A 55415-nucleotide genomic window follows, 5' to 3' on the forward strand; every position below is an offset into this window, starting at 1 on the left:
AACGGGCCGAAAAAGCCTTCGTCGCGCTCAACTGCGCGGCCATTCCCGAAAGCCTGATCGAGAGCGAGTTGTTTGGCTATCGCGGCGGCAGTTTCACCGGGGCACGCAAGGAGGGCATGCGCGGCAAGTTGCAGCAGGCCGATGGCGGTACCTTGTTTCTCGATGAAATCGGCGACATGCCGCTGGCCTTGCAGACCCGTCTTTTGAGGGTGCTGGAAGATCGTCAGGTGGTACCGATTGGCGGTGAGCCGGAATCGGTCAACGTAAGAATCATCAGTGCCACTCACCGCAATCTGTTGGAACGGGTGCAGGACGGCAGCTTCCGCGAGGATCTGTATTACCGGCTCAACGGGCTGGAAGTGGCACTGCCGGCGTTGCGCGAGCGCAGTGATAAATCCCAGCTGCTCGATTTTTTGCTGGCCGAAGAGGCGGGTGGCGAAACGGTCATCATCGATGCGCCGGCACGGCAGGCGTTGTTGGGTTTTGCCTGGCCAGGGAATGTACGGCAGTTGCGCAATGTACTGCGTACGTTGGCGGCATTGTGTGACGGCGGGCGAATCGGCTTGGAAGATTTGCCTGCGATGATTCGCCAGGCTCTGCCGGCGCAGGTCACTGCCGTCGAAGCGCCATCCGGGCATCCGCTGGAAGATGCCGAGCGGCTGGCGCTGCTCAATGCGCTGGAGCAGACACGGTGGCATATGACCCACACGGCCGAACAGTTGGGTGTGAGCCGCAATACCCTTTATAGAAAGCTGCGTAAACACGGTATTGCCCGCTAGGCCACGCCGCCCCTGTAGGAGCGAGGCTTGCCCGCGAAGAACGATAACGCGGTCCATCCGTTAAACCGCGTAATGGCCTTCGCGGGCAAGCCTCGCTCCTACAGAGACGGCGGATGTTCAAACACTGAGTGCGAATTTCCCCTGCCTGGGCTAACCTGCGGCCATGTTTTACGAGGTCGACTATGCACATTCATATTCTTGGTATCTGCGGCACTTTCATGGGTTCGATGGCAGTTCTGGCCAAAGAGCTGGGCCATCACGTGACGGGCTCCGATGCCAACGTCTATCCGCCGATGAGCACCCAGCTGGAGGCGCAGGGCATTGAGTTGACCCAAGGCTACGACCCGGCGCAGCTTGATCCGGCACCGGACCTGGTGGTGGTCGGCAACGCCATGTCCCGGGGCAACCCGGCCGTCGAATACGTGCTGAACAAAGGCCTGCCCTACGTTTCCGGCCCGCAATGGCTGGCGGATCACGTTTTGCAAGGCCGCTGGGTGCTGGCCGTTGCCGGTACCCACGGCAAGACCACCACCAGCAGCATGCTCGCCTGGGTGCTGGAACATGCGGGCATGAGCCCGGGCTTCCTGATCGGTGGCGTGCCGCAGAACTTTTCGGTGTCGGCGCGCCTGGGCGACACACCCTTCTTCGTCATCGAAGCCGACGAATATGACAGCGCTTTCTTCGATAAACGCTCCAAGTTCGTGCATTACCGCCCGCGCACCGCGATCCTGAACAACCTTGAGTACGATCACGCCGATATCTTCCCCGATCTGCCAGCCATCGAGCGGCAGTTCCACCATCTGGTGCGGACGATTCCGAGTGAAGGCCTGGTGATTCATCCAACCACCGAGCCTGCCTTGCAGCGCGTCATTGAAATGGGCTGCTGGACGCCAGTGCAAACCACCGGCGCTGGTGGTCAGTGGCAGGTCAAGTTGCTGAGCGAAGACGGTTCGGCATTCGAAGTGATGTTCGAAGGCGAAACCCAAGGCGTCGTCGAGTGGGACATGACCGGCCAGCACAACGTTGCCAACGCCCTGGCCACTTTGGCTGCGGCACGTCACGTCGGCGTCGTGCCGTCCATGGGCATCGCCGCGCTGAGTGCCTTCAAAAGCGTGAAGCGCCGGATGGAGGTTGTCGCGCAAGTCCGTGGCATCACCATTTACGACGACTTCGCCCACCATCCGACCGCCATTGCCACCACCCTCGACGGCCTGCGCAAGCGCATCGGCGACGCACCGTTGATCGCGATCATCGAGCCGCGCTCCAACTCGATGAAGCTCGGCGCTCACCGTGATGGCTTGCCGGAAAGCGTGGTCGATGCCGATCAGGTGATCTGGTACGCGCCCGCCAACCTCGGCTGGGACCTGGGCGCAACCGCCGCGTTGTGCACGGTGCCGTCGATCGTCAGCGATTCGCTGGAAGGGATCATCGAACGCGTGAAGAGCCAGGCCCAGCCCGGCACCCACGTGGTGATCATGAGCAACGGCGGCTTCGGCGGACTGCACGGCAAACTCGCCGAGGCGCTGCAATGAACAATGGTCCGGAACGCATCACGCTGGCGATAACCGGCGCTTCGGGCGCCCAGTATGGTTTACGCCTGCTGGATTGCCTGATTCGCGAGGACCGCGAGGTGCACTTCCTGATCTCCAAGGCGGCGCAATTGGTGATGGCCACCGAGACCGACGTCACGTTGCCCCCCAAGACGCAAATGATGCAAGCCTTCCTCACCGAATACACCGGTGCGGCCGCCGGGCAGATTCGCGTGTACGGCAAGGAAGACTGGATGTCGCCGGTGGCCTCGGGCTCCGGCGCGCCTGCGGCGATGGTGGTGGTGCCGTGCTCCACCGGGACCTTGTCGGCCATTGCGACGGGGGCCTGCAATAACCTGATCGAGCGTGCCGCCGACGTCACTTTGAAGGAGCGTCGCCAGTTGATCCTGGTACCGCGCGAGGCGCCGTATTCGAGCATTCATCTGGAGCACATGCTCAAGTTGTCGAACATGGGCGTGACGATTTTGCCGGCGTCGCCCGGCTTCTATCATCAGCCGCAAACGATCGATGACTTGATCGACTTCGTCGTGGCGCGAATTCTCAATCTGCTGAACATTCCCCAGGACATGCTGCCGCGTTGGGGCGAGCACCATCTGAGCAGCGATGAATAAGCTGCTGGTGATTGTGCTGGCGTCGCAGCTGACGGCTTGCGCCACCGCCCGCACGCTCGATGCCGCCAAGCCGGGGGCACCGGTGGTGTACTCGGGAACTCGACTGGATTTGTATGCCATGAATGGCGGTTGCTGCGCCATGGACCGCTTCGGCGCAGAAGCACCGGCCTACCCGGGCGTCGACCTGCCGGCCAGCGCCTTGCTTGACACATTGTTGTTGCCGCTGTCAGTGCTGACCGTGATTGGGGTCAGTTTTCAGGCGACTGGCGGGTTGTAGCGTTCGGCGCTGGATCGGCGTCGCACCCTTCGCGAGCAAGCCCGCTCCCACATTTTTGACCGAGTTGTCCGGACGAACGCGATCAAATGTGGGAGCGGGCTTGCTCGCGAAGGCGTCCTCTGAAACGCCGCAAAATTACTTGCCTAGCTTGCGCAACTCATCCGACTCGACAATCCGCACCCCATCCTGCTCTTCCAGTGCCAGTCGCCACATGGCGCGTGCCAGCTGGCAGGCTTCGATGCCGCGATACTTGCCCGGGATCAAGCGGGACAACGGGCCGACGAATTGCTCGGCCATACGCGGTTCAAGACGTTCGCCCAGCAGCAACGAAGGTCGGCAAATGGTCAGTTGCGGCCAGTCCTGCGCACGCAACGCGTATTCCATCTCGCCTTTGACCTTGTTGTAGAAAATCGGAGATCTGCGATCGGCCCCCAAGGCACTGATCACGATCAGGTGCCGTGCGCCCATCTCCCGTGCACGTTTGGCGAACGCCACCACCATGTCCAGGTCCACCGCGCGAAACGCCTGTTCCGAGCCGGCCTGCTTGATCGTGGTGCCGAGGCAGCAGTAGGCGATGTCGACGCGACCCTGCAATTGCGGCAGAAACATTTCAGGGTCGCCGACCGGATTTTCCAGATGAGGGTGCTCGGCCAGGGGCCGGCGCGATGGCGCCAATACCCGCGTAATCGTTGGCTCATTGAGCAGACGGTCGAGTAGATGTTCACCGGTCAAACCGGTAGCTCCGGCAAGCAATACATGCTGAGGCGTCAAGTACATAGTGTTTCCCCCTTGATACTATTCAGCTTAGTTGTTCTTTGCATCCTTGCTGGGGATAGAGGCACTTTGCAATGCCTTTCGTGCTTGCTGTTTGCGCAGCAGTTGCCAGTGGGAGAGTACGGTTTTCGGCGCCCATATCTGCGGTTCGGAGGCTTCGAAGCTGTCGGCCAGTTCGCGCTCGGCCACGGTGGCGCTGGCCAGTTTGAAGGCGTGTTCCAGGTCGTCGGTCTGGTTCAGCGCCTGAGCGAACAAGGCATCGCCAAAGTAAGTGAAGTTGGCTTGTTCTGAGCAGCCGAAGGACACCCGATCGGCCCGCGAGGCCGTCATGATCAGGGTGCGTTCGTCTTTCAGGGCCGGGATGAAGCCACCGGAGTAGCAGGCCGAAATCACGATGATCTTGTCGCGATTTTTCAGCGGTGCCAGGACGGCCGCGAGTTCGTCGGCCGGCAGATCGGACAGTTCCATGCGCGGCTGGTCGAGCACCAGCTCATGTTCGCTGGTGCCGTGGCTGGTCAGGTAAAGGAAGATCAGATCTTCCGGGCCGCTGCGCTCGGCCAGCGTCAGGGCGGCGCGGCGCAGGTTTTCCCTGGTGGCCATCGGCCGGTCGGCAAGGTGGTCGCGATGGTTGACCAGGCGGATCTGGCCGAAGGCGCCGAAGCGGCTGGTGAGCATGTTGCTGACGTAATCGGACTCGCGCAGGAACACGCTTTGCTTGCCGTCACCGCCGAGGGTCAGGGTGTACAGCTCGATCGCCGGGGTCGAGGCCGGTACGTTGGCCAGTGCGTCGGCGAGCAGGCGGCCCTGGGCCAGCAAGCCCAGCTCGAGCGGGTCGGGCAGTAACTTGCCATCCGCATCGCGCACGCGCTGGCCGTTGACCCAGGTCCCGCTCTGCACCGTGCCATCGGTCAGTACCAGCGTGCCGTGACCGTTGTAGTTATCGACGTCGAACTGGCCGATGTAGAAGCTGCCATCGGGCAGGTTCAATCGGCCCTGGCCGGTAAAGCGCCAGTCGTTGAACTGACCGATATAATGGCTGCCATCGGCGCCGATCATCTCGCCCTTGCCATTGAGCGAGCCTTCCTTGAACAGGCCGAGCCAGACATCGCCGTCGGCGTTCTCGTAACGGCCCTTGCCGTGCAGTTGATTGTTCTTGAAACCGCCGACGTAGATGTCGCCATCGGCGCTGTTGAATGTTCCGTTGCCTTCCAGTTGACCGTCGACGAAATGACCGGTGAACTGATTACCGCTGGCGTCGCCACGCTGGCCTTCACCATTGGGTTTGCCATGGGCGAACTGGCCCTGGTACGAGCTGCCGTCTTCGAGTTCGAGACGCCCGAGCCCCGAGTATTGATCGGCTTTGAATTCCCCGCGATAGGTCATGCCGTTTTCTTTGAGGGTGCCTTCGCCGTCCCGTCGGCCGGCCTTGAAGCCGCCGGTATAGCTGCTGCCAATGGTGCTCAACTGACCCTTGCCGTCGAACAGCCCTTGATTGAAGGACCCGCGATAGCCTTCGCCGTTACTGCCGTGCCATTCGCCTTCGCCATGCCATTGGCCCTGGTCGAAACCGCCGGCATACCAGCTGCCGTTCGGATAGTCGACGCGGCCCTGGCCTTGCAGCAAGCCATTGACCAGATCGCCGCGATACCGACCGCCGTCCGGCAGGCGGGCGTCGGGAGGCAACAGTGATTCGCCATCGCCGCAAGCGGTGAGCAACAGGGTCAAGGCAAGGAGTGCTAGTGGGCGCATAGCGGGATCCGGGCAATTAGGCGACCGAGTATGCCGCAGCTCTGTGCCCTTATATAGCCGGGAGAAAGCAGAGGGCGCGAAACAGCCTGAGCTGCTTCGCTTTCGAGATGGTTTACACGAAGCAGAGGGACAGGGGTTCGGCGACATACGCCGGCTTTTCCGAGCCTTCGATTTCCAGGGTGGCGGTGGCCTTGAGCAGCCATTGGCCGGGTTTTTTCTCTGTGACTTCGGTCAGATCGACCTTGAGTCGCACTTTCGAGTCGACCTTGACCGGTTGAATGAAACGCACGCTGTCGAGGCCGTAATTGACCACCATCTTCAAGCCTTCAGGCATGACGAGGATGTCCTCCATCAGTTTTGGGATCAACGACAGCGACAGGAATCCGTGTGCAATGGTGCTGCCAAATGGCGTTAGCGCGGCTTTGACCGGGTCGACATGGATGAACTGATAGTCCCCCGTGGCTTCGGCGAACAGGTTGATGCGGGCCTGATCGATAGTGAGCCATTCGGAACGTCCGAGTTCCTTGCCGACATAATCTTTGAGCTCTGCAACGGGAACATAGGGCATTGAGACTCTCCTTGGGTTCATCGGTTTTATAGTTTTGAGGTGGGGGGATTTGACCTCCCGGATTACCACTTTAGATCAACATGGCAAATGGCTCCGGTCAACTGTCCATGCTATCTGCGAATGCCGATCCATAGCGTCGGCATGCTTATAATGTCGACCCGCCACTGCGGGCGACGGGTTTTGCGGGAGATGAAGGATGTTGTTACGTGGCCTGACCTGGCTGGTGCTGTTCCAATTGCTCGGCACCGCCATCAACCATTTGTTTGTGCCGGTGCTACCGGGGCCGATCATCGGCCTGCTGCTGTTGCTGGTGTTTTTGATCAGCCGGGGCCAGGTGGGTGAGCCGCTGAACCTGGCGGCCAGCAGCCTGCTGCGTTACCTGCCGTTGCTGTTGGTGCCGCCAGCCGTGGGCGTGATGGTGTACGCCGCCGATATCGCGGCGGATTTCTGGGCTATCGTCGGCGCGCTGGTGTTGTCGCTGGTGCTGTCCCTGGCGTTCGCCGGTGTCTTGATGCAGCGCATGATCAAGCGTCACGCGCCTCACGAGGACGACCAATGATCTTCGACTGGCACGGGGCCTGGGCGTCGGTGATTCATCATCCATTGTTCGGCATTGGCGTCACCCTGGGCGCCTATCAATTGGTGCTGGCGGCGTTCGAGAAAACCCGCTGGATCTTTCTGCAACCGGTGCTGGTGTCCATGTTGCTGGTGATCGGCGTGTTGGTGGGGTGCGGCTTGACCTACGCTGAATACCGCAAGAGCACCGAGATTCTCAGCATCCTGCTCGGCCCGGCAACGGTCGCGCTGGCGGTGCCGCTTTACCTCAACCTGCGGCGGATTCGTCAGTTGTTCTGGCCGATATTTACTACGCTGGTGATAGGCGGCGTGGTTGCCACGGGCATGGGCGTACTGCTGGGCTGGTGGTTTGGCGCCGAACACATGATCCTGATGACCATGGCACCGAAGTCGGTGACGTCGCCGATCGCCATGCTGGTGGCCGAGCAGATCGGTGGCGTCGCGGCGCTGGCGGCGGTGTTCGTGTTGATCACCGGGGTGATCGGGGCGATCTTCGGGCCGAGTCTTTTGACCAGGCTTGGTGTCCATAGTCCAGAAGCCCGCGGCATGGCCCTGGGCATGACCGCCCACGCGGTTGGCACGGCGGTGGCGATGCAGGAAAGTGAAGAGTGCGGCGCCTTCGCGGCGCTGGCGATGAGTCTGATGGGTGTGGCCACGGCGGTGTTCCTGCCGTTGGCGGTGTCGATGGTGGTGTAAGGAAAAATTTATGAGCTTGCCGCTTTTTCCGCTGAATACGGTGCTGTTTCCTGGCTGCATCCTCGACTTGCAGATTTTCGAGGCGCGCTACCTGGACATGATTGGCCGCTGCATGAAACAAGGCGGTGGCTTTGGCGTGGTTTGCATTCTCGATGGCGAAGAAGTTGGCATCGCTCCGGCTGGCTATGCGCTGGTCGGCTGCGAAGCGCTGATCACCGATTTCAAGCAGCAGGACAATGGCCTGCTGGGCATTCGGGTGCAGGGCGGTCGGCGTTTCCACGTTGTACGCACTGAAGTGCAGCGCGATCAGTTGATTGTCGCCGAGGTCGAATGGCTGGAAGACGAGCCTGAGCAACCACTTCAGGACGAGGACGCCGACCTGGTCGCGTTGCTCAAGGCCCTGGCGGAACACCCGATGGTCGAAGCGCTGAACATGGGCAACGAAGCGACCGGGCAACAGTCGCTGGCCAATCAGTTGGCGTATCTGCTGCCGTTTGCCGAGTTGGACAAGATCGATCTGCTGCAACTCGATGATCCGCAACAGCGGCTGGACGCAATCCAGGCGTTGCTGGACGAGTTGCAGGGGGAGTTGTTTGCCTGAGGTAATGGTGACGGTCGGCCAATTTCACGTTTCGTGAGCAGTGAAGGACTTGCCGCCATTCGATGACCCACAACGACGTCGGGAGAGTACACAGACGTCGTTTTTTTCATAAGGGTTTACTCCATTTTTTTATGAGTCAGCCAGTCCTTCGGCTGATGAGGTAAGCGCCGGCGTGCCGATAAACGTCACGCCGGGTTTGCATGGGTGATCGGTTATTACAGATCAAGCATCCTTGGCCCGTTCTATGATCAGATGCTCGGGGTTGATGCGGTATTCAGAATCCGTATCGATCCCCCAATAGTCGTTCATCGAGTTGTAATACACCGTGCCGTCAGTTCGTGACGAGAAGCCTATGTTTTTAACTACAACCGATACGGCCAGTTCGCTTCGCTCCTGATGCGCGCGAATGTCGGTCAGCAAGGCATCGATGCTGGCGTAACCCTGTGCATTGATCACATAGAGTTGCAGCACTTCAAACAGAAGTTCGACGGAATAAATATTTCCGGATGTTGTCACCACGCTAATGGATTCCACCGGTCCCGGGTGGTCCAGGCTTGGCAATTGGATCACTGCGCTACCGACTTGCAGGTTATCGGACCTCAGGCGAATTCCATTGCGCGTTACGGTTTCTGTCAGTTTTGTACTGAAGAGGGTCCAGGTCGACGCATTAGAGGTTTGAGCGGCGGCACCCGGTGTGGACAGGCTGAGCATGGTGTCGCTGACGGGATAGACATCGTATTTCGAGGCTTGGCCATGCAGTACATAGATACCGGCATGTGGGGGCGCGGGGAAGTTGACCTGCTGGGGGGTGGTGGCGAGCAAAACGGGCTTTACTCGTGCTGGGCTCACAAAGCGATAGTGGCCGTGTCGCAGCTTCAGGCATTCGGGTGCGATGAGCATTTTGCGACCTGGGGCGGCCGCGTCGTCAAGGTAGGAAATGTTGGGGCGTGTCAATCGATAGGATTTGCCATCCCGCATAATCAGCACAATGTCATGCGCGCTGTGTTCGCCAGCCTTCCAAATACTGCCAGAAGTATAGGCCGCATGTTTTACTTTATGTGGTTGTTCGCGAATGATACCCGTGAAATTGACAATTTTCGAGGTCAGCTCAATCCACAGGTTGAAGTTTGAGTAAGTCAGATAGGTATAATCCGAAACGCCAATTTTTTTCTCTACTTCATAACTGATTCTGACATCGACTATTTCTTCACTTGTGTAATCCATATAAAACACAGCAGAAGTTTTAGGTGTGCCGGCGTAAGCGATGACATCGACTCTGCGGCCAACGCGTGAGATAAAATGGTGCATCGGCATCCGCTCGGCGAGCACCACGGTTGCGCTGTTGATGATGTACGGGGTCGGTGCGTCCTGTCCGCCGGTCACTCTGTATTCGATATCGCAAGGGTTTGAGTCAGGCAGATGAAAAGTCAACAAGGGCAGCATCTCGAAACTGTCCTGGAAGATGAAACGTAACTGATTATTTTTCAATTGACGTTGGCCGTCGACATACTCATAGACTTGCTCGATGGTCAGCTCATGGTCGGGTAATTCGCCATCCTGGCCCTGCAACGAATTGATGACCAGCGAAGTGCCGACGACTTGCAAGCGTTGAACTCGCTCCATCGGCCAGTCGAATCTGATGAGGCTCGGTTGTTCGCCGTCTTCGATAATTGTCACGTTAGCCGATGTGTCGGCGATGTAATAGGTATCCGCTCCAGGGCCGCCATTCACTCGAGAGTACGCCCCGCGAATGGCGATTGTGTCATCGCCTGGTCCTGCGTCGATGCGGTCGTGACCGTTGGCCGAGATCTGATCGGCCTGATCGCTCCCGGTGACCCGATTTGAACCGCGTCGCAAGGTCGAGATCTTTTCGATGGAGTTGACCTGCATGACCGGGATGTCGTCTTTGCGGGGGTCCTGATGGCGAAGGGCGACCTTGCCGGTTTGCAGGTTGACGTCGTAACCGACATGACGGGTTTCAGTTTCGGTACGGGAACCCGTAAAGGCCAGTGTGTCGGAACCCTCTCCCCCGTCAAGATCACTGATTCGAGCAGGTTGTAATGGCCGATTCAGTTCCGATTCGGTTGTTTCAAAGTAAAAAACGTCATCCTTGTCACCGCCGGACAGTGTCTTGGTGCCTTCCCGATAGCTGAAGAGATTGGATTTGTCCCTGACGCCGAAGACCTGGTCGTTGCCGTCACCGAGCCGCCAGAAAATACCTTTGTTTTCGCCCGGGGTGCCTTTGACCATGCCGCGGAGGTTCGGCGGAACCCCGTCGCGAGCATCGATAACGTCGTCCGTGCCAACGATAACCGGCTCGTTATCAAGCTTGTACGGTTGTTCCCCGTTGTTTTCGTCCCATTGGTAGTACCATATTTTGATTGTCCGCAACGTGACGTCGAAACTGCCGTTGACGATGTATTCCAGTTCTTCTTTATGTGCTTCTTCAAGCAAAAATTTTGCCGATTGCTCTAACTGGATCTTGTGATCGCTGATGCTCTTGGCAATTTTGTAGCGATCCATCACGTCCTGAGCTTGCTCTCGCCCCCAGAAGGCCAGCCAGCCGGCAACAAGCCGTTCGCCGCCGTCCAGTTCAATGTAATCATCGATGTCGTCCACGATCCGCGCGGCCTGGTAGATTTTCGCGCCAACGATGAGTATGACAGCGGCAGCGAGGCCGACAGGGCCGGCGACACTTCCATAACCGGCCAGTGCCGCCGCGCCCAACACAAGGCTGATGCCTGCGCTGGCGACGTTTATGCCGCCATTGACATAATGGTCCTGGGCCACCTTGCCTTTCGAGGCGGCGGCGGCATTGAATTCCTTGACGGCACTGACAATGTCAAATGGCACGGTGATCGCGCTGGCAAACAACCCGCCCCCCCGACTGAAAACGACACCTACCGATGTGGCGGAAAACCGTCTGAGTACGACGGAACCGCTCTCGATCATCGCGATTCCGCCCTTGGTCAGGCCTCGTTCGATGATCAATGAACCGAATTCAGTCGCAATAGCTGCGCCATTGAATGCTGCTTCACCGGTGTCGCCAACTCTCATGGCTTCCATGGCACCCATTAAGCCACTATAGATTCCGTAGGCCTGCATCCCTACGCCTAATGGGGTTGCAGCATGCTTCGCATGGTTTTTGGTCTTGCCCCAGCCGGTCAGGGGTTCGATGGCATGAATGTCCAGTTTTTGCGCCGACTTGCCCAGTTTGTCGAGGCGATCCATCGGGCTGCCGGGCTTGAGCGGCTCGGAGGTGACGAACAGGGAGGGAGCGCCAACCGAGCGGCTGATGGCTATTTCATAGAACAGAGTGGCGACCGTGCCAGTGTCCGGGGTTTTCGCGGATCTGACACGGGCCTGCACCTTCGCCGGGTCGAAACTCAATCCATCGATAAAGAGCTGATCGGGTGCGTTGATATTGGCGTTTGCCTCGCTGATAGCGTGGCCATATACCATTGCGCCCAAAGCCTTGAGTTCTACACGAGTGACGTTGGAGTTGCCGAAGCGCAAGGGCCCGAAATGTTCATCGAGGATTTTCAGCGGGCGACGGGATACTTTGCCTGGCTGCGTTGTGTCCGGGGCTTCCGTTGGCTCAGGTGTCAATGGTGGCGCGCTGGGAAGCGTATCAATTCGGCCGGCGGCCGGGGCATGACTGTTGGCTGAGCCGCTGATCGCCGTTATCTCAAGTGGGCGGTGTGTTGGACTTTCCATGGCGGGTTCGATAAGTTGTGCCATTGTTTATTCCTTTAAATAATGAGCGTTATAAAGCACCGATTCTTTGTGTGCCGGTGCAGGGGTGGGGTACTTACAGCCCGTGAAGGGTTTTAGGGTAAGTGGTCTATTAATGGCTGTGCAATGTTTCTAAAAAACTCCTGTTTTTTTAGTTGTATATTGTTGTGTCTTCGCCAGGCCGACGTTTAAATACGAAAGATGAAACAGGCGACACTTTGATAAAGGGGGGGCACTCAGGGCCACATTACGTCATAGCCGAATACTTTTTCGTTGCCTGACAGTCTTAGCAGCGGTTTTCCCGCAGCCTCCACTTCATCGATCAGTTGGTCGTATTCATGTTTGTTGGCGTGTCCCGCATGCGTTGAGGCTTCGATGCGTGCGGCGCGGCTACCGGCTTGCGCCTCGATATCATTTACTTTTGCGCCCTTGGTCAGGGATGAATTCAGCAGCCAGATCCGCTCTGCTTCCAGCCCCTTTTTGGTTACCGAAATCAACCCTTCGTAGTTATCGCTGGGAAACCAGGTGGGCGGTGTGTCGCGGGCCGCTGAATTGAATCTGTGGTTTTCTTCACGCGGGACCACTTCAAGGTCGCGGGTATCGAGCGCGTACAGAAACATTTCCGTCTGCCGCTCTCTGGTGCGTTCGTAATGGCGGTCATGATCCCAGGCGACCGGGCTGTCAGGATCCGACCAATCGGAGGATTCGCTGCTTTCCGTGTCGCTGGCTTCGCTATCCGAAGGCGTATCGTCAGCGCCTCTTCCGGGGTGTTTGTTGGTTTGCGAGTTGAATCGCAAGTATTCGGGGTCGGGAGCACTGGCGTACATCCTGCCTTCCTTGAGACTGAAGGTGGCGCTCATTGGCTTATGGGTGGTGGCGCCGGGTTTGTGGGCATATCGAGGAAGCATGGCGTTGTCGTTCGCCAGTTCGAACGGAGTGCGCTCGTCGCCCCTGAACAGGGCCGGTACATCCGTTCGATACAGACAATTATTCTTGTTGCGCAGATAACCCATTTTGGCCAGCAGCGCCTCGCGCCATTCGTGGGTCATGCTGGTCTCCGGGTCATACCAGTCGTGCCACGCATCACGCTTCAGATTCAGCTCTTGGATGACATCATTGCTGAGTTGTTCGAGGCGTTGCGGGTTGCCGACATCATCAATCTTTTGTTTGTGCGCTTGCGCCCATTGAGGCATCGACAGTTCAGTCTTCAAGTGCTGTTGCAGGCGAGACAGTTGGCTCGGCAGCAGATTGTAGGACTGCAGGAACGCCTGGCGCTGATTTGCGCCCATGGCCGGATGGAGCCACCGCAGGCCGTCGCGCAGCAGGTTGATGACCGGGTTGTCGGTTTCGTTCGGTTCGACCCATGGCGGTGGCTTGCCGGAAACATGCGCTTGATTCCGAAAACGTTCGATTTCCTGTCCCTGAATTCCGTACAGCTCCCAAATCTCCTGATCGGTCCAGTGTGTCAGTTGAGTGGGTTGCGAGCCGAATCCCCGGGCAGGCGGGGCGACTTGAACCCAGTTCCCGTAACGATCTTCGAATGCAAATGGGGTGTCGGATGCATTGCGCCCCAATGTTGGCTTGAGTTCGTAATAACCCTGCGCGTCCGGGGAGCGCGGCGAGGCCAAGTAATGGCTTCGATTGATATAGGTCGGTGTATCGGTAACGCGGGGACGTTTAGGTGCCGCGCCTGTTTCGGCCCGTTCCCTCGTTGGCGACGCAGGCCGTTTCAGCGCAGAGCCGCCAACCCCGTTTGGGTCAAGGCCGATCTCGGGTGTTTCACTGGCCTGCGCTGTCAGGCGCCAGGTCGGACGTCCGTCGTTTTTATACAGTACGGGTCCATTGGCAATCCGTTCCGCCAGCATCTTCGCGCGATAGACGCCAAGCGTCGGGTCAAGGTCGACATGGGTAGTGCGCAGAGTGCCTTCATGTTCGACGTCGATAAATTTACGTCCGACAATGAAGCGAAAACCCTCGTTGTTCGGTGCTTGCATGCCGCGCAGAAAGTTCTCGGTCAACCAGTATTTATTCATTGAGTTGTCGCTCTTTGAATGTTCGAAAATCGATCGAGTCGGCAAATCGGTGACTTCAATGGCAGGTGGAATGGGGGGATCGACGCGGGGTTGGCCAGCATGACGTTGATTGGTAATCGAAGAGGCTCCAGTATCGGAAGGCCACGCGACATGTGGCACATAGGTGGGAGTATCCAGATCATGCCTTCTCGAAGACTCATGGGGCAATACGGGTTTGTGCGGATCAGTAACAGGTGGTTTACGTGGTGTTTTCGGGCTCATAAAAAACTCGCTGTTGAATAATATTCATGAAGTTATGTATGTTTAATGTTGTGTTCCTCGAAGACGACGAATGATCTAAGCATCATGCGCAATGTTCAGTGCGAGACGGTCCGTTTTAATGTAATTGATTTTTGTCGTGAGGAAGGCGCGAGTTTGCGGAAGTCATGGATGAAATTGTAACTATGGTTATGGGTTCGCCTGGCTCCAAGAAGTGTCGTGTGCCGGAAAATGTTAGCGTTATAGCGCGCCACTTTCATCGGTTAAGACCTTTGAAAGCGGCGAGGAGAGAGGTTTCGATTATTGGTAATGTGAGAAACACAGCGTTGTGTTTAGTACGCGTACCGCAACATTGCATGGGGCAAATGGCGCAGGGCAAAGAAACTGAACAATGCCAGCAATGCGGGCAGGATCAGCCACCAGACCTTGAATGGCATGGCGTTGAGCGGCGCCTGCCGCTGATTCAGCCATAAGCTCACTGCACACACGCACGCGGCCAGCATGGCGCCGGCCAGCACGTCGGTCGGCCAGTGCGCCCCCAGATAAACCCGCGACAAGGCAATCGACAGCGCTGGCAGGCAGGCCAGCAGCAGCCAGGTCAGGCGCATCCGTGGCGGCTGTCCGCGACCGGCGAGCACGGCCAGGGTCAAAAACAAGGCAAACGACCCTGAAGCGTGGCCGCTGGGCATGCTGTAGCTGGTCAAGGGATCGCTCAGCACTTCCGGGCGCACCCGGGCGAAGAAGTCCTTGGTCGCGGTATTGGCCAGGGCGGTGCAGAGCAGGGTGCCACCGGCGAACAGCGCCTGGCGCCATTGCCGGCACAGCAAGAGCAGGCCGGTGAGCAGGGCGCTGAACAGCAGCATGTTGTGGAACTCACCGATCAGGGTGAAGGTGACGGCCACTTCATCCAGCGTCGGGCTGCGATGTTCCTGTACCAGGGTCATCACCCCCTGATCAAGCGCGGTCAAGTGTGGATAGCCGATGAACAGGCCGATCAGGATCAGCAGGCTCATGCAACTGATCCAGGTCGTCGCCCGTCGGTGGCGGCGCAGACTGCTGGTCGCGCTCAAGCCGACCATTACCGCGACACTGCCGGCGACGATGCCCGCCTGCAGCCAGAAACCTTCCGGCAATGGCAAGCGGATCGCTGCGCCGGTGGCCCAGCCCGGCAGCAGATAGGCGACGCTCCAGCCGGCGGCAGCGAGCAGGCTGACGGCGGCGAAGCGCGGGAACGGCATGTCGAACATCCCGGCGACCATTGGCAGCATGGGGCGCAACGGACCGATGAAGCGTCCGACCAGCAGGCTGGCGATGCCATAGCGCTGGAAATAGGCCTCGGCCCCGGCGATCCATTCCGGGTGATGGCGCAATCCGGGCAAGCGCCGGATGTTCTGGTGAAAATGCCGTCCCACGAAGTACGAAACGATATCGCCCAGCACGCCGGCGACGAAGCCCAGCAGCAGTGTTTCGCTCAACGACAGTGCACCACTGCCGGCCAGGACTGCGACGGCAAACAGCAATACCGTGCCGGGGACAATCAGCCCGGCAATTGCCAGGCATTCCACAAACGCTACTATGAACACCGCGGCGGCCAGCCATTGCGGGTTGACCGTCAACCATCCGGTCACGCTATCGAGCCATGGGCCCATAAAAAACATCTCCCAACTTATCGATAAACCCGGTAAGAGCTGCCGCAGGCTGCGATCGTTTGATTTTGCGTTTTAAAGCAAGATCAAAAGATCGCAGCCTCGTTTCACTCGTCAGCTCCTACAGGAGGGATTGTGTTTACAGCAAAAAGTAATCGCGGCCTTCGACCTGCCCTCGTCGCAGCGGATTGCGCGTGCAATAGGCGGCATAGGCGGCATCGACGAAGCGGTACATCAGGTGTTCGTCACGCCCATGGGGGATGCCCAGGCGCGTGGTTTGAATGATGTGGACGGGGGCGGGCCCGATATCTTCCACCAGCAGCACTTCATGGTCGAAGCGCTTGGCGTCCCAGGTCGGCACCTTCAGACCCAGCGCCTTGCAGAGCAATGTCTGCCCGGCACAGAGCTTTTGCGAGGGTCGAGGGCGGCCCTGGGCGTCCGGATTGTTCAGCAGCATTTGCGCCAGGCTCGCCGGTCCGCTCAATTCATCTACCCAGGGATAGCCGGATTTGATCAATACCGCATTGCCGGGACCATGGGCACTGAAGTTCAGTGAATCGCCGCCACGGGCGTAATACATATAGATGTGACCGCCATCCAGAAACAAAGCCTTACGCTTTTCTGTGTAACCAAGGGAGGCATGGCTGCCTTTTTCTTCGAAATAATAGGCTTCGGTCTCGATGATTCGAGCGCTCAGCCAGAGTTCACCGACCCGATGCCGGATCACTTTGCCCAGTAATTCCCTGGCCAGCGTTTGGGCGTCTCGGTCGAAAAACGCGTCCGGGAGTGCCGTGGGCAGGCTCGTATCGGACGCACGAACAGTCAGGTTGGTCATGATGAACGATGTTTATCAGGGCTGATTGAGTGGTGATGATAACAATTTGCAGCTTAATCACGGCTGAACGTCGGCAAATTGCCCTTGATTTCGACCATCCGCCTGTCACCGCTGTTAGTCCCGGGACGCGACAGCTATAATCTGCCGCTTTACTCTTTACCAAGACCTTATCAAAGACCACTCCAGACCATGACTGAGTCCGTTCTTGACTACATGACCCGTTTGGGTCGCGCTGCCCGCGAAGCTTCCCGCGTCATCGGCCGTGCCAGCACTGCGCAGAAAAACCGCGCGCTGGAGGCTGCTGCCCAGGCGTTGGATGCTGCGCGCGCCGAGCTGACAGCCGCCAACGAGCTGGATCTGGCTGCGGGCCGCGCCAGCGGTCTTGAACCGGCCCTGCTGGAACGTCTGGCGCTGACCCCGGAACGCATCGACGGCATGATCGTCGGTTTGCGTCAGGTTGCCGCGCTGCCTGATCCGGTCGGTGCGATCCGCGACATGAGTTATCGCCCCTCGGGCATTCAGGTGGGCAAGATGCGTGTGCCCCTGGGCGTGATCGGGATCATCTACGAATCGCGGCCGAACGTGACCATCGACGCTGCCAGCCTGTGCCTGAAATCCGGCAACGCGACCATCCTGCGCGGCGGCTCCGAGGCCATCAACTCCAACCGTGCCATTGCCGCCTGCATCCAGCGCGGTCTGGCCGAGGCCGAGCTGCCGGCGGCGGTGGTGCAAGTGGTCGAAACCACTGATCGCGCCGCCGTTGGCGCGCTGATCACCCTGCCTGAATACGTCGACGTCATCGTGCCCCGTGGCGGCCGTGGCCTGATCGAACGGATCAGCCGCGATGCGCGCGTGCCGGTGATCAAGCACCTGGACGGCATCTGCCACGTCTATGTCAGCGTCCACGCCGACCTGCAAAAGGCCCAGCGCATAGCCTTTAACGCCAAGACCTACCGTTATGGCATCTGCGGCGCGATGGAAACGCTGTTGGTGGATCAAGCGGTAGCCAAGGATTTTCTGCCGGCCATGGCTGCGCAGTTCCGCGAAAAAGGCGTCGAGCTGCGTGGCTGCGAACGTACCCGGACGATCATCGAGGCGGTTGCCGCAACGGAAGAAGACTGGAACACCGAATACCTGGGACCGATCCTCTCGATCCGCGTGGTCGAGGGACTGAGCGAGGCCATCGAGCATATCAACAGGCACGGCTCGCATCACACCGATTCGATTGTCAGCGAAAACCTGGCAGATACCCGGCGTTTCGTCGCTGAAGTCGATTCGTCGTCGGTGATGATCAACACCCCGACGTGCTTCGCCGATGGCTTCGAATACGGATTGGGTGCCGAGATCGGCATTTCTACTGATAAGCTGCACGCCCGCGGCCCGGTGGGTCTCGAAGGACTGACCTGCGAGAAGTACATCGTGGTCGGGGATGGTCAGTTGCGCGGCCAGGCGTCGGTCTGACTTGGGCGACCTCAATTTGTCGGCCCCGGTGACCCTCCGCGACCCTGCACCCCGACGTATCGGCATGCTGGGCGGGACCTTCGACCCGGTGCACATCGGCCATTTGCGCGGTGCGCTGGAAGTCGCCGAAGCGCTGGCGCTCGATGAGCTGCGCCTGACACCCAGTGCCAGGCCGCCGCATCGCGGTACGCCACAGGTGTCGGCCAAAGACCGTCTGGCGATGGTCGAGTGCGCGGTGGCCGGCGTGGCGCCGTTGGTGGTGGATGCCCGCGAATTACAGCGGGACAAACCGTCCTACACCATCGATACCCTGGAGCTGATGCGTGGCGAACTGGCCGCGCAGGACCAGGTTTTTCTACTTTTGGGCTGGGACGCATTTTGCGGCCTGCCCACTTGGCACCGCTGGGAAGAGTTGCTCCAGCATTGCCACATCCTGGTGCTGCAACGCCCGGATGCCGACAGCGAACCGCCGGATGCCTTGCGCAACCTGCTGGCAGCGCGCTCGGTGAGCGACCCGCTGGCCCTCAAAGGGCCGAGCGGACAGATTGCATTCGTCTGGCAGACACCGCTTGCGGTATCCGCCACCCAGATCCGTCAACTGCTGGCCAGCGGTAAGTCGGTACGTTTCCTGGTGCCCGACGCGGTCCTGGCCTACATCGATGCGCACGGACTTTACCGTGCGTCGAACTGAATAGGAGTGCCTCAAGGCACGTAGCAACAACGTGTATTGAAGCGCCTGAACATACGAGCAAAACGAGTTTTATATGACTGACAAAGACCAAACCAAAGTAAAGCGCAAAGGCACGTTCAAGAGCGCCCCGTTGCCAGTAGAGGCTCCAACCGGGCCGGAGCTGCGTGGCGAAGAACTGGTCAAGGTTGCCGTCGCAGCCCTGGAAGACGTGAAGGGCCAGGACATCCAGGTCATCGACGTGCGTGAAAAGCAGAGCATCACCGACTTCATGATCATTGCGACCGGTACGTCCAACCGCCAGATCGGCGCGATGCTGGACAAGGTCCGCGAAGCGGTCAAGGCCCAGGGCGTCAAGCCGTTGGGTGAAGAAGGCAAGGGCGACAGCGACTGGGTGCTGCTGGATATGGATGACGTCATCGTTCACATGATGACCGCCTCGGCCCGTCAATTTTACGACCTCGAGCGTCTGTGGTCCGGTGCAGAACAGAGCCGTGCTCTGAACGCGGCTCACCACAGCCCGGAAAACACCCATGAGCACTTCGTCAAGCTCAACAAAGACCAGCAATAAGGGACCGCTGTGCGACTGCGACTGATCGCCGTCGGTTCACGGATGCCCAAGTGGGTGGAAGAAGGCTGGCATGAATATGCCAAGCGTCTTCCGTCCGAGCTGGCGCTGGAACTGGTGGAAATACCGCTCAACACCCGTGGCAAGAACGCCGACGTGGCGCGCTTCATCCGTCAGGAAGGCGAAGCCATGCTGGCCAAGGTCGGGCCGAACGAGCGGGTTGTCACCCTCGAAGTCCACGGCAAGCCCTGGAGCACCGAGCAGCTGGCGGTCGAGCTCGATCGCTGGCGGCTGGACTCGCGCACGGTGAATTTCATGGTCGGCGGCCCCGAAGGGCTGGCGCCGGAAGTCTGTGCCCGGGCCGATCAACGCTGGTCTCTCTCGCCGTTGACCTTGCCGCACCCGCTGGTACGCATTCTGATCGGCGAACAGCTGTATCGTGCCTGGACAGTCCTGTCCGGCCACCCTTACCACAAGTAGTTTTGCCCTCATGCCTCAGCCGATCCGCCTCAAGGACCACGAAAAAGACGCCCGTCTGGTGCGTGGCCGCGTCGTGTTCGGCGCAATTGCGGTGGTGGCGCTGATCTGCGTGCTGATCGCGCGTCTTTATTTCCTCCAGGTGATCCAGTACGAATACCACTCGACCCTGTCGGAAAACAACCGCGTCCATGTGCAGCCGATTCCGCCGACTCGCGGGCTGATCTTCGACCGTAATGGCGTGGTGGTGGCCGATAACCGGCCGAGCTTCAGCCTGAGCATGACCCGCGAGCGCTCCGGCGACTGGCAGCAAGTGCTCGACGTGATCGTCGAGGTGCTGGAGCTGACGCCCGAGGACCGGGTGATCTTCGAGAAACGCATGCGACAGGGGCGCCGGCCGTTCGAGCCGGTGCCGATCCTGTTCGAGCTGACCGAAGAACAGATCGCCCGCATCGCGGTGAACCAGTTCCGTCTGCCTGGCGTGGAAGTGGTCGCACAGTTGGTTCGCCACTACCCGCAGGGCCCGCACTTTGCGCATTCGGTGGGTTACATGGGGCGGATCAACGAGAAAGAGTTGAAGTCCCTCGATCCGGTCAACTACAGCGGCACTCACCACATCGGCAAGACCGGCATCGAGCGTTTCTACGAGCCTGAATTGCATGGTCAGGTGGGCTACGAAGAAGTCGAGACCAACGCCCGGGGCCGCGTACTGCGCGTACTCAAGCGCACCGATCCGATCCCCGGCAAAGACATCGTGCTGAGCCTGGACATCAAATTGCAGGAAGCCGCTGAAGCCGCACTCGGCGGTCGTCGTGGCGCGGTGGTGGCGCTGGATCCGAAAACCGGTGAAGTCCTGGCGATGGTCAGTGCACCGAGTTTCGACCCGAACCTGTTCGTCACCGGCATCAGCTTCAAGGCCTATGCCGAGCTGCGTGACTCCATCGACCGGCCGCTGTTCAACCGGGTCCTGCGTGGCCTGTACCCGCCGGGTTCGACCATCAAGCCCGCAGTGGCGATTGCCGGCCTGGATGCCGGCGTCGTGACCGCCTCGAGTCGGGTGTACGACCCCGGCTATTACCAGTTGCCCAACTACGATCACAAATACCGTAACTGGAACCGTTCCGGTGACGGCTTCGTCGATCTGGACACGGCAATCATGCGTTCCAACGACACCTACTTCTACGACCTGGCCCACAAGCTGGGGATCGATCGGTTGTCGGCCTACATGGGCAAGTTCGGCATTGGCCAGAAGGTCTCGCTGGACATGTTCGAAGAGTCGGCGGGTCTGATGCCGACTCGGGAATGGAAGCGCGCGACCCGCCGTCAGGCCTGGTTCCCGGGTGAAACCCTGATCTTGGGGATTGGCCAGGGCTACATGCAGTCGACCCCGCTGCAACTCGCCCAGGCCACTGCGCTGGTGGCCAACAAAGGCATCTGGAACCGGCCGCACCTGGCCAAGACCGTCGAAGGCGAGCGGCCCAAGGACGAGAATCCGATGCCGGACATCATCCTGCGCGACCCGTCCGACTGGGCCAAGGTCAATCATGGCATGCAGCAGGTCATGCATGGCGCCCGGGGCACGGCGCGCAAAGCGGCGCTCGGTGCGCAATACCGCATCGCGGGTAAAAGTGGTACGGCCCAGGTCGTCGCGATCAAGCAGGGCGAGAAATACGACCGTTCCAAGGTCCAGGAACGCCACCGTGACCACGCCTTGTTCGTCGGTTTCGCGCCGGCCGACAACCCGAAGATCGTAGTGTCGGTGATGGTCGAGAACGGCGAGTCCGGTTCCGGCGTTGCTGCACCCGTGGTGCGTCAAATCATGGACGCCTGGCTCCTGGACCAGAACGGTCGGTTGAAAGCCGAATACGCCAGCCCAATCAGCGCGGAGGCTACGGCCCGTGAACAGTAATTTCGATCGCATTCTCTCCAGCGAGGATGTGATGCGTCGTCGTGCGACGCTGTTGCAACGCATGCACATCGACGGCCCACTGCTGATCCTGTTGCTGACCCTCGCCGCCGGCAGCCTGTTCGTGCTGTATTCGGCGAGCGGCAAGAGCTGGGACCTGCTGGCCAAGCAAGCCACCTCGTTCGGCATCGGCCTGGTGTCGATGATTGTCATTGCCCAATTCGAGCCGCGCTTCATGGCCCGCTGGGTGCCGGTCGGTTATGTGCTCGGCGTGCTCTTGCTGGTGGTGGTGGACGTCATGGGCCACAACGCCATGGGCGCCACGCGCTGGATCAATATTCCCGGGGTGATCCGCTTCCAGCCCTCGGAATTCATGAAGATCCTGATGCCGGCGACCATCGCCTGGTACCTGTCCAAGCGCACCTTGCCGCCCCAACTCAAGCACGTGGGCGTCAGTTTGTTCCTGATCGGCTTGCCGTTCATCCTGATCGTGCGTCAGCCCGACCTCGGCACTTCATTGCTGATCCTGGCGGGTGGCGCATTCGTGCTGTTCATGGGCGGCTTGCGCTGGCGCTGGATCCTCAGCGTGATCGCCGCCGCCGTGCCGGTGTCTGTCGCCATGTGGTATTTCGTCATGCACGATTACCAGAAGCAGCGGGTCCTGACGTTCCTCGACCCGGAGAGCGATCCGCTGGGCACCGGCTGGAACATCATTCAGTCCAAGGCCGCCATCGGTTCCGGCGGCGTGTTCGGCAAGGGCTGGCTGCTGGGTACCCAGTCGCACCTGGACTTCCTGCCGGAAAGCCACACCGACTTCATTATTGCGGTCATGGGTGAAGAGTTCGGTTTGGTGGGCATTTGCGCGCTGCTGCTGATTTACCTGTTATTGATCGGTCGCGGGCTGGTCATTACCGCCCAGGCCCAGACATTGTTCGGCAAATTGCTCGCGGGCAGCCTGACCATGACGTTTTTTGTTTACGTTTTCGTCAACATCGGTATGGTCAGTGGCCTGTTGCCGGTCGTAGGGGTGCCGTTGCCGTTCATTAGCTACGGAGGAACTTCGCTGGTGACGCTGCTGTCAGCGTTTGGGGTTTTGATGTCGATCCATACCCATCGTAAGTGGATCGCACAAGTTTGAATAAGGTGAAGATTTCAATGCAAGTAATGCATGGCTGGGCGACTCGGTACGCGCCATGGGTCGGCCTGGTAAGCATCCTTGGCACAGCGCAGCACGCGTTGGCCGGCGATTACGAAGGCTCACCCCAGGTGGCCGAATTCGTCGGTGAAATGACCCGCGACTACGGTTTTGCCGGTGAACAGCTGATGGGCGTGTTCCGCGAAGCCGAGCGCAAGCAGTCGATCCTCGACGCCATCTCGAAACCCGCCGAGCGGGTCAAGCAGTGGAGCGAGTATCGCCCGATGTTCATCACCGATGCGCGCATCGCCCGCGGTGTGGACTTCTGGCGTCAGCACGAGGCGATACTGGCTCGCGCGGAACAGGAATACGGCGTGCCGGCGCAGGTGATTGTTTCGATTATTGGCGTTGAAACCTTTTTCGGACGCAATACCGGAAATTTCCGGGTGGTCGATGCCTTGTCGACCCTGGGTTTCGATTATCCTCCCCGTGCCGAATTTTTCCGCAAGGAATTGCGTGAGTTCCTGCTGCTGGCCCGTGAAGAGCAGGTCGATCCACTGACCCTCAAAGGCTCCTACGCCGGGGCGATGGGCTTGCCGCAGTTCATGCCGAGCAGCTTTCGCGCCTATGCGGTGGACTTCGACGGTGATGGCCACATCAATATCTGGAACAACCCGGACGATGCCATCGGCAGCGTCGCCAGTTACTTCAAGCGTCACGGCTGGGTGGGCGGCGAGCCCGTGGTCAGCCGCGCCGATGTCCGTGGCGATCAGGTGGACCAGGGTTTGACCACTGGTATCGAACCGACTAAAACCGTCGGGGAGTTGCGAGCGCTGGGGTGGTCAAGTCATGATGCGCTGCGCGATGATATGCCGGTCACGGCATTCCGCCTGGAAGGTGACAAGGGCCCTGAATACTGGATGGGCCTGAAGAATTTTTACGCGATCACGCGTTATAACCGCAGCGTGATGTACGCCATGGCCGTACATCAACTGTCTGAACAGCTGGTCCAAGCACGGGGCGTCAAGTAATGCGGGCATTGCCTAAGAATAAACCCCTGAAGCTGATGGCATTCGCCGCGTTGACGATGCTGGTCGCCAGTTGTTCGACCAGCCGCTCGCCGACGCCGACAAAGTCTTCTCCCACCGTCGTGCGTGCAACGCCAGGCCTGGACATCAACCGCGCGCACAAAGACGGTGCGCCATGGTGGGACGTCGACGTATCGCGCATTCCTGACGCGACGCCGACCCTGCACACGGGGCCTTACAAGGCCAACCCGTATACCGTGCTGGGCAAGACGTATTTCCCGCAGCAAGAATCCAAGTCCTACATCGCATCGGGCACGGCGTCCTGGTACGGCACCAAATTCCACGGCCAGAACACTGCCAATGGCGAGGTCTATGACCTGTACGGCATGAGTGCCGCGCACAAGACATTGCCGCTGCCCAGTTACGTTCGGGTGACCAACCTGGACAACAACAAGACCGTAGTCTTGCGCGTCAACGACCGCGGACCGTTCTACTCTGACCGGATCATCGACTTGTCCTATGCCGCCGCCAAGAAGCTCGGTTATGCCGAAACCGGTACGGCCCGGGTCAAGGTCGAAGGTATCGACCCGCAACAATGGTGGGCAGCCAAGGGGCGTCCGGCACCGTTGATGCTGAACGAGCCGAAAATCGCGCAAAATAACGCCCCGGTGATCACGGCTTCGGCCGGCACCGTTGAACAATGGACGCCACCGCCGCAGCAACACGCCGCAGCCGTCGTACCTGTGCCGATCGATGCAAAAAAAAACGCTTCTGCACCAGCCTCTGGCCAGTATCTGCAGGTGGGCGCGTTCGCCAACCCGGACGCTGCAGAACTCCTGAGATCGAAGCTCAGCGGGATGGTGAGCGCTCCGGTGTTCATCAGCTCGATCGTGCGCAATCAACAGACACTGCATCGGGTTCGCCTGGGGCCGATCGGCTCGCCGGGTGAAATCCAGCAAGTGCAGAACAGCGTGCGCCTGGCCAATCTCGGTTCGCCGAGCCTGGTCACCGCCGAGTAATACGTAGTACTTGATTGAGGGTTCACTTGCGGTCTTGGGGGGTGAACCTGGTTGTTGGCTCGTTCCAGAACAAAAGCCCGGCAAGGGTTCTGAGTGAACAACTGAACACGCGATGGCCCGTTAGAAGGTCATCTGATTAGTTTTGCCCTTGGGCAGTTTCCATTAGCGATTTCGAGAGACGGATGAACATCACCACCTTTGCCAAACGACTGTGCCTGCTAGTCCCGCTGCTCCTCTCGCCTGCCGCGTTCGCGGTCGAGATGATGCCGTCGCCACCACAATTGGCCGCCAAATCCTATGTGCTCATGGACGCCAGCAGCGGCAACGTGCTGGTGGAGAACAATGGTGACCAGCGTCTGCCTCCGGCCAGCCTGACCAAGCTGATGACCGCGTACCTGGCGACCCTGGAAATCCGTCGCGGTCAGATCGGCGAGAACGATCCGGTGACCGTCAGCGAAAACGCCTGGCGTACCGGCGGTTCGCGGATGTTCATCAAGGTCGGCTCGCAAGTCACCGTCAGCGACCTGCTGCACGGCATCATTATCCAGTCGGGTAACGACGCCAGTGTTGCGCTCGCCGAGCACATCGCCGGCAGCGAAGACGCGTTCGCCGACATGATGAACAAAACCGTGGCCGACCTGGGCATGACCAACAGCCACTTCATGAACCCGACCGGCCTGCCGCACCCTGAGCACTACTCGTCGGCTCACGACATGGCTGTGCTGGCCCGCGCAATCATCCACGAAGATCCGGCTCACTACGCGATCTACTCGCAGAAAGAGTTCTTCTGGAACGGCATCAAGCAACCTAACCGTAACCTGCTGCTATGGCGCGACAAGACCGTCGACGGTCTGAAGACCGGTCACACCGACGAAGCCGGCTACTGCATGGTGTCTTCGGCAGTACGTGATGGCATGCGCCTGATCGCCGTGGTGTTCGGCACCAACAGCGAAGTGGCGCGGGCCTCCGAAACCCAGAAGCTGCTGACCTACGGTTTCCGCTTCTTCGAAACCCAGACCTTCTACCAGAAAGGCGCAGAGCTGGCTCAGGCGCCTGTCTGGAAAGGCACCACCAATCAAGTCAAGGCCGGCCTGGCCCAAGACCTGACGCTGACCCTGCCGAAGGGCCAGCTGAAAAAGCTCGCCGCCAGCATGACCATGAACCCGCAACTGATGGCGCCAATCGCCAAGGGCGACGTGATCGGTAAAGTCGAAGTGAAGCTTGACGAGAAGGTGGTGCACAGCGCCGACCTGATCGCCCTCGACGCAGTCGACGAGGGTGGTATCTTCCGCCGCATGTGGGATAGCATCCGTCTATTCTTCTACGGCTTGTTCAACTGAATTAGTGTGGACTCGCATGGCCCCGCCCCGATCCGGAGCGGGGCCATGTCCGTTGCCACGGCTTACGAGGCCGTTACGCCATGACAGACACCGAAGTAAAGGCGCCAAAAATCGAATTCCCCTGCGCGGATTACCCGATCAAGGTAATCGGTGACACCGGTGTGGGGTTCAAGGACAGGATCATTGCGATCCTTGAGAAGCACGCGACCGTCGACCACAAGACCCTGGCCGAGCGCCAGAGTACCAACGGCAAGTACACGACCATCCAGCTGCACATCATCGCCACTGGTCAGGAGCAGCTGTACGACATCAACAGCGAGTTGCGGGCCACCGGTTTCGTGCACATGGTGCTGTGATGTCTGGCACGCTGGGCTTTCGCGAGCTGGGCCAGATGGCTTACGAGCCGGTCTGGCATGCCATGCAACGCTTTACCAATGAACGCGGCAGTGATGCCGCCGACGAGATCTGGCTGGTCGAGCACTCGCCGGTATTCACCCAGGGTCAGGCCGGCAAGGCCGAGCACGTGCTGCTGCCGGGGGATATTCCGGTGGTGAAGGTCGATCGCGGTGGTCAGGTGACTTACCATGGCCCCGGCCAATTGGTGGCTTACCTGTTGCTCGATGTGCGCAAGCTGGGTTTCGGCGTGCGAGACCTGGTCAGCCGCATGGAGCAGTGCCTGATCGAGCTGCTGGCCAGCTACGGCGTCACGGCCGCGGCCAAGCCGGATGCCCCGGGTGTCTACGTCGACGGGGCGAAAATTGCTTCTCTGGGTCTGCGGATCCGCCACGGTTGTTCCTTTCATGGCCTGGCCCTGAACGTGGATATGAACCTGGAACCGTTTCGACGGATTAATCCCTGCGGCTACGCCGGGCTGGCGATGACCCAGCTGAGCGATCACGCAGGATCGATTGAATTTGCCGAGGTAAGTGCCCGGCTGCGCGCGCAGCTCGTCAAACACCTCGACTATGCTGAGCAGACGACCCTAACGGGCGGAATCGACTGATATGACTACTGATGCAGTGCAAACCATGATCCCGACGCTGGATGTTACCGAGCGTCCGGCCCCGCGTGCCAAGGTAGAAGCCGGCGTCAAGCTGCGCGGCGCCGAGAAGGTTGCACGTATCCCGGTGAAGATCCTTCCGACCACCGAATTGCCGAAGAAACCCGACTGGATTCGCGTGCGCATCCCGGTTTCGCCGGAAGTCGACCGCATCAAGGCGCTGCTGCGCAAACACAAGCTGCACAGCGTATGTGAAGAAGCGTCCTGCCCGAACCTGGGCGAGTGTTTCTCCGGCGGCACCGCGACCTTCATGATCATGGGTGACATCTGCACCCGTCGCTGCCCGTTCTGCGACGTTGGCCATGGTCGTCCGAAACCATTGGACGTCAACGAGCCACAAAGCCTGGCCATCGCCATTGCCGACCTGAAACTCAAGTACGTGGTGATCACCTCGGTTGACCGCGATGACCTGCGTGACGGCGGTGCCCAGCACTTTGCCGACTGCATCCGCGAGATCCGCAAGCTGTCGCCGAACGTGCAGCTCGAAACCCTGGTCCCGGATTACCGTGGCCGCATGGACGTCGCGCTGGAAATCACCGCTGCCGAGCCGCCGGATGTGTTCAACCACAACCTGGAGACCGTGCCGCGCCTGTACAAGGCCGCGCGTCCGGGTTCGGATTACCAGTGGTCGCTGACCCTGCTGCAACGTTTCAAGCAGATGATGCCGCATATTCCGACCAAGTCCGGCCTGATGCTGGGCCTGGGCGAAACCGACGAAGAAGTCATCGAAGTCATGAAGCGCATGCGCGAACACGACATCGACATGCTGACCCTGGGCCAGTACCTGCAACCGTCCCGCAGCCACCTGCCGGTCGAGCGTTTCGTACACCCGGACACCTTCGCCTGGTTCGCCGAGGAAGGTTACAAGATGGGCTTCAAGAACGTCGCCTCCGGCCCGCTGGTACGCTCCTCGTACCACGCCGACGAGCAAGCGAAGCTGGTCAAGGCCGAGCTGATGTCGTCTTGACACCGACGGTGTGAAAAAAGCCCGCGAGGATTTTCCGTCTTGCGGGCATTTTTTTGCCCGGCCTACACCTATTACAGATTTTTCCTGCAACCTGCGGGGCGACTGACCCTCTTCTGTTTGTCCCCGTTCCTGACTACTGTGTGCTTATCGCTTTCACACAGGGAGATTCATGGATGACCGTTAGACCCACCCACACCCTTTGTCCCCATGCGCCTGTTCCGGCCTTGCCGTCGCAAGGGCTGATCGGTGTCATCGCACCCGCCGGTCCCGCAGCGCTGGATACCGACAAAGCCATCGCCTGGATGCGCGAGCGCGGTTATTCGCTGCGGGTGTATCCAGGCGTGTACGAGCGGGATGGCTACCTGGCCGGGAGCGACGAAGTGCGGCTCAATGATCTGCACGCCGCTTTCGCCGACAGCGAGGTCGATGCAATCATCTGTCTTCGCGGCGGTTACGGTACGCCGCGATTGCTTGATCGCATCGACTTCGACCTGTTGCGCTGCAATGCCAAGCCGTTCATCGGCTACAGCGACATTACCGCGCTGCACCTGGCGATCAGCCGTTACGCAGGTTTTGTGACCTTTCACGGGCCGATGCTCAACGCGGATCTGTTGAACGAAAAGCAAAAACCAACGGAATCCTCGTTTTTCAATATGCTCAGGGGGCAGGTGAAGGCGGGTAGTGTGCTCACGCATCCAGTGGCCTACCCGTTGACCACCATTGAGCCCGGGATCGCGCACGGGCGTTTGTCGGGAGGCAATCTGTCGATGATCGCCGCGACCATGGGCACGCCTTATCAAATGGATGCCGAGGGCGTCATTCTGTTCATCGAGGACATCAACGAGCCGCTGTATCGCATAGACCGGCTGCTGACCCATCTGCGTCTGGCCGGCACGCTGCACAAGCTGCGCGGGGTTCTGGTGGGGGATATCGCGGGAGTTGAGGCCCCGGCGCTGGAGCGCTTGCTCAAGCAGACCTTCGCGCCGTTGCGGATACCGGTGTTGTCCGGGTGGCGCAGCGGGCATTGCAATCCGAACCTGACGTTGCCGATGGGGGCGCTGGTGCGGCTGGATGCGGGGAGCAAGGAATTGGTGTTGGAGCAGGATGTGGTGATCAAGTCTTAGAGCTTGGTCGTCTGATAGTCAGTCTTCGCCGGCAAGCCGGTCTCGCTCCCACGCTGATCCGTGTTGAACACAAATAGTGAGTTCACTGAAGATCAAATGTGGGAGCGAGACCGGCTTGCCGGCGATGCTTTTAGCGGTTACGCAGGCCTTCGAGCAACTTATGCGTCGGATACCCATCCGCCGGCCAGCCAAACGACTGCTGTGCACTGCGGATCGCCTTGCGGGTATTGGCGCCGATTATCCCGTCGGCAGTGCCCGCATCGTAGTTCTGCGCGCTCAACAGGCTTTGCAGTTCGATCCGCTCGGTACGGCTGAGCGGCATGTCATCTTTTGGCCAGGTGCCGCTGATCAGGCCCGCGCCGTTGAAACGCTCGGATAACAGGCTGACAGCCAACGCGTAGGACGACGAGTTGTTGTACTTGAGGATCGCACGGAAATTATCCAGGACCAGGAACGCCGGGCCGCGATAACCGGCCGGCAACAGCAGGGCCGCGGACAGCTGTTCGGAGCCTGGCGGAACCTGGGCGCCATTGGGTAACGTGACCCCCAGCTGCAGCCATTCGGCAACACTCTTGCGAATCGTGCCATCGGCCAGCACATAGTTGAAGCTACCGGGCAGTTGTACTTCGAAGCCCCACGGCTGGCCTTTCTGCCAGCCCGAGCTCTGCAGGTAGTGCGCCGTCGAGGCCAGTGCATCGGCAGGGCTGCCCCAGATGTCGCGCCGGCCGTCACCGTCGAAGTCCACGGCGTGGGTGTTGTAGGTGGTAGGGATGAACTGGGTCTGGCCCATGGCCCCGGCCCAGGAGCCGAGCATCGCCTCCGGTTCGATATCACCCTGTTGCAGGATTTGCAGTGCGGCAATCAGTTGCGCGTGGGCAAATCCGGGGCGCCGGCCTTCATAGGCCAGGGTCGCCAGGGAGTTGATCACCGACTTGCTGCCCTGGAACTGACCGAAGTTACTCTCCATGCCCCACACCGAAACCAGTGCCTGGCGATCGACGCCGTAGCGCTGCTCGATGCTTTGCAGGATGTCGGCATATTGGCTGACCAGCGCCTGGCCTTTGCGTACTCGCAGCGGCGACAGGGCGCCGTCGAGGTATTCCCACACCGGGCGGGAAAATTCCGGTTGGCTGCGGTCGGCGCGGATCACGCTGGAGTCCAGGCTGACATTGGCAAAGGCACGGTCGAACAGGTCGGCGCGGATGCCGGCGGCCAGCGCGTCCTTGCGGAAACCCGCCTGCCATTCAGCGAAGGTCTGGGTCGGCTGGATGTCGAGGTTGTCACCGGTCGGCACCACGGGCGGGATCACCGCAGGGGCTGTCGCGACGGGGAGGGTTTGAAGCGGCTGGGCGTCGGCGGCGGTCGGTTTTTCCGCGCAGGCGACTAGTAAAATGAGGCTGGAGGCAGCGATCAGATGGCGAAAATGCCAACGACGGGAAAGACAAAGGGGCATGCACAGGTCCAGGGAATACGAATCAGGTGCAGACCTTACCATGTTGAGCGATTGCTTGCCTTTCAGGCCGCCAGAAAGTAAGAAGCCTCCCAGTTGTCAGACTGGAAGGCTTCGCGGCGGTAGCTGCCTTTGCCTTTGCCGGCTCGTTCCTGACGGCTGCGGAACAGTGGCTGGGCAATGATGGATTTGGCCTTGTTCGGGCCATTTTTCGATGGCTTTTTGCTCATGAACAGATCTCTTGAGTGAGGGATTTTGCGGGGAAAATAATCTGCCGAAGTCCTGGGTTTGTCCAGAGGGAAAATGCATCGGCGGTGGGCACGAATCAAGGTCGCTGCCTCTCTTTGCTCGACAGCTCCTGCCGGAGCTGCCGAAGGCTATTGATCCCGTCTGTTGATCTTCAGGTTCTAAACCGCCGAACCAACCCGTCCAGCTCACTCGACAACCCCGCCAGGCTCTGGGAGTCCATCCGCGCCGAGTTCGCCAGTTCCGCCACCAGCTGCGCATCGCCATGGATCTGACTGATGTGCCGGTTGATGTCTTCAGCAACTTGATGCTGTTGTTCCGCCGCGGTAGCGATCTGGGTATTCATGTCGCGGATCACGTCCACCGACTCACGAATCTGCCCGAAGCTGCTACGTGCATCACCGATGCGGGTCACCGATTGCCGGGACACTTCCAGGCTCGCATGCATCTGCTGAGTGACCTGGCTGGTGCGTTTGGCGAGGTTGCCGAGCAGTCCGTCGATTTGTGCAGTGGAGTCGGCCGTGCGCTTGGCCAGCGCCCGCACTTCATCGGCCACCACCGCAAACCCGCGACCCTGTTCACCGGCCCGCGCCGCTTCGATCGCGGCGTTCAGCGCCAGCAGGTTGGTCTGTTCGGCGATCGAGCGAATGGTCCCGAGAATCGACTGGATGTCGTTGCTGTCGCGCTCGAGCTGCTGCATCGACTGCGCCGACTGTTCGATTTCCTCGCTCAGCTGATTGACGCTGCTCACCGCCGAGTCAATTTGTTGCTGACCTTCCCGCGCCTGGCGCTGGCCACTGTCGGCGGATTCCGCCGCTTGATTGCAGGAGCGCGCGACTTCGTTGGCGGTGGCCACCATTTCGTGGAACGCCGTGGACACCATATCCACCGCTTCTCGCTGGCGCCCGGCGGCTTCGGCCATGTCGCTCGACACTTGGGTCGAACTCCTGGAGGTGGCAAGAATGTTGGTCGCGGCGCCACCGATGCTCTGGATCAGGTTGCGAATCGCCGCCAGGAACTGGTTGAACCAGTTGGCCAGTTGCGCCGTTTCATCATTGCCGCGGATCGGCAGATTCCGGGTCAGGTCGCCTTCACCTTGGGCGATGCCTTCCAGACCGCTGGCCACGCTGCGGATCGGACGCACGATGAGGCTGGCAAAGCTGGCGCCGACAATGGCGAAAAGTACCGCCAGAACGGCGGCAATGATTGCAATCAGCCAGGTCAGCCGGGTCGCCGAGCTCATTACATCGGCCTGCTTGATCAGGCCGATGAAGGTCCATCCCAATTGCTCCGACGGCCAGACGTTGGCCATGTAGCGCTCGCCGTTCAGCTCGACTTCCACCAGCCCTTTGCCGGCCTTGGCCAGTTGCGCGTAGCCTTCGCCGAGACTGCTCAGTGTCTTGAAGTTGTGTTCCGGTTGCTTTGGATCAACCAGCACAGTGCCGGTGTTTTCCAACAGCATCAGGTAGCCGGTCTCGCCAAGTTTGATCTGTTTGACGATTTCCGTGAGCTGCTTGAGCGTCACGTCGATGCTGACCACGCCACCCTGAGTGCCCAGTTTGTTATCGATGGTGCGCACGGTACTGACGTAGGTTGCATCATCCTGAGCCCAGTAATAGGCCTCGGTGCGGAACGGCTTGCCCGGCCTGGCCTGGGCTGCCTTGTACCAGGGGCGCTGGCGCGGGTCATAGTTGTTCAGTTTTGCGTCGTCCGGCCACGACACATAACCGCCCGCCGCAGTGCCGAGAATCGCATAGGCGTAGGACGGATGACTGTTGCCGAGATTCTGGAGGAGGGCGAAGACCTTTTTGTCCATCTCGCCCTGGGGAATGCTTTCGGCATTAGCGCTCATGTAGGTCTTGAGGCTGTCGTCGGAGTCCTTGATCAGCGGTTGCGATGCCAGGTAATCGACGTTCTGGCTGATGCTGTCGAAGAACAACTGCATGGCGTTGCTGACTTGACGAATCTCGCGGCCACTGCTGTCGACGAAACCTTCCTTGGCCTCACTGCGCAGGTTCAGCACAACGAGGGTGGCGACCAGCACCACGGGCAAGCAGGCGATAATTGCAAACGCCCAGGTCAACTTCTGTTTGATGTTCATCCGCGCTCCAGGTTTTTTCTTTTTGGCCCACGCAGTGCAGAAGACTCGCGGACTATTGGCAGCTCGACCCAAATCCTTGAGTGCGGCATCGTTTTTTTTGTTGAAACGATTCTCGGACAAATTCCTTTGTCTCTGATGACTTCGGCTGCGGACGGCGGAAATTGAGGCTGATCCGAAAAAATCATGTGAAGGGTATGAATCCGGGTATCAACTTCATGTCGCAAATGTCTTTGCAACCCTTCGCCAACAAGTGATGCGGGCTCGGTTATGATCCGAAGCGGACGATAACGGTGGTCGGGTTTACCGGCTTTTGCGCCACATTGTGCGCGTTTGCACGGTTCATAGGTCGGCAACCCCTCCCCCGAATGAGTGGATTGCCGTATAACGAATGACTTTCGCGTGTTTGGTAATAAAGGACCCACAATAAAAGCTGATGAAGACTCCAAAACGCATTGAACCCCTGATCGAGGACGGTCTGGTCGACGAGGTGCTGCGCCCACTCATGAGTGGTAAAGAAGCAGCTGTTTACGTGGTGCGCTGCGGTAACGAGTTACGTTGCGCGAAGGTCTACAAGGAGGCGAATAAACGCAGTTTTCGTCAGGCGGCCGAGTATCAGGAAGGTCGTAAGGTACGCAACAGCCGTCAGGCCCGGGCGATGGCCAAGGGCTCCAAGTTCGGCAAGAAAGAAACCGAAGACGCCTGGCAGAACGCCGAAGTGGCGGCCTTGTTCCGTCTGGCCGGCGCGGGTGTTCGGGTGCCCAAGCCTTACGACTTCCTGGAAGGCGTGCTGCTGATGGAGCTGGTGGCCGACGAGTATGGCGATGCCGCGCCGCGTCTGAACGATGTGGTGCTGGAGCCGGAACAGGCGCGTGAATACCACGCATTCCTGATTTCGCAGATCGTGCTGATGTTGTGTACCGGTCTGGTGCATGGCGACTTGTCGGAATTCAACGTGCTGCTGACCCCGACCGGTCCGGTGATCATCGACTTGCCACAGGCGGTGGATGCGGCGGGAAACAACCACGCGTTCAGCATGCTGGAACGGGACGTGGGCAACATGGCGTCGTATTTCGGACGATATGCCCCGGAGTTGAAGAAGACCCGGTACGCCAAGGAAATGTGGGCGCTGTACGAAGCCGGCACCCTGCACCCGGGCAGTGTCTTGACCGGTGAGTTCGATGAGCCGGAAGAATTGGCCGACGTTGGCGGCATCATGCGCGAAATCGAGGCCGCACGCCTCGATGAAGAACGCAAGCAGGCGGTACGCGCCGCAGACGACGCGCCACCCGGCAAGACCGAGGAACCGCCTCCGCCCTGGATGCAGTGACAGGTCTATGAGAAACCCGGCTTCGGCCGGGTTTTTCATGAGTGCTCTTTTTTTGGAACCGCATTGCCCGCGATGGCGTCAGACCAGACAACCTACAAGTGTCATACCTCCACACTCAAGGATTGCTTGCCCCATCCCCGTGTTGATGTTCAAGGAGCTGGCAATCAGGCGCGAGCGGCCGCGGAGCAACAGCCGGACTCAAGATTCTTAAGGATCGGGCAATCGGGACGGTGATCACCATGGCAGTGCTCGACCAGATCCTGCAGCGTGTCGCGCAATTGGCCCAGCTCGAGGATCTTGCGGTCCAGTTCCTCGATATGCTGTCGGGCCAGCGCCTTGACGTCGGCGCTGGCGCGCTGACGGTCCTGCCAGAGGGTCAGCAGTTTGCCGACCTCTTCCAGTGAAAATCCCAGGTCGCGGGAACGCTTGATGAACGCCAGGGTGTGCAGGTCGTCGTCGCCGTACACCCGATAGCCACTGTCGGTGCGATGGGCGGCCTTGAGCAGGCCGATGGATTCGTAATAACGAATCATCTTCGCGCTCAGGCCGGTCTGGCGGGCCGCTTGGCCGATGTTCATGGGGTGTCCTCCAGATCCTTGGGTTTCCAGGTTTTCAACAATAACGCATTGCTCACCACGCTGACGCTCGACAACGCCATGGCCGCGCCGGCGAGCACCGGGTTGAGCAAGCCTGCAGCGGCCAGCGGAATGCCGATCAGGTTATAGACGAAGGCCCAGAACAGGTTTTGCCGGATCTTCGCGTAGGTCTTGCGGCTGATGTCCAGCGCCGCCGGCACCAGTCGCGGATCACCGCGCATCAAGGTGATTCCGGCGGCGTGCATGGCCACGTCGGTGCCACCGCCCATGGCGATGCCGATGTCGGCAGCGGCCAGGGCCGGGGCATCGTTGATGCCGTCGCCGACCATCGCCACGACCCCGGTTTTCTTGAGCGTGGCGATGGTGGCGGCTTTGTCGGCCGGCAGCACTTCGGCGTGGACATCTTTGATGCCGAGCGCTTCGGCGACCACGTTGGCACTGCCGCGATTGTCGCCTGTGAGCAGGTGGCTGCTGATATTGCGTGCACCGAGTTGTTGCACCGCTTGCAGTGCGCCGGCCTTGAGGGTGTCACCGAAGGCGAACAAGCCCAGCACGTTAGGCTCGGGGCTCTGTTCGATGAGCCAGGACAACGTCCGGCCTTCGGTTTCCCAGGCGGTTGCGCGCTCAGCCAATGGACCGGCGCTCAAGCCACTCTCTTCCAGCAGGCGTCGATTACCCAGCGCCAGCCGCCGACCCTCGAGGGTGCCGGCAATACCGCGTCCGGTCAGCGACTGACTGTCACTGACGTTGGCCACAGTCAAGCCACGTTCGGCGCAAGCGTCCAGCACGGCCTTGGCCAGTGGATGTTCACTGCCGCGTTGCAGCGCCCCGGCCTTTTGCAGCAGGGCGGCTTCGTCAGCGTCGATCGCACTCAAATGAGCGATACGCGGTGTACCCGAGGTCAGCGTGCCGGTCTTGTCGAACACCACGGCGCTGACTTCATGGGCACGCTCCAGCGCTTCGGCGTCCTTGATCAGAATCCCGTAGCGTGCCGCCACACCGGTGCCGGCCATGATTGCCGTCGGCGTGGCCAGCCCGAGTGCGCACGGGCAGGCAATCACCAACACCGCAACGGCGTTGATCAGCGCCGTTTCCATCGGCGCCCCGTACAGCCACCATCCGATCAAGGTCGCCAACGCGATCAGCAATACCGTCGGAACGAATACCTGGCTGACTTTATCCACCAGTTTCTGGATCGGCGCCTTCGCAGCTTGAGCGTCTTCCACCAGGCGAATGATCCGCGCCAATACGGTTTCCGTGCCCAAGGCCCGGGTGCGAACCAGCAACCGGCCTTCGCCATTGATGGCACCGCCGGTGACCTTGTCGCCGGGCTGTTTCGGTACCGGCAGGCTTTCGCCGGTGATCAGTGCTTCGTCGGCGTGGCTCTGGCCTTCGACGACTTCGCCGTCCACCGGGAAGCGCTCGCCGGGTTTGACCATCACCAAATCATTGAGGCGCAAGGCGCTGATGGCAACGTCCTGCTCACGGCCGTCGATCACTTGAATCGCTCGCTCCGGACGCAAGGCTTCGAGGGCGCGGATGGCGCTGGCGGTCTGGCGTTTGGCGCGGCTTTCCAGGTATTTGCCCAGCAACACCAGGGCAATGACTACCGCCGAGGCTTCGAAGTACAGGTGCGGTGTGCGCCCAGCGGCGGTGGCCCATTCGTAGAGACTCAAGCCATAACCGGCGCTGGTGCCCAAGGCCACCAGCAGATCCATGTTGCCGGCACCGGCCCGCACGGCTTTCCACGCGGCAACGTAAAAACGCGCACCGAAGACGAATTGCACGGGCGTTGCCAGCGCGAATTGCACCCAGGCCGGGAGCATCCAGTGCACGCCGAAGGGTTGCAGTACCATCGGCAGCACCAGCGGCAGGGCGAGGACGATCGCCATGATCAAGGCCCAGCGTTCGCGATGCAGGCGCTGTTGCTGATGGTCGGCAAGCGGGTGTTCGACTTCCCGGACGCTGGCGCTGTAACCGGCCTTGGACACGGCGGCGATCAAGGTCTGCGGATCGACCTGGCCGAGCAACTCGAGGTGGGCGCGTTCGTTGGCCAGGTTGACGCTGACACTCTTCACCCGCGGCACCTTCGCCAGTGCACGTTCGACCCGGCCGACACAGGACGCGCAGGTCATGCCGTCGATGCTCAACTCCAGGGTCTGCTGCGGGACGCTGTAGCCAGCTTGCTGCACGGCGTCCATCAAGGCCGGCAGGCTGTCGCTGGGTGCTTGAACCCGAGCCTGCTCGGTGGCGAGGTTGACGCTGACAGCACTGGCGCCGAGGACTTTGCTCAAGGCACGCTCGACACGCCCGGCGCAACTGGCGCAGGTCATGCCAACAATCGGCAGATCGAATGTGGTGGATTCGGACATCGGTCGCGCTCCCTGTAGAAGATGCCTACAGGATCAACCTTGCCATGCGGGTAAGGTCAAGCGCCATGATTCAGATCCACAGATCGCAGCTTGCGGCAGCGTCCAGGATCGGGTTAACACTCAGTCAATGCAGGCTGCGATCTTTTTACTGGCGACTCAGTAATCGAGGGCCGCGGGCTTCAAATACATCCCTTCCTGCGTCATCGCAATCCGGAACTTCAACACATCCCCAGCCTTGAGCGTGACGTTCTGTGAGCCCGGCGTCAGCATCCCCGGATTGCAACCCGGGGCCTGTCCCGGCAGCAATTTCAGGCGCAGGGACACAGTGCCTGGCGGCAGGTTGAACGAGGTGCTCTGTTCCTGGAATAGCCGCGCAGCCAATTGGTCCTGGACGTACACGCCTATTTCGCAGGCGGTCGCGACTTCCAGGCGCTCGCGGGAAATGATCAGCACGCCATAGTCCTCCCCGGCGGCGTGTGCCAAAGGTGTCGCGGCAAACAGGCTGATAAAGCCAGACAGGCTCAGAGCTGACCAGTGCATGGCTGAATCTCCTGAAGTCGAATCACTGATGGACGCAGCTTGGCCGACCGCGGCGCCGATTGCCAGTCCGCAGTTTGCTGCCGGACTTGACCTTGCCATGGTGGCAAGCTCCAGACTGCTCGCCATCCACTCAAGGAGTTCTCCCATGCAAGTGTTCAACGTTCAAGGCATGTCCTGCGGTCACTGCGTCAAGGCCATCACCCAGGCACTGCAGGCGAAGGATCCCGCGGCCAGCGTACGGATCGATCTGGCGGCGAAAGAAGTCGGGGTCGAGAGTGCATTGACGACGGATCAGGTGATCGCGCTGATTACTGAAGAAGGCTACGAAGCGAAAGTCGCCTGATATATCAAACGCAACCGGCTGTAGGAGCTGGCTTGCCAGCGAAGGCGGCGTGTCAGCCAACACAGGTGTTGGCCGATAGACCGCTTTCGCTGGCAAGCCAGCTCCTACAGGGCGATGTGCATTCATCGAGTAATTTTTAATAGTTAGCGACCTAACAGAATGTTCAAGGGGGCGATGCGCGGCTAGACTGTGGGGCTGCCGACCTGTCCCACTGGATGCCTGATGAATTTTCGTACCATTTTGATACTTGGCGCCCTCAGCGCCTTCGGCCCGCTGGCTATCGATTTCTACCTGCCAGCCTTCCCGGCGATGGCGCTCGCATTTGGCACCGATGACCAGCACGTTCAAATGACCCTGGCGGCCTATTTTCTCGGATTGTCCATCGGTCAACTGGCCTATGGCCCGGTGGCGGATCGCTTCGGACGACGCATTCCCTTGCTGACCGGTGTCGGATTGTTCACGGCCGCCTCCCTGGCCTGCGCGTTTGCGCCGAACCTGGAATGGCTGATCGGTGCGCGTTTCATCCAGGCCCTGGGTGGTTGCGCGGGGATGGTGATCGCCCGCGCAGTGGTCAGCGATAAATGCGATGCGGTGGGTTCGGCGAAGGTCTTTTCGCAACTGATGCTGGTGATGGGTCTGGCCCCCATACTGGCGCCAATGCTGGGTGGACTGTTGGTCAACACCACAGGCTGGCAGTCGATCTTTCTCGTGCTGACCTTTTTCAGTGCGCTGGTGGGGCTGGCGGTCGCCCTCGGGTTGCCGGAAAGCATGCCCGCCCATGTGCCACGCCAGCCGTTGTCCGGGGCGCTGCGTCAGTACGGTCGGCTGTTGGCGGATCCGGTGTTTCTCGGCCACGCCTTGACAGGTGGCATCGCTATCGCCGGGATGTTTGCCTACATTGCCGGTTCACCCTTTGTGTTTATCAAGCTCTATGGCGTGCCGCCCGAGCATTTCGGCTGGCTGTTCGGTGCCAATGCGGCGGGATTCATCCTGGTGGCGCAGGTCAATGCACGCATGCTGGCCAAGCGTGGCCCGGCATTTCTGCTGAGCCGCACGGTGTGGATCTATGTCGGTGCCGGCCTGGCGCTACTTGCTGTCGCATCGATGCACACCGCGAAGCTGTGGCCACTGCTGATCCCACTGTTTATCTGCATCTCCAGCCTGGGTTGCATCCTGCCCAATGCCTCGGCGTGTGCCATGAACGGGCAGGGCGCCCGGGCCGGCAGTGCGTCGGCGCTGCTCGGTTGCCTGCAATTCAGTGTCGCCGCTGGCGCTGCGGCGCTGGTGGGTGTTTTACACGATGGCAGTGCCGTGCCGATGGCCATGGTCATCAGCCTGTGTGGAATTATGGTGGTGAGCGTGGCGATGCTCACCCGACGTTTGCAAAAAGCCCGGGCATTGCTGCAAGCCCAGGTCTGAGGATGGCTCAACCCGCGGCGCGCTGCTGCTGGTCGGGAAACTGATGAGGGGCGTGCAGGCGCGCCTCAAGGGTTCGCGTAAAGGCCCGCGCTTCGGCTTCGCTGCGGAAGGTCACGGCATGTTGGTCCAGGCGGACCTGCCACTGGGATTTTGCCAGTTCTTTTATCAGGATTTTCATTGCTGACCTCCTTTACGTAAAAGATTGCTTTGCAGTGGCCACGATTGTAGACCCGAATACGGTCGCAATTGTGACAACGGACAACTCTCTGACTGGCGGTTTGAGCGCGGTAGATCGCGGCCTGTGGCCGCACCTGTCTCGATCGATGTGTATCCGAATATTTCGGTTGCACACCGATCCTGAGCACAGCGGCGCAACCCGCGATCCTTCGATTCTCGGGTTCTAAATCCTCAAAACCCTTCCAGCACAATCTTGCCCCTGGATTTACCGCTCTCCAGCAGTTCGTGGGCGCGACGCAGATTGGCGGCGTTGATGGTACCGAAATGCTCGCCGATCGTGGTTTTCAGTGTTCCGGCGTCGATCAGCTGCGCGACGCGATTGAGCAGTTCATGTTGCTTGATCATGTCGGCGGTTTCGAACAGTGAGCGGGTGTACATGAACTCCCAGTGCAGCGACAGACTCTTGCGCTTGAGCTTGGTCACGTCGAGGGCCTTCGGATCATCGATCAGCGCCAGCTTGCCTTGCGGCGCCAATGCTTCGACCAGTTGATCCAGGTGATGATCGGTCTGGGTCAGGCTGGCCACATGGGTGACATGCTCGATGCCGGCACGTTTGAGTTCTTCGCTCAACGGCTGACTGTGGTCAAGCACCAGGTCGGCCCCCAGTTCGCTGACCCAGCTTCGGGTTTGCGCACGGGAAGCGGTGCCGATGACTTTCAGCCCGGTCAGCTGGCTGGCCAGTTGAGTCAGGATCGACCCCACGCCGCCGGCCGCTCCGACGATCAACAGGCTCTGACCTTCATCAGCCTGGCCTTCGCGTACTTGCAAGCGTTCGAACAGCAGTTCCCAGGCAGTAATGGCGGTCAACGGCAATGCGGCGGCTTCGGCGAAACCCAGGGAGGCGGGCATATGGCCGACGATCCGCTCATCCACCACATGCAGCTCACTGTTGCCGCCAGCGCGAGCGATGGATCCGGCATAAAACACCTTGTCGCCCGCCTTGAACAACGTCACTTCGCTGCCGACGGCCTTGACCACACCCGCCACGTCCCAGCCGAGCACTTTCGCCGCGCCATCTTCAGGCTGGACGTTCTGGCGGACTTTGGTATCGACCGGGTTGACCGAAATGGCTTTGACTTCCACCAACAGGTCGCGCGGTCCGGCAACCGGTTCCGGCAGTTCGATATCCTGCAGGGATGTCTCGTCGTTGATCGGCAGCGAGACGTAATAAGCAATGGCTTTCATGGAGGACTCCGAAAATTGAAAACAGAACGATCAGGCCAGGGTGCGAAGGCGCTTGAGTTCGAAGTGTTCGAGGAAATCGCCGGCTCTGGCCCGAAAATTCTGGATATGCGCGCTGTCGTCATGGGCTTGCAGGGCCTCGTCGCTGCTCCACTGTTCGATCATGTAGAAAGCCAGCGGATTGGCGAGGTCCTGATGCAGGTCGTATTGACCGCAACCGGCCTCGGCACGGGTGGGTTCCAGTAGCGCACGCAAGTGCTGTTCGAGGGCGTCCTGCTGGCCGGCTTTGGCGATCAGGGTGGCAATGGCGGTAAACGGCTGGGACATATTCGACTCCGTGAGCGGGGGTGTTTTCAATGGGCAGATGATTGGCTATTTCTGCGCAAGATAAAACCCGCTAAAAGAGCAGTCTCTTTCAATATTTTTTTGATAATCGAGGCTGGAAATGCTGCGTTTCGATGATTTGCAATTGTTCGTCCGGGCCGCGGACCTGGGCAGTCTGTCCGCGGCGGCGCGCGGGATGGACCTGTCCGCTGCAGTGGCCAGCGCGGCGTTGAAGCGTATCGAACAGCAACTCGGCGCCCGTTTGCTTGCCCGTTCCACACGCAGCCTGCGCCTGACCGCCGAGGGCGAGGGGTTTCTCGAATACGCCCGGGCGGCGTTGAGCAATCTCGACGAGGGGCGCCGGTTGTTGGCTGGCAGTCAGGATCAGGTCAGTGGGATCCTGCAGCTGTCGGCGCCTTCGGATTTCGGTCGAAACCTGCTGCTGCCTTGGCTCGACGAGTTTCAGCGCGAACATCCCGGACTCACGGTGCGCCTGCTACTGGGGGCCGCATCGCCGACCTGTTCCGCCAACCGGTGGACATTGCCCTCAGGTACGGCGAGCCGGAAGACTCGAGCCTGGTGGCGCTGCCGATCGCCCCGCAGAATCGCCGGGTTCTTTGTGCCGCCCCGAGTTACCTGGCCCGACGGGGTGAGCCACGACAGCTTGAGCAGTTGGCGCAACACAATTGCCTGCTGTTCATGCTCGGCAGCCGGGTCCACGATCACTGGAGTTTTCATGACGGCAAACGCGAGGTCAGCCTGACGGTCAGTGGTGATCGCTTCAGCGATGATGCCGATGTGGTGCGACTGTGGGCGGTCGCAGGTGCCGGAATCGCCTATAAATCCTGGCTCGATGTTGCCGCCGACGTGCTGGCCGGTCGGTTAAAGGTGCTGATGCCGGAGCTGCAGTGTGAGCGCGCACCCCTGAATCTGCTGTGCGCCCATCGCGCGCAATTGAGTAAACCGGTGAACCTGCTGCGGGAAATGCTCGTCAGCCGTTGCGCCAGTTCAAGTAGTCAATTTCCTACGTTCTCGGGCGAAGGTCATTAGTCGCAGGCAAATAGCGAAATTTCCCTCAGGAACTATCACCTTCATCGGGTTCCGCAGGGCAGGATCCAACGGTCAACCCGCTTATACTATGCCATTGAGCAGTAGACGAAACGATTCAACAGGGAGTGAATACATGGAACATGCACCTTGCATCAGCCAGATCGCCACGTTGCTGGCTGACCCAAAGCGCAGCGCAATGATGTGGGCTTTGATGGATGGCACGGCGCGACAATCCGAAGACCTGGCGTTGCTGGCCGGCGTGTCACCGTCTTCAGCCAGTGCACACCTGGGGCGTTTGTCCACCGGTGGTCTGTTGAAAGTCGAAATCCGTGGCCGCAAACGGTTCTTTCGGCTTGCCGCACCCGAAGTCGCTGCTGCGATAGAAGCATTGGCCAGCGCGACGATTGCCAGCACGCCACGGGACATTCCGGATATTTTCAAACGCAATACACTCCTCTCCAGGACTCAGGCAGTGCCTTCACCCTTGTTGCGCGCCAGGCTGTGCAACGATCATCTGGGCGGCACGTTGGCCGCCGACCTGTACCAGCGACTGCTGGATGCGGGCTGGATCGAACAGTTCGATCAGCGGGTCTCGATCACCCACAAGGGCGCCACGCAACTGGCGAAACGCGGAGTGTTCGTCCAGGCGTTGGCAAACACCGCCCACAGAGCCGCCTGTGCATGCCCCGACTGGAGCGAAAGACGTCCGCACATGGGCGGTTCACTGGGCGCGGCGTTGCTGCAACTGTTCATGCAGTCTGGCTGGATGAGTGTGTCCAATGATTCGCCGGCCGTGCAGATCACCGCCGCGGGGCAGCGGGAAATTCATCGTTTTGCCAAGGAAACCGAGTTGCAAGTGGTGCCTTGACGCGAGCGGCGTCGGGGGGCTGTAGGAGCCGGCTTGCTGGCGAAGGCGGCGTCTCAGGCGACATCAAAGTCGACTGTGATGGCCTCTTCGCTGGCAAGCCAGCTCCTACAGGGGATTGCCGTGAACGTTATGGTTTGACCAACCGCGCGTCCAGGCTGTTCTGCGCCAACCGTTTGGCCTGATCCTGGGTCATCCCCAGATCGGTGTACAACGCGTGGAAGTTCTCGGTCACATACCCACCAAAGTACGCCGGGTCATCCGAGTTCACGGTCACTTTCACGCCGCGTTCCAGCATATCGAGAATGTTGTGTTGGGACATGTGGTCGAACACGCACAGCTTGGTGTTCGACAACGGGCACACGGTCAACGGAATCTGTTCGTCGATGATCCGCTGCATCAGACGCTCGTCTTCGATGGCGCGCACACCGTGGTCGATGCGCTGAATCTTCAGCAGGTCCAGCGCCTCCCAGATGTATTCCGGCGGACCTTCTTCACCGGCGTGGGCGACGGTCAGGAAACCTTCGTGGCGGGCCCGGTCGAACACGCGCTGGAACTTGCTCGGCGGGTGACCCATTTCCGAACTGTCCAGGCCAACGGCAACAAATGCATCGCGGAACGGCAGCGCCTGGTCGAGGGTTTTCTCGGCTTGTTCTTCGCTCAAGTGGCGCAGGAAGCTCAGGATCAAGCCGCTGGTAATGCCCAGTTGCTGCTCGCCATCCTTGAGTGCGCTGGCGATGCCGTTGAGCACCACCTCGAACGGCACGCCACGGTCGGTGTGGGTCTGTGGGTCGAAGAACGGCTCGGTGTGAATGACGTTCTGCGCCTTGCACTTCAACAGATAGGCCCAGGTCAGGTCGTAGAAATCCTGGGAAGTGCGCAACACGTCGGCGCCCTGGTAATACAGGTCGAGAAACTCTTGCAGATTGTTGAAGGCGTACGCCTTGCGCAGGGTCTCGACATCGCTCCATGGCAGGGCGATTTTGTTGCGTTCGGCGAGGGCGAACAGCAGCTCAGGCTCCAGCGAGCCTTCCAGGTGCAAGTGCAATTCTGCCTTGGGCAGGGCGTTGAGCCAGTCGTACATAGTCTTTTCTCATCAGGTGCAGATGGCGGGCATTCTACAGGTGCTCGTGGAAACAATTGGCAAAACCTGACCAGGCGGTTCATCACGCTGCCGCCTGTTTACGCCGATAGGCGCTGGTATCGGCGACGCACGAACCCCGTGATAGCCATCGCAGGCAGGCCCCACCCACAACCATAGCGCAGTCCCTGTGGGAGCGCGCTTGCCCGCGAAGAGGCCCGAAAGGCCAACAAAAGTGCAGGACCCGGCGCGGTTGCCTGTCACGGGTGCGCTAAGGTGTAACGAAACGTTAGCGCCGCCCCACAGTCAGTAGCTCACCACACTGTTTTCGCCTCACCGGCAAAAGGCCTGCAATGCTCACATTCCTCAAGCAAGAAAAGTTTCTGCTGCTGGCCCTGGTCGCCGCCTTCGTCGCCTATCCACTGGAGCACTGGATGTTGCACAACGGCCAGCCCATCGCGCTGACCGCCGGCCTGGTGCTGGTCGCGTTCATTGTCGTCGCTTCCATGCGCGTCGCCCATCACGCCGAACTGCTCGCCGAAAAAGTCGGTGACCCCTATGGCACGATGATCCTGACCCTGGCCGCGGTACTGGTGGAAGTGGTGATCCTGGCGATCATGATGAGCAATGAAGCATCGCCGACCCTGGTGCGCGACACGATCTATTCAGCGGTGATGCTCGACATCAACGGCATCCTCGGCCTGGCCGCGTTGATGGGCGGGATCAAGCATGGCGAACAGTCCTATAACGATGACTCGGCGCGCAGCTACAGTGTGATGATCCTCACCGCCATGGGCGTGTCCATGGTGGTGCCGGAGTTCATTCCCGAGGCGAACTGGAAACTCTATTCAGCGTTCACCATCGGCGCGATGGTCGTGCTCTACACCCTGTTCCTGCGCATGCAGGTCGGGCCGCACAGCTATTTCTTCAGCTACAGCTATCCGGAAAAACGTCGCAAGAAGGAACCCGCCGCAGAGCCGGAGCCGATCAACCTGGCAGTGAGCATCGGGACGCTGGTATTCGGTGTGGTAGTGATCGGCGCACTGGCCGAAGTCATGTCCAAGACCCTCGACCTGGGGCTGGAGGGTTCCGGTGCACCGCCAGTGATGACGGCGATCCTGGTGGCGGCGATTTCCGCGGCCCCGGAAATTCTGACGGCCTTGCGCGCGGCGCTGGCCAACCGCATGCAGTCGGTGGTCAACATCGCCATGGGCGCGTCGCTGTCGACGGTGATCCTGACGGTGCCGGTAATGGAAGCGATGGCGCTCTACACGGGCCAGCCATTCCAGATGGCGATGACCCCGGTGCAGACCGTGATGATCTTCCTCACCCTGATCGTCAGCGCGATCAATCTCAACGATGGCGAAACCAATGCCATCGAAGGGATGACCCACTTCGTGTTGTTTGCGACCTTCATCATGTTGTCGCTGCTGGGCCTCTGAACACATAACTCATGTGGGAGCGAGCCTGCTCGCGAAGGCGGCGGATCAGTCAACATTGATGTTGGATGTTAGTCCGCCTTCGCGAGCAGGCTCGCTCCCACAGTTTTTGATCGGGGTTGTGTCAGACGCCCGCAATCAACTGCCGCGCCGCCTGACTGTGATCGGCGATTAAACCTTTCAGATCCAACCCCTCAACCTGCCCATCAATCACCCGCCACTTGCCACCAATCATCACCCGATCTGCCCGATCCGCGCCGCACAGCAACAACGCGGACACCGGATCATGACTGCCGGAGAAGCGCAGTTCATCGAGCTTGAACAACGCCAGATCCGCCTGCTTGCCCACCGCCAGTTCACCGATGTCCGTACGCCCGAGCAACTGCGCCGAGCCCTTGGTGGCCCATCCCAGCACCAACTGCGGGGTGATCTTTTCCGCGCCGTAACGCAGCCGCTGGATGTACAGCGCCTGACGGGTTTCGAGCATCATGTTCGAGGCATCGTTGGAGGCCGAACCGTCCACGCCCAGGCCGAGCAAGGCTCCGGCCTCGGTCAGGTCCAGGGTCGGGCAGATGCCGGAAGCCAGGCGCATGTTCGAACTCGGGCAATGGCAAATCCCGGTACCCGCCGCGCCAAGCCGGGCGATTTCATCCGGGTTGAAATGGATACCGTGGGCCAGCCAGGTACGCGGGCCGAGCCAGCCGACGCTGTCCAGATAATCCACGGTGCGCAGGCCGAAACGCTGCAGGCAGAAGTCTTCTTCGTCGAGGGTTTCCGCCAGGTGGGTGTGCAGGCGAACATCGAGTGTATTTGCCAGGTCCGCACTGGCCGACATGATTTGCGGCGTTACCGAAAACGGCGAGCAGGGCGCCAGCGCGATCTGGATGTGCGCGCCGTCACCCCGTTCGTGGTACTCGGCGATCAGGCGCTGGCTGTCGGCCAGGATCACTTCGCCTTCCTGCACGGTCTGCTGCGGTGGCAGGCCGCCGTCCTTTTCGCCGAGGCTCATCGAGCCGCGAGTGAGCATGGCGCGCATACCCAGTTCGCGAACGCTCTCGACTTGCACATCGATTGCATTTTCCAGGCCTTGGGGAAACAGGTAATGGTGATCGGCAGCGGTGGTGCAGCCGGACAGCAGCAGCTCGGCCAACGCGACTTTACTGGCGAGGGCGAGTTTTTCAGGGGTGAGGCGTGCCCAGACCGGGTACAGGGTTTTCAGCCACGGGAACAACGGCTGATTGACCACCGGCGCCCAGGCGCGGGTCAGGGTTTGATAGAAGTGGTGATGGGTGTTGATCAATCCCGGCAGGATCACATGCTCCCGGGCATCGAACACTTGTCCACAGGGCGTGGAAGGTTGCTGGCCGGCAGTGAGCACTTCGACGATCAATCCGTCTTGCAGCACCAGGCCGCCACGGGCATCGAGGTCATTGGCCGTGAAGATCGCGAGGGGGTTTTTTAACCAGGTACGGGTCGCAGGCATAGTGGCCGGCTCCTCTGAAAGTTGGGTTCAGGGTTGCCAGCTCAGTGTTGCCCTGTCTGCTGATCCAGGGTCGCCGCGGGGGACGAGGTGCGCAGTTTCGAACAAAACGGCGTCGCGGGCAAGCCCGACCAGACCAGGCGATGAAGCCCTCCCCTGTAGGAGCTGGCTTGCCAGCGAAGGTGTGTCAGCTACATAAATGTCGACTGACCCACCGCTTTCGCTGGCAAGCCAGCTCCTACAGGGGGACCGGTGTTTACCAGGGAATGGTTTCACCCCGGTAATTCACAAAATGATGACCGCCCTTGCCGGTGTACGCGTTGACCTGGTCAATCAAGCCGCGAGTGCTGGTGTCGACATCGATGTCAGCGTTTTCACCGCCCATGTCAGTTTTCACCCAACCCGGATGCAGCGACAACACCGTGAGTTTCTGCTCGCCCAGCTGCGTCACGAAACTGTTGGTCATGGAGTTCAGCGCCGCCTTGCTCGCCTTGTACAACGCCAGTTCCGGCGAGTCAGGCATGGTTACGCTGCCCAGCACCGAACTCATGAATGCCAGCACGCCGGTCTCTGGACGAATCTGCCCGGCGAAGCGCTGGGCCAGATTGATCGGGGCCACGGCATTAGTGAAGAACAGCTGGCCGACTTCGGCCAGCGTCGCGCCACCGGGTGTTTGAACGTCCGGCCCCTTGACCCCGGCATTGACGAACAACAGGTCGAACACTTCATTCTTGAGCTGTTGGCTCAGGGCGATCACCGCCTGCTGATCGTCCATGTCGAGTTTTTCGATCCGCACCGCGCCCAACGCCTGCAAGGCTTCCGCGTTCTGCGGGTTGCGCACGGTGGCGATGACTTGCCAGCCATCCGCCAGCAGGGTTTTCACCAGACCGAGGCCCAGGCCCCTGGAAGCACCGATGATGAGTGCGGTTTTTGCCGTAGACATGAGTGGTTTCCTTGGTAAATGAAGATCACGGATTCAAAGGACAATGCTGCCCGATACGTTGCTGCAACTCATGGCGCAACACATCGAGTTCGGCCATGCGGGTTTCGATTAGCTTGAGCTTGTCTTGCAGCAGTTGCGTGACGGCGCGGGCCGGATCGGGCGACCGCCACAAGGCGGCGACGCTGTGGCCGATTTCACCCAGGGTAAAGCACAGTCGTTGAGCGGTCTTGATGTACAGCACCAGTTGCACCATGTCCGCCGGGTAATCGCGATACCCGTTGGCGCTGCGGTGCGCCGAGATCAAGCCGCGCTGCTCGTAGAAGCGCAGCGTGTCGCGGCTGATGGCGCTGGCCTGGGCTAATTCACCGATGCGCATCATGACATCTCGAGGGGGCTCGACCCTGGAGCATACTCCAGGCTTTAGCCTTGTTGCTCCCTGAATTTATGGAGCAATGCCGATGTGGACTTCAACGCAATATCGTCAACGGGTGCGCGGCAGTGCGTGGTATGACCTGATCGTCACGGCGGCGTTCGTCACACCCTGGAGTTTCGCGGCGTTGCATGGGCTGCTGTCGGGTTTGAGCCAGGCGTTGGATCTGCCCGGATCGCTGCCGCCGTTCGCGCCGATGCACATGCTGATGGCGAATCTGTTGGGGTCGATCGTGTGCGTGTGGGCGGTGCTGCGGATTCGTGATCCACAACAGGTGTACGGACGGTATGACGCGGTGGGGCGATACCTGTTTGCCACTTGGCAGCTTTATGCCCTCTCCATGTCGACCCAGCCCGGGCACTACTAAAGGGTAAAGCCCCTGATCGAGCTCTTGGTTTGCCTGGCGCTCTGATCAAAAAACGAGCAGCCGCAACCAGCCCATGCCGGATGTGGGACGGCGACAGTCATGAACGGGTTATCCACAGATTGTTCCACAGTATTTGTGCGCAAGCTCCCGGCTCGGGCATAAGCAAAGTGCGGCTATGTCCTAAAGGTGATAAACCACGCTAACTATTTGTTTTTACGTGGATTTAGCTTTTTTGATGGCACATTGGACGAAAAATGCACAAAGGCCGCAAAGCCGCATGACAGAAGGGTTACAGCCGGATGTGCTCAGGTTATCCACAGGCGGGTGCACAGCCGATGTGAGTAGAAAAGGCACCGGCGCAGATTCTGATGCAGCTACGATTGCTGCAGGATAACAATGGTGAGCGGCCGCTGGCTGCGATCGTTTGGTTTTTAGCGCTGCAGCACAATACGTCCACGGCTTAAACCAGCCAGCAGCGTTTGAAGGGGATCGATCTGTGCTTCGCCAATCGCCAATTGCAGTTCCACGCCATTGGCCGTGAAGGCCTCTTCCACGACCAGGCCGCCCAACTCCGCCACCCGTAGTTTCACCAGCGGCAACTCACCGAACCCACACGCACAACTCACCGGCACCCGACTGATCAACTCGACTTTCGGCGCCGCCTGCAGGCACTTGTTGGCGCCGCCGCCGTACGCCCGGGCGAGGCCACCGGTGCCCAGTTGGATACCGCCGTACCAACGGATCACCAGCACCGCGACCTGATCGCAATCCTGGGCCTCGATCGCCGCCAGAATCGGTCGCCCGGCGGTGCCGCCGGGTTCGCCATCGTCGGTGCTGCGGTATTGATCGCCGAGCTTCCACGCCCAGCAGTTGTGCGTTGCATTCAAATCGCTGTGCTGCTCGATAAATGCCTGGGCGTCAGCCGGGCTGCTGATCGGCACGGCAAAGGTGATGAAGCGGCTTTTGCGGATCTCTTCGCGGTATTCGCAAAAACCGCTGAGTGTGAAAGGCATTAGGGACTCAAATGGCAGGTGTGAGGCCGCAGCCCTTGAGGATGATGCGGATCAGGTTGTTGCCGGCATCGTCCATGTCTTGTCTGGTCAGTTTGGTGCGCCCGGTGACACGGCAGATCTGGGTGGCGAAGTCTGCGTAATGCTGGGTGCTGCCCCACAACAGAAAGATCAGGTGCACAGGGTCGATCGGGTCCATTTTACCTGCGTCGATCCACGCCTGGAATACACCCGCTCGACCCTGGAACCAGGCGCGATAGTCCTGGTTGAAATATTCGGTCAGGCATTCGCCGCCGCTGATGACTTCCATCGCGAAGACACGCGAGGCTTGAGGTTGGCGCCGCGAGAACTCCATCTTGGCGCGGATATACCGCGTCAGCGCTTGCGCCGGGTCGTCCTCGGCCGTCAGGGTGTTGAAGGTGCTGTCCCACAGTTCGATGATGTTGCTCAGCACCGCCACGTACAGACCGAGTTTGTTGGTGAAGTAGTAATGCAGGTTCGCTTTGGGCAGCCCGGCATTCAGAGCAATGGTATTCATGCTCGTTCCTTTGAACCCGTGACGGGCAAACTCGTCTTCGGCAGCTTTGATGATGGTCTGTTCATTCTTCTGGCGAATGCGGCTGGCGGGCTTGCCACCGTGGGCGGGGACTTCAAAGGTCATGGGCACTTCCGAACAGGTGGGTGGGGGCAGCCAATGGTTGATAGCGCACCCACAGGCTCCAGACAAGTCCCGGGTGAAAAATCCCGGTACGCTTCAACGCGTCGCCGCCAGGCTCTCCAGAAAGCTCTCCAGCACCAGATGCGGACGGCGTCCCTTGCGTGTGACCGAGGCCAGGCTCAGGTCATAGAACCGCGCTGTCGGTTTCAACGCACGCAAGCGACCTTGTTGCACCCAGAGGCCGGCGTAGTGGTCCGGCAAGTATCCGATGTAACGTCCGGTCAGGATCAGGAAGGCCATGCCTTCGCGGTCGGACGCGCTGGCGGTGCAGTTGAGCGCCTGGTAATGCGCCTGAATCTCGGCCGGTAAACGGAAGGTCGGCGCGATGGCGTCCTGACTGTTGAGGCGCTCGTCGTCCAGTTGTTTATCATCGGCATAAAACAATGGATGACCGACCGCGCAATACAGCAGCGAACGTTCACTGTAGAGCGGCTGATATTCCAGGCCCGACAGCGCACTGGCCTGGGGCACCACGCCGACATGCAAGCGACCGTCGAGTACGCCTTGTTCGACTTCGTTGGGCGCGATCATGCGGATCTGAATCTGCACATCCGGACCCCGTTCCTTCAGTTGCGCCAGGGCGTGGGTGATGCGCATGTGGGGGAGGGTGACCAGGTTGTCCGTCAGCCCGATAGTCAGTTCGCCGCGCAGGTGTTGGTGCAGGCCGTTGACTTCGGTGCGGAAGCTTTCAAGGGCACTTAACAGTTGCAACGCCGACTGGTAGACCTCGCGACCTTCTTCGGTCAGTGAAAACCCGGCACGACCGCGTTGGCACAGACGCAGGCCGAGGCGTTGCTCCAGGTCGCTCATCTGCTGACTGATCGCCGAACGGCCGATCCCCAGTACCGATTCCGCCGCGGAGAAACCGCCGCATTCCACCACACTGCGGAAAATCCGCAGCAGGCGAATATCAAAGTCGCTGACTTGCGCCAGCGGATCGGGGCGACGGCTGCTCATGGTCTAAAGACTCAAAGTTTAGTAGAAGGCTGACTGAACGTTAGAAAAGTTGGATTTCACAGACTTTATCCCCATGGCAACTTAGCTGCAAGAACGCTTTTGATCTCTATGCCGCTTAATGCCCTGCGAGGTTTTGCTCATGAACTTGCCCGAAAACGCCCCGTCTTCCCTGGCCAGCCAGCTCAAGCTGGATGCCCACTGGATGCCTTACACCGCCAACCGCAATTTCCAGCGCGACCCGCGACTGATCGTCGGTGCCGAGGGCAGCTGGCTGATCGATGACAAGGGCCGCAGGGTCTACGATTCGCTGTCCGGTCTGTGGACCTGTGGCGCCGGGCACACTCGCAAGGAAATCCAGGAAGCGGTCGCCAAGCAGCTGGGCACCCTCGATTACTCGCCAGGCTTCCAGTACGGGCACCCGCTGTCGTTCCAGCTGGCAGAGAAAATCACCGACCTGACCCCGGGCAACCTGAATCACGTGTTCTTCACCGACTCGGGTTCCGAGTGCGCCGACACCGCGGTGAAGATGGTTCGCGCTTACTGGCGCCTGAAAGGTCAGGCTACCAAGACCAAAATGATCGGCCGCGCCCGTGGTTATCACGGTGTGAACATCGCCGGCACCAGCCTCGGCGGCGTTAACGGCAACCGCAAAATGTTCGGCCAGGCGATGATGGACGTCGATCACCTGCCGCATACCTTGCTGGCGAGCAACGCTTACTCGCGTGGCATGCCGGAGCAGGGCGGTATCGCACTGGCCGATGAACTGCTGAAGTTGATCGAGTTGCATGACGCTTCCAACATCGCCGCCGTGTTCGTCGAGCCGTTGGCCGGTTCCGCTGGCGTACTGGTTCCGCCACAGGGCTACCTCAAGCGTCTGCGCGAGATTTGTGATCAGCACAACATCCTGTTGGTGTTCGATGAAGTGATCACCGGTTTCGGCCGTACAGGCAAAATGTTCGGTGCCGATACCTTCGGCGTGACCCCGGATCTGATGTGCATCGCCAAGCAAGTCACCAACGGCGCGATCCCGATGGGCGCGGTGATTGCCAGCTCCGAGATCTACCAGACCTTCATGAACCAGGCGACGCCTGAGTACGCGGTGGAATTCCCCCACGGCTACACCTATTCCGCGCACCCGGTGGCTTGCGCCGCGGGCCTGGCAGCGCTCGACCTGCTGCAAAAGGAAAACCTGGTGCAGAGCGTGGCCGAAGTCGCACCGCATTTCGAAAATGCGCTGCACGGCCTGAAGGGTTCGAAGAACATTATCGACATTCGTAACTACGGCCTGGCCGGCGCGATTCAGATCGCACCGCGTGACGGTGATGCCATCGTGCGTCCGTTCGAAGCCGGCATGGCGCTGTGGAAAGCCGGGTTCTACGTACGCTTCGGCGGCGATACCCTGCAGTTCGGCCCAACCTTCAACAGCAAGCCGCAAGACCTTGATCGGCTGTTCGACGCGGTCGGCGAAGCGCTGAACAAAATCGACTGATTCGACACGAACCTCTGTAGGAGCGAGCTTGCTTGCGAAAAAAACGAGAGGGCGCTGCGTTTACCCAGATAGCCCGCGTCATCGTTTAAGTCCATCGTCGGAACGCCGCCCGGAGCAAGCTTGCTCCTACACAACAGCCTCTATATATGGGCGCCCCTTCAATGGGCGCCTGTGGACAACTTTTCTGGAGCCCCGCATGAGCCTTATCCCGCATTTGATCAACGGCGAACTGGTCACTGAAGATGGTCGCACTGCCGACGTGTTCAACCCGTCCACCGGCCAGGCCATCCACAAGCTGCCGTTGGCCAGCCGTGAAACCATTCAGAAAGCCATCGACTCGGCCAAGGCGGCGTTTCCGGCCTGGCGCAATACGCCAGCGGCCAAACGTGCGCAGGTGATGTTCCGTTTCAAGCAACTGCTGGAGCAGAACGAAGCGCGTATCGCGCAACTGATCAGCGAAGAACACGGCAAGACCCTGGAAGATGCTGCCGGTGAATTGAAGCGTGGTATCGAGAACGTCGAGTTCGCGTGCGCGGCGCCGGAAATCCTCAAGGGTGAATACAGCCGCAACGTCGGCCCGAACATCGATGCATGGTCAGACTTCCAGCCGTTGGGCGTGGTGGCCGGTATCACGCCGTTCAACTTCCCGGCCATGGTGCCGCTGTGGATGTATCCACTGGCGATCGTCTGCGGCAACTGCTTCATTCTCAAACCGTCCGAGCGTGATCCAAGCTCGACGCTGCTGATCGCCCAGCTGTTGCTGGAAGCCGGTTTACCTAAAGGCGTGCTGAGCGTAGTGCACGGCGACAAGGCGGCGGTGGATGCGCTGATCGAAGCGCCGGAAGTCAAAGCGCTGAGCTTCGTGGGCTCGACGCCGATTGCCGAATACATCTATGCCGAAGGTACCAAACGCGGCAAGCGCGTCCAAGCGTTGGGCGGGGCGAAGAACCACGCGGTGTTGATGCCGGATGCGGATCTGGATAACGCCGTCAGCGCGCTGATGGGCGCGGCTTACGGTTCCTGCGGTGAGCGTTGCATGGCGATCTCGGTGGCGGTCTGCGTCGGTGACCAGGTGGCGGATGCGTTGGTGGCCAAACTGACGCCGCAGATCAAGGCGCTGAAAATCGGTGCCGGTACCTCGTGCGGTCTGGACATGGGGCCACTGGTTTCCGGTCAGGCTCGTGACAAGGTCAGTGGCTATATAGAAGACGGCGTTTCGGCCGGTGCATCGCTGGTCGTCGATGGTCGTGGCCTGAGCGTGGCCGGTCACGAGGAAGGCTTCTTCCTGGGTGGCTGCCTGTTCGACAACGTCACACCGCAAATGCGCATCTATAAAGAAGAGATCTTTGGCCCGGTGCTGTGTGTTGTGCGCGTCAACAGCCTGGAAGAGGCCATGCAACTGATCAACGATCACGAGTATGGCAACGGCACCTGCATCTTTACCCGTGATGGGGAAGCGGCGCGGCTGTTCTGCGATGAGATCGAAGTCGGTATGGTCGGGGTCAACGTACCTTTGCCGGTGCCGGTGGCCTATCACAGCTTTGGTGGCTGGAAGCGTTCGCTGTTCGGCGACTTGCATGCGTATGGTCCGGATGGCGTGCGTTTCTACACCCGCCGCAAGGCCATTACCCAGCGCTGGCCGCAACGGGCGAGCCATGAGGCGTCGCAATTCGCATTCCCTAGCTTGTAAGTAGAAGGGACGAAGGCCGGCACCTCAGTAGAAGGGGGGCCGGCTTTCGCGTTTTCGGGACTTTTTTGCCTTATATGACAGAATTGTTAAATTAGATGTTGACGGCAGATTCTGGAAGCCTATAATTCGCCCCACTTCCGGCGCAGTCGAAACGGAAAACTCCTTGGTAAACAAAGAGTTACGCAGTTTTCGACAGCGGTTATGCTTCAGTTCATCGAAGCCAGAAGGAGTTGGTCAGGCAGTGTGTTGTCGCCTTATCAACGGTTCGATCTTCTCGGTCGAAAGCGGAGTAAAAGAG

The 55415-nt window shown here is 60.0% G+C and carries 50 protein-coding genes and 3 pseudogenes (1 of these 53 cut by a window edge); 29 read left to right on the top strand and 24 right to left on the bottom strand.

All coding sequences use genetic code 11. From position 1 onward, the window contains the following. The 4 genes from J2W17_RS25690 to J2W17_RS25705 form a co-directional block, all read left to right on the top strand. Positions 1-779, top strand: partial view of a sigma-54-dependent Fis family transcriptional regulator gene (locus J2W17_RS25690; protein WP_307341296.1) — the final stretch only. The gene continues 1135 nt to the left of window position 1, outside the view; the window shows 779 of its 1914 coding nt (coding positions 1136-1914); the start codon falls outside the window, past its left edge; the stop codon is at positions 777-779. Between the two features lie 182 nt (positions 780-961). Further along, complete coding sequence (mpl, locus tag J2W17_RS25695; RefSeq protein ID WP_307341300.1) at positions 962-2311, top strand: UDP-N-acetylmuramate:L-alanyl-gamma-D-glutamyl-meso-diaminopimelate ligase; 1350 nt, start codon at positions 962-964, stop codon at positions 2309-2311. Next, entirely contained in the window at positions 2308-2940 is a 633-nt protein-coding gene (gene ubiX, locus J2W17_RS25700) for a flavin prenyltransferase UbiX (protein WP_307341303.1), read from the top strand. The genes mpl and ubiX overlap by 4 nt, the downstream gene beginning before the upstream one ends. Further along, positions 2933-3217: a YceK/YidQ family lipoprotein gene (locus J2W17_RS25705; RefSeq protein ID WP_307341307.1), complete on the top strand. Its 285-nt coding sequence runs from the start codon at positions 2933-2935 to the stop codon at positions 3215-3217. The genes ubiX and J2W17_RS25705 overlap by 8 nt, the downstream gene beginning before the upstream one ends. A gap of 135 nt (positions 3218-3352) precedes the next feature. Here the strand turns inward: J2W17_RS25705 and J2W17_RS25710 are convergent, their stop codons facing one another. From J2W17_RS25710 to J2W17_RS25720, 3 genes are all read right to left on the bottom strand, one after another. Beyond that, complete coding sequence (locus J2W17_RS25710) at positions 3353-3994, bottom strand: oxidoreductase (protein ID WP_307341310.1); 642 nt, start codon at positions 3992-3994, stop codon at positions 3353-3355. A 27-nt stretch (positions 3995-4021) separates the two neighbouring features. Then, a complete protein-coding gene (locus J2W17_RS25715; protein ID WP_307341313.1) occupies positions 4022-5740 on the bottom strand; it encodes a C13 family peptidase in 1719 nt (572 codons plus the stop codon). A gap of 112 nt (positions 5741-5852) precedes the next feature. Next, entirely contained in the window at positions 5853-6308 is a 456-nt protein-coding gene (locus J2W17_RS25720; protein ID WP_307341317.1) for a MaoC family dehydratase, read from the bottom strand. A gap of 196 nt (positions 6309-6504) precedes the next feature. On the opposite strand from J2W17_RS25720, the gene J2W17_RS25725 reads away from it, so the two are divergent. From J2W17_RS25725 to J2W17_RS25735, 3 genes are read left to right on the top strand one after another with little or no spacing between them, the layout of a single operon-like run. Continuing rightward, positions 6505-6867 (top strand): CidA/LrgA family protein, encoded by a 363-nt coding sequence (locus J2W17_RS25725; protein WP_307341320.1) that lies wholly within the window; start codon positions 6505-6507, stop codon positions 6865-6867. Continuing rightward, on the top strand, positions 6864-7580 hold the full coding sequence (locus tag J2W17_RS25730) for an LrgB family protein (protein WP_150746856.1): 717 nt from the start codon (positions 6864-6866) through the stop codon (positions 7578-7580). Before J2W17_RS25725 ends, J2W17_RS25730 begins: the two co-directional genes overlap by 4 nt. A gap of 10 nt (positions 7581-7590) precedes the next feature. Further along, positions 7591-8181, top strand: a complete 591-nt coding sequence (locus tag J2W17_RS25735; protein WP_128871430.1) for an LON peptidase substrate-binding domain-containing protein — start codon at positions 7591-7593, stop codon at positions 8179-8181. 222 nt (positions 8182-8403) lie between these two features. Here J2W17_RS25735 and J2W17_RS25740 read toward each other — a convergent pair whose 3' ends face one another. The 4 genes from J2W17_RS25740 to J2W17_RS25755 all read right to left on the bottom strand — a co-directional run bounded on the left by J2W17_RS25740 (position 8404) and on the right by J2W17_RS25755 (position 16688). Continuing rightward, the gene (locus tag J2W17_RS25740) at positions 8404-11922 is read right to left on the bottom strand and encodes a calcium-binding protein (RefSeq protein WP_307341330.1); all 3519 of its coding nucleotides are present in this window, start codon (positions 11920-11922) and stop codon (positions 8404-8406) included. 230 nt (positions 11923-12152) lie between these two features. Then, positions 12153-13949, bottom strand: a complete 1797-nt coding sequence (locus J2W17_RS25745; protein WP_307341333.1) for a hypothetical protein — start codon at positions 13947-13949, stop codon at positions 12153-12155. 590 nt (positions 13950-14539) lie between these two features. Then, positions 14540-15856, bottom strand: a complete 1317-nt coding sequence (locus J2W17_RS25750; protein ID WP_307341336.1) for a bifunctional DedA family/phosphatase PAP2 family protein — start codon at positions 15854-15856, stop codon at positions 14540-14542. A gap of 136 nt (positions 15857-15992) precedes the next feature. Next, positions 15993-16688, bottom strand: a complete 696-nt coding sequence (locus tag J2W17_RS25755) for a DNA-3-methyladenine glycosylase (RefSeq protein WP_307341339.1) — start codon at positions 16686-16688, stop codon at positions 15993-15995. 189 nt (positions 16689-16877) lie between these two features. On the opposite strand from J2W17_RS25755, the gene J2W17_RS25760 reads away from it, so the two are divergent. The 13 genes from J2W17_RS25760 to J2W17_RS25820 all read left to right on the top strand — a co-directional run bounded on the left by J2W17_RS25760 (position 16878) and on the right by J2W17_RS25820 (position 29461). Continuing rightward, the gene (locus tag J2W17_RS25760) at positions 16878-18149 is read left to right on the top strand and encodes a glutamate-5-semialdehyde dehydrogenase (protein WP_307341343.1); all 1272 of its coding nucleotides are present in this window, start codon (positions 16878-16880) and stop codon (positions 18147-18149) included. 64 nt (positions 18150-18213) lie between these two features. Continuing rightward, positions 18214-18840 (top strand): nicotinate-nucleotide adenylyltransferase, encoded by a 627-nt coding sequence (gene nadD, locus J2W17_RS25765; protein WP_307341430.1) that lies wholly within the window; start codon positions 18214-18216, stop codon positions 18838-18840. Between the two features lie 73 nt (positions 18841-18913). After that, positions 18914-19408, top strand: a complete 495-nt coding sequence (gene rsfS, locus J2W17_RS25770) for a ribosome silencing factor (protein WP_128871437.1) — start codon at positions 18914-18916, stop codon at positions 19406-19408. A gap of 9 nt (positions 19409-19417) precedes the next feature. Beyond that, on the top strand, positions 19418-19885 hold the full coding sequence (gene rlmH, locus J2W17_RS25775; RefSeq protein WP_007937439.1) for a 23S rRNA (pseudouridine(1915)-N(3))-methyltransferase RlmH: 468 nt from the start codon (positions 19418-19420) through the stop codon (positions 19883-19885). A 10-nt stretch (positions 19886-19895) separates the two neighbouring features. Then, on the top strand, positions 19896-21791 hold the full coding sequence (gene mrdA, locus J2W17_RS25780) for a penicillin-binding protein 2 (protein WP_307341348.1): 1896 nt from the start codon (positions 19896-19898) through the stop codon (positions 21789-21791). Positions 21792-21822: 31 nt separating this feature from the next. After that, complete coding sequence (gene rodA / locus J2W17_RS25785) at positions 21823-22926, top strand: rod shape-determining protein RodA (protein ID WP_307341433.1); 1104 nt, start codon at positions 21823-21825, stop codon at positions 22924-22926. Positions 22927-22943: 17 nt separating this feature from the next. Then, the gene (mltB, locus tag J2W17_RS25790; protein ID WP_307341352.1) at positions 22944-23954 is read left to right on the top strand and encodes a lytic murein transglycosylase B; all 1011 of its coding nucleotides are present in this window, start codon (positions 22944-22946) and stop codon (positions 23952-23954) included. Next, the gene (locus J2W17_RS25795) at positions 23954-24970 is read left to right on the top strand and encodes a septal ring lytic transglycosylase RlpA family protein (RefSeq protein WP_307341355.1); all 1017 of its coding nucleotides are present in this window, start codon (positions 23954-23956) and stop codon (positions 24968-24970) included. The genes mltB and J2W17_RS25795 overlap by 1 nt, the downstream gene beginning before the upstream one ends. Before the next feature lie 182 nt (positions 24971-25152). Further along, positions 25153-26310 (top strand): D-alanyl-D-alanine carboxypeptidase family protein, encoded by a 1158-nt coding sequence (locus tag J2W17_RS25800; protein WP_307341357.1) that lies wholly within the window; start codon positions 25153-25155, stop codon positions 26308-26310. A gap of 80 nt (positions 26311-26390) precedes the next feature. Beyond that, positions 26391-26666, top strand: coding sequence for a DUF493 domain-containing protein (locus tag J2W17_RS25805; RefSeq protein WP_150711007.1), 276 nt, complete (start codon positions 26391-26393; stop codon positions 26664-26666). Then, positions 26666-27313 (top strand): lipoyl(octanoyl) transferase LipB, encoded by a 648-nt coding sequence (gene lipB, locus J2W17_RS25810; protein WP_307341361.1) that lies wholly within the window; start codon positions 26666-26668, stop codon positions 27311-27313. Before J2W17_RS25805 ends, lipB begins: the two co-directional genes overlap by 1 nt. 1 nt (position 27314) lies before the next feature. Further along, positions 27315-28337, top strand: a complete 1023-nt coding sequence (gene lipA / locus J2W17_RS25815; RefSeq protein ID WP_373460035.1) for a lipoyl synthase — start codon at positions 27315-27317, stop codon at positions 28335-28337. A gap of 173 nt (positions 28338-28510) precedes the next feature. Further along, positions 28511-29461 carry a S66 peptidase family protein gene (locus J2W17_RS25820; protein ID WP_307341363.1) on the top strand — a complete coding sequence of 317 codons (951 nt, stop codon included), beginning with the start codon at positions 28511-28513 and terminating at the stop codon, positions 29459-29461. Between the two features lie 130 nt (positions 29462-29591). Here J2W17_RS25820 and J2W17_RS25825 read toward each other — a convergent pair whose 3' ends face one another. From J2W17_RS25825 to J2W17_RS31185, 4 genes and pseudogenes are all read right to left on the bottom strand, one after another. Continuing rightward, positions 29592-30914, bottom strand: coding sequence for a lytic murein transglycosylase (locus tag J2W17_RS25825; RefSeq protein WP_307341366.1), 1323 nt, complete (start codon positions 30912-30914; stop codon positions 29592-29594). A 62-nt stretch (positions 30915-30976) separates the two neighbouring features. Beyond that, positions 30977-31141, bottom strand: a complete 165-nt coding sequence (arfA, locus tag J2W17_RS25830) for an alternative ribosome rescue factor ArfA (protein ID WP_017340991.1) — start codon at positions 31139-31141, stop codon at positions 30977-30979. Positions 31142-31311: 170 nt separating this feature from the next. Further along, positions 31312-32079: a methyl-accepting chemotaxis protein gene (locus J2W17_RS31180; RefSeq protein WP_373460037.1), complete on the bottom strand. Its 768-nt coding sequence runs from the start codon at positions 32077-32079 to the stop codon at positions 31312-31314. Between the two features lie 90 nt (positions 32080-32169). Continuing rightward, positions 32170-33258: pseudogene (locus tag J2W17_RS31185) on the bottom strand (cache domain-containing protein); the annotation flags it as partial. Between the two features lie 433 nt (positions 33259-33691). Between J2W17_RS31185 and J2W17_RS25840 the strand changes: the two are divergent. Then, positions 33692-34585: a PA4780 family RIO1-like protein kinase gene (locus tag J2W17_RS25840; RefSeq protein ID WP_307341375.1), complete on the top strand. Its 894-nt coding sequence runs from the start codon at positions 33692-33694 to the stop codon at positions 34583-34585. A 164-nt stretch (positions 34586-34749) separates the two neighbouring features. On the opposite strand, the gene cueR is transcribed toward J2W17_RS25840, so the two are convergent. The 3 genes from cueR to J2W17_RS25855 all read right to left on the bottom strand — a co-directional run bounded on the left by cueR (position 34750) and on the right by J2W17_RS25855 (position 38093). Beyond that, positions 34750-35163: a Cu(I)-responsive transcriptional regulator gene (gene cueR / locus J2W17_RS25845; RefSeq protein ID WP_307341378.1), complete on the bottom strand. Its 414-nt coding sequence runs from the start codon at positions 35161-35163 to the stop codon at positions 34750-34752. Beyond that, positions 35160-37553, bottom strand: a complete 2394-nt coding sequence (locus J2W17_RS25850; protein WP_307341381.1) for a heavy metal translocating P-type ATPase — start codon at positions 37551-37553, stop codon at positions 35160-35162. Before J2W17_RS25850 ends, cueR begins: the two co-directional genes overlap by 4 nt. Before the next feature lie 156 nt (positions 37554-37709). After that, positions 37710-38093: a hypothetical protein gene (locus tag J2W17_RS25855; protein WP_307341384.1), complete on the bottom strand. Its 384-nt coding sequence runs from the start codon at positions 38091-38093 to the stop codon at positions 37710-37712. Positions 38094-38238: 145 nt separating this feature from the next. Here J2W17_RS25855 and J2W17_RS25860 point away from each other — a divergent pair, with 145 nt between their 5' ends. Together J2W17_RS25860 and J2W17_RS25865 are read left to right on the top strand one after the other, a co-directional pair. After that, entirely contained in the window at positions 38239-38436 is a 198-nt protein-coding gene (locus tag J2W17_RS25860; protein ID WP_307341387.1) for a heavy-metal-associated domain-containing protein, read from the top strand. A 222-nt stretch (positions 38437-38658) separates the two neighbouring features. Continuing rightward, positions 38659-39855 (top strand): multidrug effflux MFS transporter, encoded by a 1197-nt coding sequence (locus J2W17_RS25865; protein ID WP_307341390.1) that lies wholly within the window; start codon positions 38659-38661, stop codon positions 39853-39855. A gap of 7 nt (positions 39856-39862) precedes the next feature. On the opposite strand, the gene J2W17_RS25870 is transcribed toward J2W17_RS25865, so the two are convergent. The 3 genes from J2W17_RS25870 to J2W17_RS25880 form a co-directional block, all read right to left on the bottom strand. Further along, on the bottom strand, positions 39863-40033 hold the full coding sequence (locus J2W17_RS25870) for a hypothetical protein (protein ID WP_168187361.1): 171 nt from the start codon (positions 40031-40033) through the stop codon (positions 39863-39865). Between the two features lie 230 nt (positions 40034-40263). Beyond that, positions 40264-41277 carry a zinc-binding alcohol dehydrogenase family protein gene (locus J2W17_RS25875; protein WP_307341396.1) on the bottom strand — a complete coding sequence of 338 codons (1014 nt, stop codon included), beginning with the start codon at positions 41275-41277 and terminating at the stop codon, positions 40264-40266. Positions 41278-41307: 30 nt separating this feature from the next. Beyond that, entirely contained in the window at positions 41308-41601 is a 294-nt protein-coding gene (locus J2W17_RS25880; RefSeq protein ID WP_307341398.1) for a putative quinol monooxygenase, read from the bottom strand. A gap of 118 nt (positions 41602-41719) precedes the next feature. On the opposite strand from J2W17_RS25880, the pseudogene J2W17_RS25885 reads away from it, so the two are divergent. Continuing rightward, a pseudogene (locus tag J2W17_RS25885) lies at positions 41720-42648 on the top strand (LysR family transcriptional regulator). Positions 42649-42781: 133 nt separating this feature from the next. Then, on the top strand, positions 42782-43516 hold the full coding sequence (locus J2W17_RS25890; protein WP_307341400.1) for an ArsR/SmtB family transcription factor: 735 nt from the start codon (positions 42782-42784) through the stop codon (positions 43514-43516). Between the two features lie 127 nt (positions 43517-43643). On the opposite strand, the gene J2W17_RS25895 is transcribed toward J2W17_RS25890, so the two are convergent. Next, positions 43644-44597: an adenosine deaminase gene (locus tag J2W17_RS25895; protein WP_307341402.1), complete on the bottom strand. Its 954-nt coding sequence runs from the start codon at positions 44595-44597 to the stop codon at positions 43644-43646. A 350-nt stretch (positions 44598-44947) separates the two neighbouring features. Between J2W17_RS25895 and J2W17_RS25900 the strand changes: the two genes are divergently transcribed. Further along, positions 44948-46036: a calcium:proton antiporter gene (locus J2W17_RS25900; RefSeq protein ID WP_307341405.1), complete on the top strand. Its 1089-nt coding sequence runs from the start codon at positions 44948-44950 to the stop codon at positions 46034-46036. 121 nt (positions 46037-46157) lie between these two features. Here J2W17_RS25900 and J2W17_RS25905 read toward each other — a convergent pair whose 3' ends face one another. From J2W17_RS25905 to J2W17_RS25915, 3 genes are all read right to left on the bottom strand, one after another. Then, entirely contained in the window at positions 46158-47516 is a 1359-nt protein-coding gene (locus J2W17_RS25905; protein ID WP_307341408.1) for an 8-oxoguanine deaminase, read from the bottom strand. A 253-nt stretch (positions 47517-47769) separates the two neighbouring features. Next, entirely contained in the window at positions 47770-48456 is a 687-nt protein-coding gene (locus tag J2W17_RS25910) for an SDR family oxidoreductase (RefSeq protein ID WP_307341411.1), read from the bottom strand. Positions 48457-48481: 25 nt separating this feature from the next. Further along, positions 48482-48832: a MerR family DNA-binding transcriptional regulator gene (locus tag J2W17_RS25915; RefSeq protein WP_307341437.1), complete on the bottom strand. Its 351-nt coding sequence runs from the start codon at positions 48830-48832 to the stop codon at positions 48482-48484. Between the two features lie 82 nt (positions 48833-48914). Here J2W17_RS25915 and J2W17_RS25920 point away from each other — a divergent pair. After that, a pseudogene (locus J2W17_RS25920) lies at positions 48915-49223 on the top strand (hypothetical protein); the annotation flags it as partial. A 461-nt stretch (positions 49224-49684) separates the two neighbouring features. On the opposite strand, the gene J2W17_RS25925 reads toward J2W17_RS25920, so the two are convergent. The 3 genes from J2W17_RS25925 to J2W17_RS25935 form a co-directional block, all read right to left on the bottom strand. Next, positions 49685-50266, bottom strand: a complete 582-nt coding sequence (locus J2W17_RS25925) for an IMPACT family protein (protein ID WP_307341413.1) — start codon at positions 50264-50266, stop codon at positions 49685-49687. Positions 50267-50273: 7 nt separating this feature from the next. Further along, a complete protein-coding gene (locus J2W17_RS25930; RefSeq protein ID WP_307341416.1) occupies positions 50274-50924 on the bottom strand; it encodes a TetR/AcrR family transcriptional regulator in 651 nt (216 codons plus the stop codon). Between the two features lie 93 nt (positions 50925-51017). Further along, the gene (locus J2W17_RS25935; RefSeq protein WP_307341419.1) at positions 51018-51938 is read right to left on the bottom strand and encodes a LysR family transcriptional regulator; all 921 of its coding nucleotides are present in this window, start codon (positions 51936-51938) and stop codon (positions 51018-51020) included. A 139-nt stretch (positions 51939-52077) separates the two neighbouring features. On the opposite strand from J2W17_RS25935, the gene J2W17_RS25940 reads away from it, so the two are divergent. Together J2W17_RS25940 and J2W17_RS25945 are read left to right on the top strand one after the other, a co-directional pair. Continuing rightward, positions 52078-53427, top strand: coding sequence for an aspartate aminotransferase family protein (locus tag J2W17_RS25940; protein ID WP_307341422.1), 1350 nt, complete (start codon positions 52078-52080; stop codon positions 53425-53427). A gap of 196 nt (positions 53428-53623) precedes the next feature. Next, the gene (locus J2W17_RS25945) at positions 53624-55117 is read left to right on the top strand and encodes a CoA-acylating methylmalonate-semialdehyde dehydrogenase (RefSeq protein WP_307341424.1); all 1494 of its coding nucleotides are present in this window, start codon (positions 53624-53626) and stop codon (positions 55115-55117) included. Positions 55118-55415 lie beyond the last annotated feature (298 nt).

The organism is Pseudomonas lini, assembly GCF_030812475.1.
Taxonomy (GTDB): Bacteria; Pseudomonadota; Gammaproteobacteria; order Pseudomonadales; family Pseudomonadaceae; genus Aquipseudomonas; species Aquipseudomonas lini_A.

Bases quoted from the DNA above. Each gene is read 5' to 3' on its own strand.
- mpl (WP_307341300.1), top strand. From the start codon at position 962: ATGCACATTCATATTCTTGGTATCTGCGGCACTTTCATGGGTTCGATG.
- ubiX (WP_307341303.1), top strand. From the start codon at position 2,308: ATGAACAATGGTCCGGAACGCATCACGCTGGCGATAACCGGCGCTTCG.
- J2W17_RS25705 (WP_307341307.1), top strand. From the start codon at position 2,933: ATGAATAAGCTGCTGGTGATTGTGCTGGCGTCGCAGCTGACGGCTTGC.
- J2W17_RS25710 (WP_307341310.1), bottom strand. From the start codon at position 3,994: ATGTACTTGACGCCTCAGCATGTATTGCTTGCCGGAGCTACCGGTTTG.
- J2W17_RS25715 (WP_307341313.1), bottom strand. From the start codon at position 5,740: ATGCGCCCACTAGCACTCCTTGCCTTGACCCTGTTGCTCACCGCTTGC.
- J2W17_RS25720 (WP_307341317.1), bottom strand. From the start codon at position 6,308: ATGCCCTATGTTCCCGTTGCAGAGCTCAAAGATTATGTCGGCAAGGAA.
- J2W17_RS25725 (WP_307341320.1), top strand. From the start codon at position 6,505: ATGTTGTTACGTGGCCTGACCTGGCTGGTGCTGTTCCAATTGCTCGGC.
- J2W17_RS25730 (WP_150746856.1), top strand. From the start codon at position 6,864: ATGATCTTCGACTGGCACGGGGCCTGGGCGTCGGTGATTCATCATCCA.
- J2W17_RS25735 (WP_128871430.1), top strand. From the start codon at position 7,591: ATGAGCTTGCCGCTTTTTCCGCTGAATACGGTGCTGTTTCCTGGCTGC.
- J2W17_RS25740 (WP_307341330.1), bottom strand. From the start codon at position 11,922: ATGGCACAACTTATCGAACCCGCCATGGAAAGTCCAACACACCGCCCA.
- J2W17_RS25745 (WP_307341333.1), bottom strand. From the start codon at position 13,949: ATGAATAAATACTGGTTGACCGAGAACTTTCTGCGCGGCATGCAAGCA.
- J2W17_RS25750 (WP_307341336.1), bottom strand. From the start codon at position 15,856: ATGGGCCCATGGCTCGATAGCGTGACCGGATGGTTGACGGTCAACCCG.
- J2W17_RS25755 (WP_307341339.1), bottom strand. From the start codon at position 16,688: ATGACCAACCTGACTGTTCGTGCGTCCGATACGAGCCTGCCCACGGCA.
- J2W17_RS25760 (WP_307341343.1), top strand. From the start codon at position 16,878: ATGACTGAGTCCGTTCTTGACTACATGACCCGTTTGGGTCGCGCTGCC.
- nadD (WP_307341430.1), top strand. From the start codon at position 18,214: ATGCTGGGCGGGACCTTCGACCCGGTGCACATCGGCCATTTGCGCGGT.
- rsfS (WP_128871437.1), top strand. From the start codon at position 18,914: ATGACTGACAAAGACCAAACCAAAGTAAAGCGCAAAGGCACGTTCAAG.
- mrdA (WP_307341348.1), top strand. From the start codon at position 19,896: ATGCCTCAGCCGATCCGCCTCAAGGACCACGAAAAAGACGCCCGTCTG.
- rodA (WP_307341433.1), top strand. From the start codon at position 21,823: ATGCGTCGTCGTGCGACGCTGTTGCAACGCATGCACATCGACGGCCCA.
- mltB (WP_307341352.1), top strand. From the start codon at position 22,944: ATGCAAGTAATGCATGGCTGGGCGACTCGGTACGCGCCATGGGTCGGC.
- J2W17_RS25795 (WP_307341355.1), top strand. From the start codon at position 23,954: ATGCGGGCATTGCCTAAGAATAAACCCCTGAAGCTGATGGCATTCGCC.
- J2W17_RS25800 (WP_307341357.1), top strand. From the start codon at position 25,153: ATGAACATCACCACCTTTGCCAAACGACTGTGCCTGCTAGTCCCGCTG.
- J2W17_RS25805 (WP_150711007.1), top strand. From the start codon at position 26,391: ATGACAGACACCGAAGTAAAGGCGCCAAAAATCGAATTCCCCTGCGCG.
- lipB (WP_307341361.1), top strand. From the start codon at position 26,666: ATGTCTGGCACGCTGGGCTTTCGCGAGCTGGGCCAGATGGCTTACGAG.
- lipA (WP_373460035.1), top strand. From the start codon at position 27,315: ATGACTACTGATGCAGTGCAAACCATGATCCCGACGCTGGATGTTACC.
- J2W17_RS25820 (WP_307341363.1), top strand. From the start codon at position 28,511: ATGACCGTTAGACCCACCCACACCCTTTGTCCCCATGCGCCTGTTCCG.
- J2W17_RS25825 (WP_307341366.1), bottom strand. From the start codon at position 30,914: ATGCCCCTTTGTCTTTCCCGTCGTTGGCATTTTCGCCATCTGATCGCT.
- arfA (WP_017340991.1), bottom strand. From the start codon at position 31,141: ATGAGCAAAAAGCCATCGAAAAATGGCCCGAACAAGGCCAAATCCATC.
- J2W17_RS31180 (WP_373460037.1), bottom strand. From the start codon at position 32,079: ATGGCCGAAGCCGCCGGGCGCCAGCGAGAAGCGGTGGATATGGTGTCC.
- J2W17_RS25840 (WP_307341375.1), top strand. From the start codon at position 33,692: ATGAAGACTCCAAAACGCATTGAACCCCTGATCGAGGACGGTCTGGTC.
- cueR (WP_307341378.1), bottom strand. From the start codon at position 35,163: ATGAACATCGGCCAAGCGGCCCGCCAGACCGGCCTGAGCGCGAAGATG.
- J2W17_RS25850 (WP_307341381.1), bottom strand. From the start codon at position 37,553: ATGTCCGAATCCACCACATTCGATCTGCCGATTGTTGGCATGACCTGC.
- J2W17_RS25855 (WP_307341384.1), bottom strand. From the start codon at position 38,093: ATGCACTGGTCAGCTCTGAGCCTGTCTGGCTTTATCAGCCTGTTTGCC.
- J2W17_RS25860 (WP_307341387.1), top strand. From the start codon at position 38,239: ATGCAAGTGTTCAACGTTCAAGGCATGTCCTGCGGTCACTGCGTCAAG.
- J2W17_RS25865 (WP_307341390.1), top strand. From the start codon at position 38,659: ATGAATTTTCGTACCATTTTGATACTTGGCGCCCTCAGCGCCTTCGGC.
- J2W17_RS25870 (WP_168187361.1), bottom strand. From the start codon at position 40,033: ATGAAAATCCTGATAAAAGAACTGGCAAAATCCCAGTGGCAGGTCCGC.
- J2W17_RS25875 (WP_307341396.1), bottom strand. From the start codon at position 41,277: ATGAAAGCCATTGCTTATTACGTCTCGCTGCCGATCAACGACGAGACA.
- J2W17_RS25880 (WP_307341398.1), bottom strand. From the start codon at position 41,601: ATGTCCCAGCCGTTTACCGCCATTGCCACCCTGATCGCCAAAGCCGGC.
- J2W17_RS25890 (WP_307341400.1), top strand. From the start codon at position 42,782: ATGGAACATGCACCTTGCATCAGCCAGATCGCCACGTTGCTGGCTGAC.
- J2W17_RS25895 (WP_307341402.1), bottom strand. From the start codon at position 44,597: ATGTACGACTGGCTCAACGCCCTGCCCAAGGCAGAATTGCACTTGCAC.
- J2W17_RS25900 (WP_307341405.1), top strand. From the start codon at position 44,948: ATGCTCACATTCCTCAAGCAAGAAAAGTTTCTGCTGCTGGCCCTGGTC.
- J2W17_RS25905 (WP_307341408.1), bottom strand. From the start codon at position 47,516: ATGCCTGCGACCCGTACCTGGTTAAAAAACCCCCTCGCGATCTTCACG.
- J2W17_RS25910 (WP_307341411.1), bottom strand. From the start codon at position 48,456: ATGTCTACGGCAAAAACCGCACTCATCATCGGTGCTTCCAGGGGCCTG.
- J2W17_RS25915 (WP_307341437.1), bottom strand. From the start codon at position 48,832: ATGCGCATCGGTGAATTAGCCCAGGCCAGCGCCATCAGCCGCGACACG.
- J2W17_RS25925 (WP_307341413.1), bottom strand. From the start codon at position 50,266: ATGCCTTTCACACTCAGCGGTTTTTGCGAATACCGCGAAGAGATCCGC.
- J2W17_RS25930 (WP_307341416.1), bottom strand. From the start codon at position 50,924: ATGACCTTTGAAGTCCCCGCCCACGGTGGCAAGCCCGCCAGCCGCATT.
- J2W17_RS25935 (WP_307341419.1), bottom strand. From the start codon at position 51,938: ATGAGCAGCCGTCGCCCCGATCCGCTGGCGCAAGTCAGCGACTTTGAT.
- J2W17_RS25940 (WP_307341422.1), top strand. From the start codon at position 52,078: ATGAACTTGCCCGAAAACGCCCCGTCTTCCCTGGCCAGCCAGCTCAAG.
- J2W17_RS25945 (WP_307341424.1), top strand. From the start codon at position 53,624: ATGAGCCTTATCCCGCATTTGATCAACGGCGAACTGGTCACTGAAGAT.